We start from the raw sequence: 48,424 nt of genomic DNA on the forward strand, positions 1-48,424 counted from the left end.
CGAAGGCCGTCTGAAAAGTTTTCAGACGGCCTAAATCATGTTCTCAATAGTTGCCATTTATGCAACATTATTGGCAGATTGATGTCAGTAAGTTTGCATGATTGGAAATAAACCCTCTATAATCCGAACGTTTTTAATATTTTCATGCAAAGAAAGGAGCAAGCCATGACACGCAATACTTCAATCCGCTCAATCACATTCTTTGCAGCCCAAGCGTCGGTCTGACTTTCGGATAACGCTTTTCGCATTCCATGTCGCCCGCTTCGGGCTGCTTTCCCTACGATTATCGGCTAGAAACCAGGCCGTCTGAATATTTCGCAGACGGTGGATACCTATTGTCATCAGTTGTCGGTTTCTATCCGTTTTAAAGAAAGCATAAACACATGGGCAATTATCCCCATCATATTCAAATTATTGCCGACTCAAATACATGGATTGAAGGCAACGCTGTCGTACAGCTCGAAACCACCGCCCGATTACCGCATATGTTGCGCGTTGCCGGAATGCCGGATTTACACGCAGGGCGCGGTTATCCGGTTGGCGCGGCATTTTTCAGCGACCGTCATTTTTATCCTGCCTTGATTGGGAACGACATCGGTTGCGGCATGGCGTTTTGGCAGACCGATTTGCGCGCAGCCAAACTCAAACCGGCCAAACTCGCCAAACAGCTGGGCAATATCGATACGCCGTTGGATAAAGACGAACAGGTCGATTTATTAGGCGGCGCTGTCGATATGCGCCAATTTTCAGATGGCCTTGCCGTAGGTACGATTGGCGGTGGCAACCATTTTGCCGAGTTGCAAACCGTTGATACCGTTTATCGCGCCGATCTGCTTCCGCCCGATTTTGATGAAAACCATCTGCAACTGTTGGTGCATAGCGGTTCACGCGGATTGGGTCAGCAGATTTTGCAACGCCATATTGCGGCCTTTGGGCATCAAGGTTTGGCGGAAGAGGGCGAAGCGGCGGCAGCCTACCTTGCCGAACACCAAGCAGCCTTGGAATTTGCTAGCCTTAACCGCCGTTTGATTGCGGCCAGAATGCTCGACCGTTGGTGCACAGAAGGAACATGTCTGCTCGATGTCCATCATAATTTTTTGGAACAAACCGAGATTGACGGCACAACCGGTTGGCTGCACCGAAAAGGCGCAACGCCCACCGATAAAGGCTTGGTCATGATACCCGGTTCGCGTGGCGATTACAGCTATCTGGTCCGACCTGCCGAAGATTGCCAAATTTCGTTGAACACCTTGGCTCACGGCGCAGGTCGGAAGTGGCAGCGCGGCGAATGCAAAGGCAGGCTGTCGCACAAATATACTGCCGACAGCCTGCGTCAGACCGAGTTTGGCAGCGTAGTCGTTTGTCAGGATAAGGCCCTGATTTTTGAAGAAGCGCCACAGGCTTATAAAAGTATTGACAGCGTTATTGCCGCCATGAAAAACGCAGGTTTGATTGAATTGGTCGCGCGGTTCAAGCCTGTTTTGACTTATAAAACCGGCGGCGAGTGTGGGGCGTAAAGATGAAACAGAATACACCAGTGATTTATCTGCAAATTTCCACTGCGCAAGGGCCGGCAGAGTGCCGTATATTTGCCCGTTTCGTCTTGGGCAAGCTGCTTGCCGAAGCCCAAGCAAAAGACATTGATGCCGAACTTGTTACCGAAACCGCCGATAAGCACGGCATTTTGTTGGCAACGCTCAAATTGGAAGGGCAGCAAGCCGAAAGCTTGGCGCAAACTTGGCAGGGGACGCTCCAATGGATATGCCCCAGCCCTGTCCGCCCGAAACATCCGCGCAAAAATTGGTATATAGGCGTTTTCCGCTTGCCCGATATGCCGCAGACGTATGAAATGCCGTCTGAAAACGGAATCGAGTTTCAAACCTGCCGTTCGGGCGGCAAGGGTGGGCAACACGTCAATAAAACCGAGAGTGCCGTCCGCGCCACCCATAAAGAAAGCGGCATTTCCGTGCGGGTCGAGAGCGAGCGCAGCCAGCATGCCAATAAGAAATTGGCGGTCATGTTATTGGCGCAAAAGTTGGTGGAGCATCATGCCGGACAAGCTGGAAATTTTGCGCAGGAGCAGCACGCGCAACTCTATCAAGTTGAGCGCGGCAATCCGAAAAGGACGTTTGTCGGAGCTACGTTTAAGGAGAAATAATTTGCCTGCCGGATAAGTAGATATAGTGATCAATAAAAGGCCGTCTGAAAACTTTCAGACGGCCTTTTATCGTTTTATCGATTAGCGTTCGCTCAACGCTTGTTTCATACGCGTGATCGGTTTGATCAGGTATTGGAAGATGGTTTTTTCACCGGTTTTGATGTCTACCGTTGCAACCATGCCCGGAATAATCGGCATAGGTTTGCCGTTTTTGTCTTTCAGGGAGTTGTTTTCGGTTTGGACGAGAACGCGGTAATAAACTTGGTTCGGGTCAAGTTTTAAGTCGTTGGCACGGTTTTGCATGGAATTGCTGACGGTATCGGCACCGACGAGGGTAACCTTGCCTTCCAAACCGCCGTAGATGGAGTAGTCGTAGGCACTGACTTTAACCAATGCAGGTTGGCCTGCGCGGATAAAGGCGATGTCTTGCGGACGGATATAGGCTTCGACCAGCAGTTTGTCGTCAACCGGGACGATTTGCATGATGTCTTCGCCTGCGTTCACAACGCCGCCGATGGTCGTGACTTTTATGCCTTTGACGATGCCGCGCATAGGCGCGCGGATTTGCGAGCGTTCAACCGGGTCGGCACGCATGGCAACGTTTTCTTTGGATTGCGCCAGCTCGGATTCGGCTTGCAAAAGTTCGTTGTTGGCATCGGCTTTGTAGCGGTTGCGGCGCTCGGAAATTTGGGTGGCCAAATCGGCAGACTCACGGCGCATTCTTAAAAGTTCGACTTCGGAAACATAACCTTCGGAAACGAGAGGAGCAGTAATGGCAATCTCTCGATCAAGTGCAGCTTTACTTTGGGATAGGCCGTTGATGGCATCCACCATGACTTGGCGGCGTGCTTTGTAGGCGGCGATTTCGCGACGGCGAAGCTCGGGACCCACGCTGTCAGGGAAGGAGAGCTTGGTTCCGTAGGCTTCAGCTTTAAGGCGGGCAATAGTGGCTTCGAGGTTTGCGACTTTGGCTTCGCTTTCGCGCAAAACGGCGGAGCTGCGTGTGTCGTCGAGTTTCATCAGAATCTGATCTTTCTCGACCATATCGCCTTCTTTAACCATGATTTCGGTTACGATGCCGGGATCCAGGCTTTGGATTACTTGCTCACGGCTGCTGGGAATGATATTGCCGTTGCCACGGGTAACTTCTTCGACAGGGCTGTTGTAAGCCCAAATAACGAAGACAATCATGAGAATGAAAAACAGGATGATGACAATAAACTGGCCACTGTGTTTTTCTTTTTGAAGGGCGGCGTTGAGGTCGTTGATAAGGTCGAGATCTTTGGATTTGACGTTGTTTTCGCGGCTCATAATCGTGTGTCTTTATTGTGTTTGGTGGATTTTAACCATTAGGGCAGGCTGTCTGAAAGGGTAAGTAGGTTTCAGACTGCCTTTTGCTTTATCGTGCTGCCGATTGAGGGGTAGCGGCAGCTTGTTGATGCTGTTGTTTGACGTTGGCTGCTTTGGCCTGTTCGTTTTGCATGAGTTTTTGCAATACTAGGTCACGCGGGCCGTCCATCACGACTTTACCATTGTCCATCACAATGATGCGGTTGACGATTTGCAGCACTTGCGGACGGTGGGTCACCAAAAGCATGGTGCGGTTGCGTCCCCATTGGGCAATGGCATTGAGCGCCATGCGTTCGGTAGCCTGGTCCAGGCTGGTGGTCGGCTCGTCCAGCAGGACGACTTTCGGGTTGCGCAAGGTCATGCGCGCCAAGGCAATGATTTGTTTTTGACCGCCGGACAAGCCTAAGCCGTCTTCACCCAGAGGCATATCCAAACCGCGCGGATGGTTACGGATGATTTTGTCGAGGCCGAAGCGGTTGAGTGCAATCAGCAGGTCTTGGTCGGTAGAGTAGCTGCCGGTACGCGCCAAGTCCATGTTTTCGCGCAATGTACCGAGGAACAGGCGTGGCGATTGGCTCAACAGCAGGACTTGGTCGCGCAGGAAGTTGGGGTCAAGCTGGCGCATATCGACGCCGTCAAGGGTAACGTTGCCTTTTTCGGTATCGTACAGGCCGCTGGCCAGTTTGAGCATGGTGCTTTTACCGCTGCCGATACGGCCCAAAATGCCGACTTTTTCACCTGGTTTGATGGTCAGGCGCAAATCTTCGACGGCGCTGTTGTTGTCGGCTTGATATTTGAACGATACGTTTTCAAAGGTAATATTGCCTTGAACGTTGTCCAAAGTAATGTATTTGCGTTCCGGATTGCGCTCGATAGGGCGGGTAACGATGTCGTTTACGCCTTTGAGGGCAAGTTTGGCTTGTTGGAAGCGGGTAGCCAAACCGGCGATTTGTGCCAACGGCGCTAAAGCGCGGCCGGACAGAATCACGGAGGCAATCAATGCACCCATAGTAATGCGTTCCGCATGGTTGTCGGCGTGAATCAAATAGGTACCGACGACGACCAAGAAGACGGTATTGAGCTGCTGCATGGCAACGGCAAAGTTGACCATGAAGTTGCTGGTGTCTTTGACTTTGATAGAGGAAGCGGAAGTTTTGGCGGTGTATTCGTCCCAGCGTTGTTGCGCCCAAGATGTGGCGTTGTTGGTTTTCAGGGTTTCGATGCCTTCGATGGCTTCAACGGCAAGGCCGGAGCGTTGCGAACCTTCTTTCATCGATTCGTTGATGTGGCGCGAGAGCGGGCGTTGTACGACAAAACCGACAATCACGACAATCGGAATGATGGTCAGGGGAACGAGTGCCAATTTGCCGCCGACCATGGAAATTACGAAGATAAACAGCAGCAGGAAAGGCAAGTCGACAATGGTCAACAGGCTGGCACTGGTCATGAACTCGCGCACAGCTTCAAATTCGCGCAGGTTGCTGGCGTATGAGCCGGAAGAAGCAGGACGGTCTGCTAGACGCAATGCCATCACGCGGCGGAACAAGGCGGAGCTGATGATCAAGTCGGCTTTTTTACCGGCAATATCGGTTAAGTGGCCGCGGATCATCTTGGCGGCAAACTCAAACAAAATCGCCAAGACCACACCGATACTCAATACCCATAAGGTTTCATAGGCTTGGTTGGGAATCACGCGGTCGTACACATTCATCACATACAGGGAGCTGACGAGTGCAAGGAAGTTAATGATGATGGTGGCCAAGATGACTTGGTAGTAGTAGCTGCGGAAACGCCAAATGACTTTCCAAAACCATGCTTTGGGCAAATGGTATTCAGGCAGCTCCGAGCGCATATCGGTAGCCATTTTGGGTTTGATAAACCAGCAGTAGCCCAAATACAGGCCGGAGAGCTGCTCATGGCTGAGTTCCTGTTCCAAACCGTCAACCTGGCGGATATGGTATTTGCGCTCTTGTCCTGAGCCTTCGATTTTGGTGATGACCGCGGCCTCTTCGTTGTGCAGGATAATCATGACCGGTACGGCGAGCGAGGGGATGTCTTCCAGATTGCGTTTGGATAAGGTGTTTTCAAAGCCGTGGCTGCGCAGGACTTCGACCAGCGAGTGATAGTTGACCTTGAGCTTTTTGTCGCGCAGGACTTCGGCAGACAAAGCGGCTTCGGATACGGGCGCACCCAAAAGGCGGGTCACTAAAACGATGTGTTCAATGATGGCTTTCATATTTTTTCGCGTAATGTTTTTGGTTTAATCGGCGGATATGGCTTTATTTTTTTGCCAAACCGACCCAAGCGGAGATCTTGGCCTGGGTATTTAAATAGTCGAGTGCGGCATCGCGGAAATCGTTGCGAGCGGCAACATAATCCTGCTCGATGGAGGATAACTCGCTGTATGCGCTCAAAACGTCGGTCAGCGTACGTCTTGCAACTCTAAATTGCATTTCATAGGCTTTGATAACATCTTTTTGAGCGAGAATATGTTGAGCTGTTAACGCGGTGCGTTGTTCGCTTTCCTGCATATCGATGGCAGACGTTTGAACGCGTTCGTTCATGTCGCGAAGAATTTGTTCGGACTTGGCCTCGGCGGCAATCAATGATTTGGCATTGCGTTCCACATTGTGTCTTGCGGCAATATCCAGCACATTCCATGCAACGTTTAAATAAAGCTGTCTGGTGTTGCGCGTTGCACTGCCTTCCAAATTGAGGGCAGGCAGGCGTTCAGCTTTGGAAGCGTCCAAATCGGCACGGACGCTGTCGCGCTCGGCTAATTGCGCCTGATAGGATGGATTGTTGTTGCGATTGGGGGTGTTGAAGCGTTCGCTGATGGATTTCGCCGTGTCGTTTTTAAACGGATCTTCCAAATCGTTGGCGGTCAGTTGGCGCGAGGTATAGCGAGACAGGCGGCTCAGCGCCAAATCCATGGTGCGGCGTTGTTGGGCGATAATGTTGGCTACTTGCAGCTGGCGTGCGCGCGCTTCAATCAGTTCAAAGTGGCGGCCGGCATCCTGTTTGACGATTGTGGTCAGGGTTTTTATGAGAGCGTTATGGCGCGCCAAAGTCTGTTCGTTGAGGATCAGGGTTTCTTTTGCACGCAATGCGCTCAGGTAGAGGCGGCCGATATCGCTGCCCAGCTGCTCTTGGCTTTCGGTGTATTTGTGTTGATAGTATTCTTCGCGGCTGCGGTCGCGGCGGACGGCGGCTTCAATCGCACCCCATGAGTAAATGTTCACGCTGCCGCGCACGCCGATACCGTCATCCATATCGTTGCTGCTGTATTTATTGTGTTGTGCCAGCACTTTCGTGCCGGTCAGGGTAACAACGGGGTAATGGCGCGCACGCGTGGCTTTGGTTGTGCTTTGCGCCGCTTCTTGGGTAGCCTTGGCTTCACGCACAATCGGGTCGCTGATTAAAGCATCCCTGAGGATGTCTTGCAGGCTGTATGCAGAGGCCGTCTGAAACGGCAGCAGACAGCAGGCGACGGCAACGGCCGATGACAATAAACGGGGCTTTGTGGGGGAAGAATAAATATGCGACATGATTTTTAACCAAATGATTTATATATTATCGTTGTCCGTATCGGGTATCGCTTGAGGCATGGTCGGGCGAATTTTGAACGAGAACACATACATTTACAAAGCATAAAGCATTTTTTCCAGCTTTTCACAATATTCTGATAAAAGGTCGAGATACATGCCTTAAAGTATATTATTGCAAAGCGCGACTATCGTAATTTATGGTTTTAATGTAAGAAAGCTATCGATAAGGCCGTCTGAAAGGAATTCAGACAGCCTTTTTCAACCTTAATCCTTACGTTGCAATACTGCGGCAAAGAAGCCGTCGGTTTGGTGTTCTCCGGAGTTGAGACGCAGGTATTTTCCGGTATCCAAATCGACCTTCAGGCTTTGCAGAAGTTCGGCGCAGTTGACGAGTTCAAATTCGGGATGTTCGGACAGAAAACGTTCGACTTGCAGCTCGTTTTCTTCCGGCAACACGCTGCACGTGGCGTACACCAAGCGGCCTTGCGGTTTCACCAGTTTGGATGCGGCATCGAGGATGCTGTGTTGCTGTTCCAAAAGATTGGCCACGGTCTCGGTGGATTGGCGGTATTTGAGGTCGGGATTGCGGCGTAAAGTACCCAAACCGGAGCAGGGCGCGTCCACCAACACACGGTCGGCTTTGCCTGCCAGTCGGGCGATACGGGTATCGTGTTCGCTGCTGATGCGTTCAGGGTGGATGTTGGTCAGTCCGGCGCGGGTCATGCGCGGTTTGAGGTTGGCAAGGCGTTTTTCGGCGATGTCGAAGGCGTAGATTCTGCCTTTATTGGCCATTTGCGCGCCGACAGCCAAGGTTTTGCCGCCGGCGCCGGCACAGAAATCGACAATGATTTCGCCGCGTTTTGCGCCCACCAATAAGGCAAGCAGCTGGCTGCCTTCGTCTTGGACTTCCAGCGTGCCGTCCAAAAACAGCTCATGTTTGTTAAGCGTGATTTTGTTTTTCAGGCGGATGCCCCAAGGTGAATAAGGTGTGGCTTCTGCATCGGCACTTTCGGCTTGCAACAATGGCAGCACTTTATCGCGTTTGCCTTTCAAAGTATTGACGCGGATGTCGAGCGGGGCAGGTTGGTTGATGCTGCGTCCGAAGGTGAGGATTTCTTCTTCGCTCCAATGCTGTTGCAGTTGTTCCACCAGCCATTGCGGCAATTCTGCGGCGGTATTCAGGCCGTCTGAAAACTCGGTTTTACGGGCTTTCAAATTGCCGAGGAACTCTGTTTCTTCTTCATCAAGCAGGTCTTTGATTTGGCTGATGTTGGTGCTTCTGCCGAGAACCAGTGCGGCGAGTGCGGCTTTGCGCGGTTGCGCGTGCGGACGGCGCAGGGCGGTACTGATTTTTTGATAGTGGCGCAGCGCGGCAAAGGCGGTTTCGGCGATTTCGTGGCGGTCTTGGCGGCCGAGCTTTTTGTGTTCGCGGAAATAGGCGGAGAGGACGGCATCGGCAGGCTGTTTGAAAGTCAGCATTTCAGCCAAAACTTTGGCGGTATGGTCGAGTTGTGCGGCGTTCATAATGTAATGGGTTTCTCTTAAAGTTAGTAAAGGGTTTCAGACGGCCTTCATGATGCGTTCGATTTCGTGCCAAAAGCCGTCCGGCCGTAATTCCAAAACGGCAATCAAGCCTTGGTCGATACGGCGGATTTCGGTTGCATTCAATGTTTCGGTTTCGGCGACACGCGCAGGGGCGAGATAGGCCATGCGGTCGAGCAAGTGATAACACGCTTCTTGGCGTTCAAACGTATATTCCGCCCAGTCTTGAATATAGATGCCGCGCCAGCCGTATGGATTAAGTGGCGGCTCAAAAGCATGGAAACTGTGTGGAAAAAAGCCGATGCCGCGCACGATGGAAACAGGGAGCGGATTTTCCGGCAGGTCTTGTGCGGTTAAGGTTGCTTTGCCTTGCGGCGTATGCAGCAGCTGGGATTGCTGCACCAATTTGGCGGCTTTGTCCGTCAGCGTGTCTTTAGGATTGAGGCCGCGCAGGTTTTGCACTTGGTCTCCGCCGTAGTATTTACACGCCAGCTCGATATGGTAGGGCTGTTGGTTGAGGGAAACGACAAAATCCGCAGCACCTAAGGTTTGGCCGTCTGAAAAAACGGGCAGATTGTATGCGTGCAGTTCGGCGTGCGGCGCGTTGGCAAACCAAAATGCCAGCAGCTCTTCGGCATAAATGCCGAGACGGTGACCGAACGGGGCGCGTTGGGCAAGGTAATCCGTCAACGGCGCGGGATCGGCGTCCAATGCTAAAAGATAGCGGAAACCGTGTTCCCCCAATAATTCGCGCACGCTCAATTCGCAACCGCTTTGCCACAAAGGCGGCGCAGTCAGCAGCGAGGCGAGGTCGCGGACGGGTTGGCTGGTGAGTTTCCACCATAATGCGTCTAGGGCGTAATTCATGCTTATCCGAATATCAGTCATGCCGTCTGAAAAGCTGGAAACGTTTTCAGACGGCCTTAAATCAGTCTTTTTTATGGATACGGTGGCTGACGGTATTGAAAAAACCGCGCAGGATGTCGATGTCTTCGGTTTGCGTGTTGGCGCGTCCGAACAGGCTCTGCATACGGCGCATCAGGCGCTCGCCGTTACGGCGGTTGAAAAAGCCGATGTCGTTCATCAAGCTTTCCATGTGGGCGACCATGCCTTTGATTTGTTCGTGGGTCGCGGCGTGGTCTTCCTGTTGCAGATGGGTCATGGGCGAATCGGTTTGGCTGAAGATTTCGTAGCACACAACCTGCACGGCTTGGGCAAGGTTGAGCGAGAAATAGTCGGGATTGCCGTTGATGGTCATCAGTCGGTTGCAGGCTTGGACTTCTTCGATGCTCAAGCCGAAAGTTTCGTTGCCGAAAACCAGTGCCACTTTCTCGCCGCGGTTGGCGGCCTGCAGTAATTCGGGCACCAAATCGCGCGGGGTTTGCAGCGGCGCGGTGATTTCGCGGCGGCGGCTGGTCAAGGCGCAGGCGATGGTGGTGTCGGCAAGGGCTTCATCCAAAGAGGCGGCAATGGTGGCATTTTCCAAAACGTCTGCCGCGCCGGAAGCGAGGATGAAGCTTTCTTCCGGTAATTTAAACGATTGCGGATGCTCCGGATCGAATACGGGCGGATTCTCCGTCATCGGCGTTGCCATCAGATTGGGGGCGACGATGGTCAGTTTGTGCAGACCCATTGTTTTCATGGCGCGTGCGGCGGAGCCGATATTGGCAGGATGGCTGGTGCGCGTGAGGATGATGCGGATGTTGTCCAGATAAGCGGGCAGGGCGGGTTTTTCGGAAGTCATGTTTTGTTTTCTGTTTGTACGGGAATCAGGTATAATGCGCCATCTTTTTGTTTTCAGACGGCCTTTTTCCATGCCGTCTGAAATGTTCTTTAACAGCATCGGAAACGATTAACAGCCTCTTATGTGCCATGTTCGGCGCATTAGGGCGTATTTTACCTGAATTAGGAAGAAAACCATGAATCCGTTTTTAAATACCGCTTTCAAAGCCGCCCGTAAAGCAGGGCAAATGATGATTCGCGCCGCCGGCAATCTGGATGCCGTCAAAGTAGACAGCAAAGCATTCAACGACTTCGTTTCCGATGTTGACCGCAGCTCCGAGATGATTTTGGTGGAAGCGCTTAAAGAAGCCTATCCGCATCACAAAATCACTTGCGAAGAAGGCGGCTCCCACGGTAAAGCCACCGCCGAGTACGAATGGATTATCGACCCGCTCGACGGCACAACCAATTTCCTCCACGGCCATCCTCAATACGCTATCTCTATGGCACTCCTGCACAAAGGCGTGTTGCAAGAAGCTTTGGTGTACGCACCTGAGCGCAACGACGTATATATGGCTTCCCGCGGCAAAGGCGCGTTGCTCAACGACCGCCGCATCCGCGTTTCCAACCGCATCGAATTGAACCGCTGCCTGATCGGTACCGGCTTCCCTGTTGTCGATCAAAGCATGATGGACAAGTATTTGGCGATTTTGAAAGATTTCTTGGCCAAAACCGCCGGAGGCCGTCGTGAAGGCGCGGCTTCTTTGGATTTGTGTGCCGTTGCGGCCGGCCGTTTGGACGGTTTCTTCGAGTTCAACCTCAAACCTTGGGATATTGCTGCCGGTGCATTGATTGTCCAAGAAGCAGGCGGTATCGTTACCGATATGTCCGGCAATGAAGGCTGGCTGGAAAGCGGTGACATCGTTGCGGCCAATCCTAAAGTATTGGCGCAAATGCTGAAAATTATTTCTGACCACCAATAAACGTTTGTAGGGAACGGTCTGTATTTATCTTTGCAGGCTAGAGTTTCAATAATCGGTAAAAGGCCGTCTGAAATCTGAAATAGGGTTTCAGACGGCCTTTTGTTTTGTTGTTAACGAATTCGGATAAAAACTGAAAATACGGCTTTTAAAGGAAGCATTTTTAATTTTGTCTGTATTTTCTATTGCTTCGCAGTTATGATGTAGATACGTTTAGCTGAAATAATGCCGCGTGCAATCATAAAAATAGAAAGCAGAGGAGAATAATGAAACGAGATTTTGAAGCAGTAAAACGCATTGTCATTAAGATTGGAACCAGCTCTTTGGTGTTGCCAAACGGCAAAATCAATTTGGCAAAAATCGACCAACTGGCCTTTGTCATTTCCAGCCTGGTCGGTAAGGGCAAAGAAATTGTGCTGGTGTCTTCCGGCGCGATGGGCTTCGGGCTGAATGTCCTCAATATGGAAAAACGTCCGGCGGACATGGCGCAGCAACAAGCTGTTTCCAGCGTCGGCCAAGTGGCCATGATGAGCCTTTACTCGCAGATTTTTTCCCATTATCGGATGACGGTATCGCAAATCCTGCTGACGCGCGATGTGGTCGAATATCCGGAAAGTTTGGCAAATGTTACCAATGCTTTTGAATCCCTGCTTTCCATCGGCGTCATCCCTATTGTCAATGAGAACGACGCGGTCAGCGTGGACGAGATGGACCATGCGACCAAGTTCGGCGATAACGACCGTTTGTCGGCAGTCGTGGCGAAAATCGTTAAAGCCGATTTGTTGATTATGTTGTCCGATATCGACGGTTTGTTTGATAAAAATCCGGCCGTTCACGCCGATGCCAAGCTGCGCAGTCATGTGGCCGATATTACCGAAGAAATTATTGCTTCTGCCGGCGGCTCGGGCAGTAAGTTTGGTACGGGCGGCATGCTCAGTAAGATTAAGAGCGCGCAGATGATGTTTGAACATCACGGCCAGATGGTGTTGATGAACAGCGCCAATCCGCGCGATATTCTTCAGGTTTTAGATGGCGCGCCTATCGGAACTTGGTTTGCACAAGAGAAATAGGGAGGTTTGATGAACTATATCGAACAGTTGGGCAAGAATGCCCAAAAAGCCAGTAAAACGTTAATCAGCTTGGGAAGCTTGGAAAAAAACAATCTGCTGCGTCAGGTTGCAACGGCTTTGGTTGAACAGGCTGAGATGATTTTGGCAGAAAATGCCCGCGATTTGGCTGCTGCAAAAGAAAACGGCATTTCGGACATTATGCTCGACAGGCTGCGCTTGAATCACGAACGCATCAAAGGCATTGCGGAAGGCGTTGAGCAGGTTGCCGATTTGCAGGACCCGATTGGGCAGGTTGTCCGCGGCTATACCAATCTGGACGGTTTGAAGATTGTTCAAAAACGCGTGCCTTTGGGCGTGGTCGCCATGATTTTTGAAAGCCGCCCAAATGTTTCGGTCGATGCGTTTTCTTTGGCCTTTAAAACCGGCAATGCCATTATTTTGCGCGGCGGTCGCGATGCCATTTATTCCAATACCGCATTGATTGCCGTGATCAGGCAGACTTTGGTACAAGCGGGAATGGATGCCGATGTGGTGCAGCTGGTCGAAGATACCAGTCATGCCGCTGCCGAGGAATTGATGCAGGCGGTTGATTATATTGATGTGCTGATTCCGCGCGGCGGCGCGCGCTTGATTCAGACGGTGAAAGAGAAATCGAAAGTCCCCGTCATTGAAACCGGAGTCGGTAATTGCCATATTTATGTGGATGACAGTGCCGATTTGGAGATGGCAGTCGATATCGTCGTGAACGCGAAAACGCAGCGTCCGAGCGTGTGCAATGCCGCGGAGTCTTTGGTTGTCCATGAAAAGATAGCGGAAGCGTTTTTGCCCAAACTGGAAGAAGCCGTTGCCAAAGTGCATCCGGTCGAATTTAGAGCCGATCAAGAAGCATTGCGTATGTTTAAAAATGCTGTTTTGGCAACCGAGGAAGATTACAGTACCGAGTTTCTTGACTATATTATGTCGGTTAAAACGGTAAAATCGGTGGAAGAAGCCGTCGATTGGATTAACGGCCATACGACGCATCACTCGGAAGCGATTGTGACCCAAAGTATTGCCCATGCCGAGTTTTTCCAAGAAAGCATTGATGCGGCGGCGGTTTATGTCAATGCGTCCACTCGGTTTACCGACGGCTTTGTGTTCGGATTGGGTGCGGAAATCGGGATTTCCACCCAAAAAATGCACGCCCGCGGCCCGATGGGTTTGGAAGCGCTGACTTCGACCAAGTTCTACATCAACGGCAACGGTCAGATCCGACGTTGATAAACGCCCCTCAACTTCATCAATTTGCGTATAATGGCGGGAAATTTGATTTTCCCCGAACAACCGATTTAGTAAAAAGGAACACACCATGTCCTCTATCCACGATCAAATCAAAGAAGTCGTTACCACACACCGCGTCGTATTGTTCATGAAAGGCACGAAGCAATTCCCGCAATGTGGCTTCTCTTCCCGTGCCGTACAAATCCTGAATGCGGCAGGTTGTACCGACTATGTAACCGTCAACGTATTGGAAAACGATGCCGTACGCCAAGGCATTAAAGAATACAGCGACTGGCCGACCATTCCTCAACTGTACGTCAACGGCGAATTTGTCGGCGGCTCCGACATTTTGATGGAAATGTACGAAGCCGGCGAATTGCAAGAATTGTTGAAAGCTTAAGCATTTTAAATATTCACGCAATGTAAAATTGTTGACAAAGGCCGTCTGAAACCCTGATTCAGACGGCCTTTCGCATGAATACGCACTTTGCGCGCCATGCGAAAAAAAGTATAATTCCCCTCCATCAACGCAATTCGGAAAATCAACATGAACGTTACCGTTATCAACCACCCTTTAGTCCGCCACAAACTCACGCTGATGCGTGAAGCGGATTGCAGCACTTACAAATTCCGCACGCTTACCACCGAGTTGGCACGTCTGATGGCATATGAGGCCAGCCGTGACTTTGAAATTGAAAAATACATTATTGACGGCTGGTGCGGCTCTATCGAAGGCGACCGCATCAAAGGCAAAACGCTGACCGTCGTCCCGATTTTGCGTGCCGGTTTGGGTATGCTCGACGGCGTACTCGACCTGATTCCGACTGCCAAAATCAGCGTTGTCGGATTGCAGCGCGATGAAGAAACTTTGAAACCGGTTTCTTATTTTGAAAAATTTGTCGACAGCATGGACGAACGTCCCGCGCTGATTATCGACCCGATGTTGGCGACCGGCGGCTCTATGGTTGCCACCATCGACCTTTTGAAAGCCAAAGGTTGCCGCAACATCAAAGCATTGGTATTGGTTGCCGCACCGGAAGGCGTGAAAGCCGTCAACGAGGCGCATCCTGATGTAACCATTTACACTGCCGCGCTCGACAGCCACTTGAACGAACACGGCTACATCATCCCCGGTTTGGGCGATGCCGGCGATAAGATTTTCGGTACACGTTAATTGAAATGTTTAAGGCCGTCTGAAAAGTGTCAAACCTAAAATTTCAGACGGCCTTGTTATATGGTTTGCTTTAAAACCCACATCAGAAAGGATAATCATGAGCTTCCAAGACAATCTGGCCGCCATGCCTGCCATCGATCATTTAAGCGGCTTGGATATTCTCGACAAAGAGGGCAATGTGGTTCATCACATTCCCAATGCACCCGGCAAACAAGGCTCGCTTAAGCTTTACCATGCTTTGGCGCAAGAGTTTGACAGCAAGCTGGACGTAGCGGCGGCAGAACGCGGCCTGGCATGGTTTGCCGAACATGTTGCCGATGCCGAAGCCAATCCGGGTAAGCATCCGAATATTGATTTGCTGTTTAAAGTGAAGACTGACAATATCAGCCTGACTTTGAAACCCTTGGCTGCTTAATGAATACAAAAAAGGCCGTCTGAAAACAAGTTTCAGACGGCCTTTTTATATACTTAAAGCCTTAAGCGATAGAAGCTTCAACGAATGCAGTCAGTTGACCTTTAGCCAATGCGCCGACTTTAGTGGCAACGTTTTCGCCGTTTTTGAACACCATCAGGGTAGGGATGCCGCGAACGCCGAATTTGGCAGGAGTGGCTTCATTGTCGTCGATGTTGATTTTAACGACTTTCAGACGGCCTTGGAATTCGGAGGCAATGTCGTCCAAGATTGGGGCAATCATTTTGCAAGGGCCGCACCATGGTGCCCAGTAGTCCAGCAGTACAGGTACGTCAGATTTCAAAACGTCTTGTTCGAAGTTGGCATCGCTGGTATGGATAATCAATTCGCTGCTCATGTTTGTTTCCTTTTAAATCAGGATTAATAAATGTGTTGTTTAGAATAGTGGCAGACAGGGAAAATTTCAAGTGCCGCCACCCGGTAATAGTTTTTTTGAAATGTGCCTATCGTAATCCTTAAAGATTCAGACGGCCTCTTGAACCATGTGGCCGGAGTGGGCAATCAAATGGCGCGTATAGTCGCTGCTTGGATTGGCAAACACGTTTTCGCATTCGCCTTCTTCAACGATTTTGCCGTCTTTCAACACCATCACGCGGTGGGAAATGGCGCGGATCACGGCGAGGTCGTGGCTGATGATGATGAAGGCGAGGCCGTATTCTTTTTGCAGGCTGCTGAGCAATTCAAGGATTTGTTGTTGCCATTGGACATCAAGCGCGCTGGTTGGTTCGTCCAATACGAGGATTTTCGGACGGACAATGATGGCGCGGGCGATGGCGAGGCGTTGGCGCTGGCCGCCGGAGAATGCGTGCGGATAGCGTTCGAGTGCATCTTCGGGCAGGCCGACTTGTTTAAGGACTTCTTCGACGCGACGGCGCATTTCTTCGCGCGGCATTTCAGGTTCGTGAACGCGCAAGGCTTCGGAAACGGTATCGAAGACGTTCATGCGCGGATTGAATGCGCCAAACGGGTCTTGGAACACCATTTGAATTTCACGGCGCAATTCGTGTCGCCATGGCTCGCCGTTGATGTGCAAGCTGCCTTCGGAGTCGATAAGGTGCATAACGGCTTTTGCCAGCGTGGTTTTGCCGCAACCACTTTCGCCGATGATACCCAATGTTTCCCCCGATTTGAGATCGAAAGAAACGGGGTTGAGAATGGTTTTGTCTCGTTTTTTAAACCAGCCGTCTGATTCTTTGACGGAGAAGGCGATTTGTTCGGCCTTAAGGACGGTAGCAGGGTTTTCAGGCAAAGGAGCCACTCGGCGTGTTGTGCCGGCGTTGAGCAACATTTTGGTGTATTCGTGCTGCGGATTGGCGAAGACTTCGGTTGCTTTGCCGGTTTCGAGAATACGGCCGTTGCGCATAACGGCGACATCGTCGGCAAAACGGCGCACAAGGTTCAAGTCGTGCGTAATGTAGAGCATGGTCATGCCGTGTTCTTCCTGCAGGCGTGAGAGCAGGTCGAGGATTTGGGCTTGAACGGCAACGTCCAAAGCGGTGGTTGGCTCGTCGGCAATCAGGAGCTTGGGCTGGGCTGATACGGCCATGGCAATCATGGCGCGTTGGCGTTGGCCGCCGGAAAGTTGGAAAGGATAGGCCTGGGCTTTTTGCTCGGGCTGGTGGATGCCGGTTTCGTCTAGGAGTTCGATAGCACGCGCCCATGCCTGTTTTTTATCTAAACCCAAATGCAGGGACAGGACTTCGGCGATTTGTTCGCCGACACGCATGACGGGGTTGAGGGCGGTCATGGGTTCTTGAAACACCATGCCGATTTCGCGGCCGCGCAGTTTTTGTAGGGCACGTTCGGACTGGGTCAGCAGATCGGTTCCGCAATATTTCAGACTGCCTTCAAAGGTAACCATCGGATTGAGGCGCATAATGCCTTGCGACAATACGGTTTTACCGCTGCCGCTCTCGCCGACCAATGCCAGTTTGCGGCCGGGTTGCAGGGTAAGGTTGATATCGTGCAAAACTTGTTTGCTCGGAAAGGAGCCGTTTAGGTTTTCGATTTCGAGTATAGGTGTAGTCATGGTCGTGGCCATCTGAAAAGTTTGTTGATGACAGGTTTTTTCAGACGGCCTGTATGAATCAAGGGGCCGTCTGAAACAGCGGTTTAATCTTGAAACTGTTCTTTAAGTTTGCGTTTTAATACTTTGCCGGTGGCATTGCGCGGCAGCTCGTCTTGGAAGATGACTTGTTTGGGGATTTTAAAGTTTGCCAACAGGCCGCGCAGGTGGCTGCGGACTTCGGCTTCTTCCAGTTTCATGCCTTCTTTGAGTTGGATAAAGGCAATGATTTCTTCATCGGCGTATTGGTCTTTCACACCGATGACGGCAGTGGCTTCCACAGCTTCGAGTTTGTAAATGGCTTCTTCGATTTCGCGCGGATAGACGTTTTGGCCTTTGGAGATAATCAGGTCTTTTTTGCGGTCAACGATGAAGATGAAGCCGTCTTCGTCTATGGTGACGAAGTCTCCGGTTTTCAGCCAACCGTTGACGATGGTTTCATCTGTGGCGTCAGGCATATTGAGGTAGCCTTGCATCACCGAGTCGCCTTTGATGATGAGTTCGCCCACTTCGCCGCGCGGCACTTCGATCAATTCGTCATCCACGGCTTTCACGGTCAAGCCGGGCAGGGCAACGCCGACGCTGGCGGTTTTTTGGCGGTCGGGCGTATTGACGGCCACGACGGGCGAGCATTCACTCAAGCCGTAGCCTTCCAGCAATTTGGCACGCGGAAATTTGGCTTTAAAGTCGTCAATGGTTTGTCCGGCCAGAGGCGCGCCGCCGCTGATAAACAGACGGACGCGGTTGAACCATCTGAAATACCAAGGGATTTTAGTCTTACTCATGGCGGTGTAAATGGCCGGTACGCCGAGGAAAATGGTAGCGCGTTTGAGTAAAACCTGTTTCAGCACGTTGGAGAACGGGAAGACGGATTTGACCAAAATAATCGAGCAGGCTTGATATATCGGCAGTAAAACCATGGCGGTCAGCGTAAAGCTGTGGAACATGGGCAAGAAGACGACGAAGCGGTCTTTTTGCGAAATTTGGAAAATTTGTTCGATGCCCGAAAGATTGGAAAACAGGTTGCTGTAACTGATTAATGCGCCTTTGGGGTGGCCGGTTGTGCCGGAGGTGTAGATAATGTGCGCCAAATCGTTGACGGACGGCTGACGGCTCAGATTCGGCTTGCCGGGGAATGTACGCGCGGCATCGAAATAGCTGTCATCGCCACTGGCGGCGTTGGTTTCGCCAATCCAGATGATTTTATTGACTTTGGTTTTGGCTTTGATGTTTTTGAGTTCTTTGGCCAACGGCGCGGAGGCAAACATAAAGCGTGCGTCGCAGTCATTGAGGATGTAGGAAAATTCTTCGCTTTTCAAAAAGACGTTGAGTGGGACGGCTACCGCACCGATGGAAGTAATGGCGAAATAGGCGGCAATAAATTCGGGAGAGTTGGAAACGACAAGGGCGACCCTGTCGCCATATTGTACGCCTTCGTGTTGCAGATAGGCGGCGACGGTTTCTACTTCGCGTTTGAGGGAGGAATAGCTGATTTTTTCTTTGTCGTTGAAAATGACCGTGCCTTTACTGTTTTTTTGGCAGGCTGCAGTCAGCATAGCGTAAAAATTAGAGTGGGTGTGCATTTCGGAGTTTGTGTCCATATTGTGTCGATTGATGTACGGTTTCGATGAACCGTTTATTTCGAAGGATAGGTTTTACATCCTATCGGTAAAATAAGCAAGAGGCCGTCTGAAAATACTTTCAGACGGCCTTGAGCTTTGCTGGGCTTAGGAAAGCAATATTTTGAATTTAAATTCATTTATTGTGTTGATGGAAATATTTCCATTCTTCAAAAGTCTGCCCTTCGGAAGATAGCACAAGCCGATTGCGTTTCTGTCTCGGGTCATTTCGAGTTTACTGCTAAGTTTGAGGCAGAAACCGGATGACGGGTAGGCAATGCCGATGGTAGAAACTCTGGGCTTAACCGTTGTTCAGACGGCTGTCGGGTACTTTCTTAAACAGGCGATAGAAATTGTCGCTGGTGTTTTGTGCCAATGTTTCCAAGCTCTCGCCGCGCAGATTGGCTACGAATTCGGCTGTATAGCGGACGTAGGACGGCTCGTTTTGTTTGCCGCGTTTGGGAACCGGCGCGAGGAAGGGGGCATCGGTTTCTACCAAGATTCTATCGGCAGGGACGTATTTGGCGGCTTCCTGAATCAGCGGCGCGTTTTTAAACGTCACAATGCCGGAGAAGGAAATGTATAAGCCCAAATCTAAAGCGGCTTTGGCAAAGGCGACGTCTTCGGAGAAGCAGTGGATCACGCCGGAGTTGGTGTGGCACTCTTTCAAAATCCGCAAGGTGTCTTCGGCCGCATCGCGCGTGTGGACGATAACGGGCAGGCCGCTTTCGTTGGCGGCTTGGATGTGGTCGGCAAAGCGTTGATGCTGCCATGACAAATCGCCTTTGCACCAGTAATAGTCCAAACCGGTTTCGCCGATACCGACGATTTTCGGATGTTTGGCCGCTTCTACCATTTCGGCAACGGTAAATTCTTCCGCTTCTTGGCTGTCGGGATGTACGCCGATGGTGCAGTAGATGTGGTCGTGCGCCTGGGCAATGTCGAAGACTTCGGCAAAACTTTGTTTGCTGACGCTGATGGCAAGCGCCTGTTTGACGCTTTGCGCTTCCATATTGGCAAAGACTTCGGGCAGGCGGTCTTTTAGGCCGTCAAAGTTGAGATGGCAATGTGAATCGATTAAATGCATGGTATTACAGGGTAAAAGTAGTGCGGTCGCTGCGCAGGCGCGGACCGAGCTCGGCTTCGATCAGGTTTTTTGCCTGCTGGCAGCTTTCGTGTTCGGAAAAGGCAAGGCCTACGCCTTTGGGGCGGTGGGCCGAGGTGCGCGCCGGATTGATCCAAACGACTTTGGTTGGCAGGAAGCGTTTGGGATAGTCGGCGATTTCTACGGCCAAGAGGATGTCTTCGCCTAGGGAGAATACGTCATCGGTCGGCACGAACAGGCCGCCGTGTTCTAAAAACGGCATATAGCAGTTGTACAACAAATTGGGGTCTTTGAGTTGCAAAGCCAACATCTTCGCCGGAATGTCTTTTTTATTCATCATTTATTACCTGTTAGGGTTTGTTTTGCCAAAAATCTAAATATTCGATAAGCAGATACTCAAGCTGCATTTTAACACTCAAGGTATGGTATCCGTAAGGGTTGAGCGCGTTCAGACGGCCTAATAGGGAAAACAGCCTGCGTGAATCGGTTTTGGAGGCCGTCTGAAGCAGGGCTTGGGCATGGTGCGGATAATAAAGCGGCGCCATGCTTTGTTGTGCCAAGCCGACATCCGTCAGCCACTTTTGCAGCCAGTCGATGAAAACGGCCAGCGGTTGCTTTTGTTTGTCAAACGCAGCAGCGTAGTCGAGTATGGCCAACAGGCGCGGGGCGGCCAGCAGCGTCAGCAACTCTTCGCGCAATGCGTCCAATTCGGGAGCCGGTGTGAATAAAGGCGCGCCGCTGTGGAATGCCAACAAGGCTTCGGCATTCTCCACGCCCTGTTGACGCAGATATGCCGCAGCCTGCTCATGGGTCGGCGAGGGCAGCACCATCTGGCGGCAACGGCTTTTGATGGTGGGCAGGAGTTTGTCGCGTGCGTGGGTAACGAGCAGGAAAACAACGTGTTGCGGCGGCTCTTCCAAAGCTTTTAACAAACCGTTTGCCGCCTGTGTATTCATGCTTTCCGCCGGATGTACCAATACCACGCGCAGGCAGCCTCGGACAGCGGTCAGGTAAATGTTTTCCACAATATCGCGCACGGCATCGATTTTGATTTGCAGGAGTTTGCGTCCTATTGCCTCGCCTTCGGGAATTTCCGGCGTGAGTTCGTAAAAGTCGGGATGCGTGTTTTGGCTGAACAAATGGCACGAAGCGCACTCGCCGCAGGGTTCATGACCGGACTTGGGCGATTCGCACAGCAATGCCTGCGCGACAAAGCGGGCAAACTCGGTTTTGCCGGTATTTTCTTTGCCGGTAAACAGCCAAGCGTTGGGACGGTTTTGCCAATGGGCGGCGAGCTGTTGCCATTGGGTTTCATGCCATGGATAAATCATATCGTTTGGGAACTATAAGGTAGGTGGTTATTATACGCTCAGGCCGTCTGAAAAAGTTTTCAGACGGCCTTTAATAAGCTGCCTAAAAATTAATCAAATATCGTTTTGTTTTGAAATATCAAACATTAAGCCGACTTATTCACAGCCTTTGCACACGCTTGTCTGGGGAAAATGTGCATTTTGTCCGGCGGTAAAGTTGTGCTTAAAATTTAGGCAGTCCTATTTTTTAATTTTAAATCAGACAGTAATCTGATTTATGCACAAGCTGTCCACGCGATTGAACAGTGAAAATGTGCATGGTGGGGATACATTTCAGACGGCCTTATTTGCTGATTTTCAACAAAGCAGTCAAATCCCCGATAAATTTTGGTTCCCGTTTGATGAGGTAAATAATCAAAGGAAGATTACCCACGGCAACAATCAAATACAGCAGCGTAATGCTGTCGAACAACATCAGCAAAACCGTGCTCAAAATAGCAGCCGACACCATAAATACGCCGTTGATGATGTTGTTGGCGGCGACAGCGTGGGCGCGGAAGGTTTCGCTGCTGGCGGTTTGCAGCCAAGTGTAGAGTGGTACGGAGAAAAAGCCGCCGAAAAAGCCGATGGCCGACATCACGAGCATAATCGGATACGCTTGGGCCTGCGATAAAAACCAAATAATGCCGTTTAATTCGGTAAAGCGTTGGCCTTGGGTCAGCCACACCAACAATAATCCACAGACCGTCAGCCCCAGAGTACCGATGGTAACCAAGCCCAAAATCAGGCGCTCGTGGCTGAGTTTGGCGCATAATACCGAGCCGATGGCGATGCCGATGGAGAACAGCGCCAACATCAGGTTGAACACATTATCGTTGCCGCCCAAATGGATTTGCGTGAACGTCGGCAGTTGGGTGGTATAAACCGAGCCGACAAACCAAAACCATGAAATACCGATGATGGAAGTGAATACGGGGCGGTCGGCCACCGCTTCTCGAATTAGCGAATTCGTGCCTTTGATGATGTTCCATTCGATTTTTGTGTCCGGCATTTTAGCGGCTACAGACGGCATAAACAGGCTGGTCATCGTGCCGCCGATAGCGACCAATAACACCAAACCGCCAACAATATACGGCGGAACGCCTGCGACTGCGGTGCCCAAAATCTGGCCGAGCAAAATGGCGATAAACGTACCCGATTCAATCAGGCTGTTGCCCATAATCAGCTCTTTGTCGTTGAGGTAATCGGGCAAAATGGCGTATTTCAGCGGGCCGAACAGGGTCGATTGCGTACCCATGCAAAACAGGCAGATTAAAAGCAAAGGCGCGGATTGGATGTAGAAGCCATATGCCGCCACTGCCATAATGATGATTTCCAACAGCTTGATCCAGCGCGCCAAAACGGCTTTGTCGAATTTGTTGCTCAGCTGCCCTGAGAGCGCGGAAAACAGGAAATAGGGCAGGATAAACAGCATTGCGCCCAAGTTCAGCATTTGGCTGGACGGCAGAAAGTCGTTTTTGCCCAAACCGTAAAAACTGATCATCACGAATAATGCGGTTTTGAACACATTATCGTTAAACGCGCCCAAAAACTGCGTCCCAAAGAGCGGCGCAAAACGGCGGGTCGTGTGGAAATTCAGATTGTCTTTTTTAAGGCTCATTGTTCAGATTCTTTGTTTTCGTCTTTTTCGATCAGTTTTTCAGTGGAGTCGTCGTCCATCAAAATGCGGTGTGCAGGTCCTTCAAGGTCGTCAAACTGTCCGTTTTTACCCGACCACCAGAAAAACCAGCCGATAATAAAGGCCAAAATAATGCTGATGGGGACAAGGATAAACATACTTTCCATTACATCGCTCCGGTCAAATCGGTCAGGATAAAGGTTTTGCCGCTGACTGTCAGGTATTCGTTGCGCAGCGCGCCGATGTTTTTATCGTCAAAAAACAATTCGATACGGTCTTTAACCACGCGCCAGTATTGCGGAATATCGGTTTGCTCGAAAGGCGACAATACCGCCGCTGCGGCTGCGTCTTCACTTTGCAGCTTGATTGCGAAGCGTCCGCTTTGCGGCGGATTTTGCGACTCATCGTCTGCCAACATAATAAAAAATCCGGCATGCTCGCCGTCTTGAGTATGGATACTGAAATAATGCATATTGAAAATTCTTCAAAACCGCCGTCATTTTTCAGACGGCCTAAAATAAAATTCCGTCCATTTTACATCAAATATTAAGTCAAGCAGCCGATTACATTTTTTGATAGAATACCGCGTTTACTTTGTTAACCTGTTCAGACCGCTACCCACTACGTCCCTCAGCGGATGCAACCCAGCCGGAGCAGCAGTAAGATCCCGACAAAAAGGCCGTCTGAAACCTCAAGGAGCATAAAAATGACACAAAAGTTAATCTTGGTTTTGAACTGCGGCAGCTCTTCCCTCAAGGGTGCCGTATTGGACAACGACAGCGGCGAAGTATTGCTGAGCTGCCTGGCAGAAAAACTCAATCTGCCTGATGCCTTCATTACCTTCAAATTCAACGGTGAAAAACGCAAAGTCGATCTTTCTGCCAAACCTGACCATACCGGTGCCGTTGAAGCCCTGATGGAAGAACTGAAAGCGCATGACCTCGACAGCCGTATCGGCGCCATCGGCCACCGTGTCGTCAGCGGCGGCGAATTGTACAAAGAATCTATTTTGGTTGACGACGAAGTCATTGCCGGTATTGAGAAATGCATTCCGCTCGCTCCTTTGCACAACCCTGCCCACCTTTTGGGCCTGCGTGCCGCACAGACCATTTTCAAAGGCCTGCCGAACGTTGTCGTATTCGACACTGCATTCCATCAAACCATGCCTGAACACGCTTACAAATACGCTGTTCCACATGAATTGTACGAAAAATACGGCTTGCGCCGCTACGGTGCGCACGGTACCAGCTACCGCTTCGTCGCCGACGAAACCGCACGCTTCCTCGGTAAAGACAAAAAAGATTTGCGCATGGTTATTGCCCACCTGGGTAACGGCGCATCCATTACCGCCGTTGCCAACGGCCAATCTCAAGATACCAGCATGGGCCTGACTCCGCTGGAAGGTTTGGTAATGGGTACCCGCAGCGGCGATATCGACCCTGCCGTTTTCAGTTTCTTGGCTGAAAACGCCAACATGACCATTTCCCAAATTACCGAAATGCTGAACAAAAAATCCGGCTTGCTCGGTATTTCCGGTTTGTCCAACGACTGCCGTACCATCGAAGAAGAAGCTGCCAAAGGTCATCCGGGCGCCAAACTGGCTCTGGAAATGTTCATCTACCGCTTGGCTAAATACATCGGCAGCATGACAGTAGCGGCAGGCGGTTTGGACGCATTGGTCTTCACCGGCGGTATCGGTGAAAACTCCGACATCATCCGCGAACGCGTATTGGGCTACTTGGGCTTCCTCGGTCTGCACATCGACCAAGAAGCTAACCTGAAAGCCCGTTTCGGCAATGCCGGTGTGATTACCACTGCCGACAGCAAAGCTGTTGCCGTTGTGATTCCTACCAACGAAGAATTGATGATTGCACACGATACAGCCCGTCTGAGCGGTCTGTAATCCTCGTCATTATTGAAAACAACCTGCCCGTAAGGGCAGGTTTTTTGTTGTGTATAGATGAGGAAAATTTTGAGAATATATTGAGAAAAGCCGGTAAACATTACGTTTGCCGGCTTTTCCGTTTGATCCACTCGCAGTTTCTGCGAATTCTCTTTTAAGTATTTTTCATAGGGTTGCATGAATGCTATTTCTTACCGTTCTTAATACCCTCACTCAACACCTGTTGAAAACGCTCGTAATCACAAAAGCCCTTTTCATCTTTTTCACAGCCTTTGAGCGTTAAAGCTGTTTGGTTTGGTGGTGTCGCTAAACTTAATGGCGTGGTGTTAATCAGCTGTTCGGTAGATTGATACACATAATCCAACTTAAATTTGAGCTTACCACTTGGTTTGTGCTTCCACACTTCAAATAGCAGCTCGCCACCGATTGGGATATTTTCCAATGAACCATCTAATTCATAAGGCTCAACACCTAATGCAGCCAGCAGAGCGACGATATTAGAATCGTGTCCAACCAATAAGTTAATTTTATTTTCGCTATTTAGCTGCTGCTGAATAAATGCCAATAACGGATATGATGCATTTTGTGCTAACGCTTCATTGTTTTTAAATAAAGTGCGGTAATATTCGTTTTTAATTTCGTTAATTGCGCGCCATTTTTCTTGGCTATCCACACGACCGTTTGCAATTTCAGAATCAGGCTTACCCACATAATGTGCGAGCAATAATGCACTGACAATTTTCTTCCCGGTGCTGATAGAACCCGTAATCTTGACCGACTTGCCGTCTTTGATACTGTATTCACCGACTTTTCCACCTAAATCACATTCGCCTTTTTGCAAGCAGTTTGGTGAATTTTTATAATCGATGATTTCACTCAATAGCGCATAATTTGGCGCTAATTTTTGCTGTAAAGCGGTTAAATCAACGTTATTTTTTGCAGATTCAATCAAAGCTTGGCTTGAATTGTGCGCCTGCGTGTTAAAAATTGGATCTTTTTCTGAACCAATTTCACCGTGATGTTGCAGTTGAACATTACAGCCTGCAAAAGCTCCCGCCACAATGGCCTGACCTGTTGCAATGGTGCGTTGCACTCCATTCGCATAAGCGAAAATACCTTCACCCGATGCACAACGATCTGTTGTTAATAATCCTTTATCCGCAAGCCATTGTCCTAAATATTGGCCGAAATAGGTTTCTAGCACTGTCCCTTTTGCCGTGAGATAACCAGATGGCACATCCCATTTTGCCCACGCATACGGGGAATATTTCGCCATTTCTTGCGGATCTTTTTCCACTGGTGAACGCAATCCGTGTCGGCTGAAAATCAATACTTTCTCTAATTCATAATCAGAACTTGTGAGGAAGTTTGACCATTTTCTGTTGCAAACGCACTACTTGCTAAAGCTGAGCCAAGCAAAAGTGCGGTGAATTTTAGGGTTATTTTTTTCATATTCGATACCTAATCATTTAATGTTGAAATTGAGCTATAAAAATTCAAGGCATATTTGGTGCCGTAAACTAACACCATAAATACTGCAACAATATTGACTATCGCTTAATCAGTGCAATATTAAGATACTGATAGATAGGTTTAGAACTTATAACTGATGGTAAACAGCAAAGTCCTGCCTCGTGCGTAGTTGTTCAAAACGGAGCGTGTCGTACCGCCATATTTGCCATTGCATAAACCGTTGGCATCGCATTCGACTTCCTCATCATCTAAACCGCCTTTTCTTTCAAATACGCTGAAATAGCGCTGGGTTGCGGCATCATTTGCGGCATCCAAAGGATCGACATAGCGTTTATTGAACGCATTTTGAATGTCAAAACGAAGGATAAGGTTTTTCTTCGGTTCATAATTGGCATAGAAATCAAAAATCATCGGCTGTCTGTTGATGCTTTCTGTTTTTTTGATCACCCTTCTGCCCATTTGGTGTGAAGAGTAGGTATTGGCACCGGTTGTCCCGTCAACAAATTCCTCCTCAGTCGTCGCCCGTGTACTTTTGCCGTAATAGCGCATAATGCCGCCGATGGTCAATTTGTTGCCCAACCATCGGGATCCTAATTCAAACCGACCATAATCTCGGGGTAAGCGTGAAATTTTGCTTAAGCCGTAGCCTTGTTTGATTTGGTCTTCTTTAGAAGAGTTGCGGGGCGATTCGCTGGCATCACTATAGTTGGTCGGCTGGTTGGTTTTTTGATAGGCGTAAGACAGGGTGGTAAAAAAGCGACCGAAATCATAGTTCATTTCCACTTCCAAACCATTTTTATGGACAGGTTTGGCATAGTTTCTATGCTGGATAGAGTATTGCAGGCCGGTGCTGGTTACCCAGCTGGGTGCTTTATCCAAATCCCACCATTTGCCATAAACATTGTGAATATAGTTGTTGATCCTGCTGCGATAGGCGACCAGTTTGAAACCCAATACATCATCCGGCTTGAAAATCCCTTTTTTGAATGTATTGAAGCCTATTTGGTAAGTATTGGCCTGTTCCGGCTTGAGGGCGGTATTGACGCCAGAGTCGCCGATTTGTGAAAAATACATTTCTTGAATATTCGGCATTCTATGCGTACGCGAATAGCTGATAAACGGCATAAAGTAGTCGTTAACATTGATGTTTAATGCCACCGAATGGTTTACCGCATGCTTTTTACCGGATTTGGTATAAACCGGTTCATAAAGGTCGCAGCTTGGTGTGCAATGCTGTTTATAAATTTCAGAATCTTCTCCAAATGCTTTTTTAAAGTCTTCTTGGGTATTGAAGTAGTCGGTATATTCGCCCTTGTAGCGGTAGTTGACCATATTAGCGCTGTAATTCAATTGATAAATGCCTTTTTTCAAGGAGGTATCAAAATAGAACGTATTGAATTTTTGCTGGCCTGAAGGTTGCAATATGGTTGATTTCTGAGGAAATATTCCTTTGTCGCCTTTGAAACGGCCTAAAAAGCTGTACAGGCCGGCATCTTGATCCGGGCCGTCGTAAAACAGGCTCAGCTCTTCCGGAAAGCGGTTTTTACTGTATTGGTTTTTAAAGAAATTGAAACCGACAGTAGCTTTTAAATCTGTTTTTTGGGGAAGTTTGAAAGAAAAACTGTTGTTGATATCCAAAAGATTGGCTGTATTTTTGGTTTCCAAATAATCAAGCAGTCCCCATCCTGAAAAACGTGAGTTTTTCGGATATTTTTGTTTTCCCAAATTATGGGCGGCCAATACGTTTAAATCGACATAATCGCCAATGTTTAAGTTGTAATTGGCTTGGTAGTTGCGGTTTTCTACTTTGCGGCTGCCGATACGGTTGTTCATGGTACGAAGCTGAAGGTCCAGCTTGTTGTTGTCGTTTTCGTATTCCACTTTGACCAAATGGCTGTTTGAGCGTTGTTGCAGGCTGGTCGGGTCGATTGGAGTCAGATCCCATTGCGGTGCCAAATTCTCTTTCCAGCCTCTTTCCAAGTCATCGACATAATCTCTTTGTAAAACCTCAGGATCGTTATATTTTTTGGAGAAAGGGTAGTCCCAATAGCTTTTACCGACCGCATTGCGCTTGGAAAAGTCGCGAACCCAACGATTTTGCCCTTGGTCGAATTTTAATAAGTTGCTCTCAAAATATTCTTGTTTTTTACGGTCCAGATATTCCTCGCCAAAATTGCCGATACGCTGACCGCCGCCGCCTACTTTATAGTTTTGCTCGACATTACGGTGGCTGTAGCCATATAACGCGCCAAGGCGCGCACCGCTGTCAAACCATTTTTGTACCGCTCCGGTTGCCATAAAATTGCTTTTGGTGCTGTTTGTGCCGGTCAATCCTTTGGTTAAGAGGCCGAAGGTATTGTTTCCGTGTACCACATCGTCTACCCGTAAAGTACGGAAATTGGCTGTACCGGATAAGGTATTGATGCCGTTGGCACCTGTGAAACTGCCTTTGGTTACATCGACGCCGGCAATAAAATTGGGATCCAGTGCCGTACCGAATTGCGAGGAGCTGCCGCTGCGTCCGGCATCGGCGGAAGTGGAATAGAAGGTTTGGGTAACACCGTCAACCATCGTATTGACACGTCCCAAACCGCTATCGCCACGGATATTGACCGCCAATACCCCCGATCCCTTGTCTTGTTGGGTGAAGACGCCGGGCATGCTCCGAACGATGGTATCGATGTTTTCGCTGGATTGATAAACGCGTTCACGCGAACTTTTGGCTTGGCCTTCGGTAAAAACTTTTTTCTCTTTGGCAATGTGTTTACCTTTGACTTGAATTTCATCAAGCTCTTGAGTTGAAACCTCTTCTTCTGCGTGTGCGATACTTGTTATAGCCAGTAAAGATAATGTTAGTAGATTTAATTTGAAATTCGGATTCATGATAGTTACCTCAGAAACGAAGTCGCTACTTTATAACATATTATTAAACTTTACAAATATTTTGATAATGGTTTTTATTTGTTAAGAAATAAAGTAGATTCTTGTTTCAGGAGATAATCCACCCGCATATAATTAATTTGGCTGAAAAGATAAAGCAGGTCTGAATTTGAATTTGGTTGGTTGAGAAGAAGGGAGATTTAATTGAATTTAAACGGCCGGAAGAAGAAAATTTGATTGCGATATGTGAACTGGGCCGTTGGTTTCAAATGAAACCGGTAAAAAACATGAAATGCAAAATATAAAGTCGATATAGAAAGATTTGAATTCAGTTGAAGCAAAGGCCGTCTGAAAATGATATTTCAGACGGCCTTTATTGTTTTAAGCCTTATTCCGGACCGCGGAATGTGTCGTGGCAGGATTTGCAGCTTGCACCGGTTTCACCGTAAGCGGCTTTGATTTCTTCGAGCTTGCCGGTTTGGGCAGCGGCATTGAGTTTTTCAACCGCAGCAACGAATTTTTCTTCTTCGGCTTTGAAGGTTGCCGTGTCCGTCCAGATGGCAGGCAGGGCGCGGCCGTTGCCTTGAGGGTCGGATTCAAACAGGGTGAACGGTTTTTTGCTGTTTTCGGCGAAGGTTGCGGCGGCTTGTTTGAATTTTTCTACGTCGTAAGGCTCTTCGTCTTTGACCATTTTGCCCATGCGGGTAAACTCGGGCATCATGGATTTGAACGCGGCCGTACGGTCTTCGGAAATCGGGCCTTTAGGCTGGGAAGGCGCGCCGCTGCCGCCGCAGGCGGTCAGGGTAAGCGCTACTGCCGCTAAAGCGACAGGGAGAAAACGGGTTTTCATATGGAGTGTGTCCTATTGTGATGATATGATTATCGTTAAATTTAGAATCGGCCGGCCGAATTTCAGGCCGTCTGATAAGGCGTTATCATACCTTAAACCCAAGTCTGAAACGAGTACAGAAAGGAAACGATATGGCAATTTTGATTACCGGGGCATCGGCAGGATTCGGCGCAGCAATGTGCCGTACTTTTGTTGCGGCAGGCTATCATGTCATCGGCGCGGCACGGCGCGAAGACAAATTGCAGCAGTTGGCAGAGGAATTGGGCGAGCAGTTTTACCCTTTGGAAATGGATGTTTCGCGCACGGAGTCGATTCAAAACGCTTTGAACAGCCTGCCCGAGCATTTGTCCGAAATCGATTGCCTGATCAACAATGCAGGTTTGGCTTTGGGTTTGGATACTGCCGATAAAGCCGATTTTGGCGATTGGGAAACCATGATTCAAACCAATATCATCGGCCTGACTTTTCTGACCCGCCAGATTTTGCCGCAAATGGTCGCGCGCAAACAGGGCTATATCATCAATCTGGGTTCGATTGCCGGCAGTTATGCTTATCCCGGCAGTAATGTCTATGGCGCGACCAAGGCTTTTGTGCGCCAATTCAGCATGAACCTGCGCGCCGAATTGGCAGACAAAAACATCCGCATTACCAATATCGAACCGGGCTTGTGCGGCGATACCGAGTTTTCCAACGTCCGTTTCAAAGGCGACGACCAGCGTGCGGCCGAGGTTTATGAGAATGTCGAATTTATCCAGCCGCAAGATATTGCCGATACCGCTTTGTGGCTTTATCAGCGTCCGGCGCGGATGAACGTCAATTCCATCGAAATCATGCCGGTTGCCCAGACCTTTGCAGGCATGAAAGTTTACCGTGACGCGCCTGCCCCGGCGAAGGAAGAAACGTTTGAAAAACAAAGTATGTCTTTGTTTGGAAAAATTAAATCTTGGTTTAAGTAATCGGCATCAGGCCGTCTGAACGTTTCAGACGGCCTCTTTGTTATCTGAAATTGAGTAAACACGCTATAATGTAATTTTTTATTAACAAGGCCGTCTGAAAGGCTGTTTCAGTTATGAACGTAATCAAACAAAAAATCTTAGAACAAGCGCAGCGCGATGGCGTGCAGGTAACCGCATTGCGCGAGCAAGTGCTTGATATTGTTTTGAAACAAAGCGGCGTGATTAAAGCCTACAACGTTCTGTCGCAGATGCAGCAGCAAAGCGAGGGCGTGGTTGCGCCGCCGACGGCCTACCGCGCCCTTGATTTTTGGGCGGAACAGGGCGTTTTGCACAAAGTGGCGGCAGTCAACGGCTATATTTTGTGCAGCCATGCGCAGCACGAGTGCAACGACCATTGCCACGACCACGAAGAAACAGAGGCGCACCACAGCGCGTTTATTTTGGTTTGCACCGAATGCGGTACGGCGGATGAGCAGACCTTGAGCCAAGAATGGGCGGCCTTACGTGCAGGCGTGGCTGAAACCGGTTTCTCATTAAAAGAAGAACATGTTGTTTTAACAGGAATTTGTAAAAAATGTCAGAAGTAAAAAAGACTAAAGTCCACCTGATTTCAGGCTTCCTCGGAACAGGCAAAACCACCGCACTCAAAAGTCTGATGGCGCAAAAAGACCCGAATGAAAAATGGGTCATCATCGTCAACGAATTTGGCGAAATCGGTATTGACGGCGCCGTCTTGAGCAACAACGGCATTCCCGTTGCAGAAATCGCCGGCGGCTGTTTGTGCTGTACTGCCGGCGCGCAAATGGGGACGACCGTACAAAAAATGCTGCGCGATGCCCAACCCGACCGCTTGATGATTGAAGCCAGCGGCCTGGCGCACGCCGCCAGTGTTATCGACGAATTGAAAGCCAAGCCGCTCGACAGTATGCTGGAAATCGGCGCTGTTTTTACCGTTGTCGATCCACGCCAATTCATTAATCCCGATTACGCTCAACAAGCCTTGTATAAAGACCAAATCGGCATTTGCGACGTATTGGTCGCCAGCAAAACAGACTTGTGCACGCCCGAGCAGCTGGCCGAGTTTCACGATAAAGCGGCCAAGCTGTTCCCGCCTAAAGCTAAAGTGGTTGAAGTACAAAATGCGCAACTCGACATCCAATGGCTTGATATTCCCGTTGTCGAAAAATCGCGCTACCGCCTCAAAGCCCTGCCGGACAATACCATGGGCTTCCAGTCTCAAGGCTTCACGTTTCCTGCCGGACGTGATTTCGACGGTGAAAAACTGACCGATTTCTTCAACGACCTGCCTAAATTTACAGACGGCCTCGTGCGCGCCAAAGGCGTGTTCCAAGTGCTCGGTACATGGGTATGGCTCAACTGGGTGGACGGTCAATGGGGCGCAAACCAAGTTTCGTGGCGCCGTGACTCGCGCTTTGAGCTGATTGCCAAATCGTTTGACGCGGATTTAATTGAGAAGAAATTGCAGGAGGCCTTAGAGAAGTAAATAATCGGCCAAACGCTTATTAATCCGTTACTATATGCTGTCTGAGGTCAGTGGTTTCAGACGGCCTTCAAATCAAAAAATAGAGGAACACTTTATCATGTGGCGTTATATCTTTCATCGTTTGCTCCTTTTGATTCCCACGTTGTTGGGGATTTTGGCGATTACCTTCGCCGTCATTCAGTTTGTTCCCGGCGGTCCGGTGGAACAGATGGTTCAGCAGCTGACGCAGGGCGCGGTTGGCGGCGAGACGGCGGGACACAGTATGCCCGGAACTTTGGCCAAAAACGGCAACCGCATCAGTGCGGAAGATTTGGCCGCGCTGAATGCTTTATACGGTTTCGACAAGCCGCCTTTGACGCGTTTTGCCGATATGGTATGGAAATTCGCCCGTTTCGATTTGGGCGAGAGCTTTTTCCATCACCAAACTGTGTTTGAATTGGTGAAAGAGAAAATGCCGGTATCGATGAGTTTGGGTTTGTGGACGTTTTTCCTGACTTATTTGATATGTATTCCGTTGGGTATAGCCAAGGCGGTCAGGGATGGCAGCCGGTTTGATACGGTTACGGGTATGATCATTTTGGTCGGCTATACCGTACCGCCGTTTGTCTTGGGTTTGGTGTTGCTGGTATTGTTTGGCGGCGGCAGCTTTTTTGCCTGGTTCCCGCAGGGCGGCTTGGTCGGCGATGATTTTGATACGCTCTCTTGGGCAGGTAAAGTCAAAGATTATTTGTGGCATATGGCCTTGCCGATTACCGCTTCGGTAGCAGGCAACTTGGCGGTGATGACAGTATTGACGAAAAACGTATTCCTTGAAGAAATCCGCCGTCAATATGTTTATACCGCGCGAGCCAAGGGTTTGCCCGAGAAGCAGATTTTGTGGAAGCATATTTTCCGCAACGCCATGATTCCTTTGATTACCGGTTTCCCGGCCGCATTTATCGGCGCGTTCTTTACCGGCAGCCTGTTGATTGAAACGTTGTTCTCGCTGGACGGATTGGGTTTGCTGTCTTACGAGGCAGTGATGAAACGTGATTATCCTGTCGTAATGGGTACGCTGTATGTGTTCACACTGATGGGGTTGTTGGCTAAATTGGTGTCAGATATTTCGTATTCGTGGGTCGATCCGCGCATTCACTTTGGCGGACAGAAATAAGGCCGTCTGAAAATATCTTCAATCCATTATTAAAGAATGTTTCGAACCATGAAAAAGAAAAAATCTACTTCAAACCCTACTTGGCAAGCTTTTAAACAGCATAAGCGCGGTTGGTTGGCTTTGCGGATTCTGGCCGTTTTGTTTGTCGTCACTTTGCTTGCGCCTTTGTGGAGCAACGACAAACCTTTGTGGATACGTTATCAGGGCGAGTATTTCTTCCCCTTAGTAAACGAATACAACGAAGCCACATTTGGCGGCGATTTCGATACGCCGGCGGATTATCTGGATCCGCTTATCCGCCACAACATTACTTCAGACGGAAATTTTGCCTTTTACCTGCCCAATCCTTACGATGCCGATACCTTGAACGATTTTGATACGGTACCCGATCCGGCCAAACCGTCCGAACGGCATATCTTGGGAACGGACGACCGAGGCCGCGACCTGTTGGCGCGCTTGGTTTACGGTTTCCGTGATTCGCTGTTGTTTGCCTTGGTGTTGACCGTGGTGACTACCGTGATTGGCGTGATTGCAGGAGCGGTGCAGGGTTATTTCGGCGGTAAAACCGACCTTCTGATGCAGCGTTTTATCGAGGTTTGGGGCGGTATGCCGGAGCTGTACCTCCTGATTATCCTGTCTTCGTTCTTTAATCCGGGGCTGTTGATTTTGCTGGTGTTGCTGTCGCTTTTCGGCTGGATGGGCTTGTCCGACTATGTCCGCGCCGAGTTTTTGAAAAACCGTCAGGCCGATTATGTTTTGGCTGCGCGTGCGATGGGCGTGGGCAACCGTGAAATCATGTGGCGCCATATCCTGCCCAACAGCTTGACGCCGGTACTGGCCTTCCTGCCTTTCCGTATTTCTGGCGCCGTACTTGCCCTGACCAGTTTGGACTTCTTGGGCTTGGGCGTACCTGCCTCACAGGCAAGTTTGGGTGAGTTGTTGGCGCAAGGCAAAGACAACTTGGACGCGTGGTGGATCGGCTTGTCTGCCGTTGCTACGCTGACGGTGATGCTGCTTTTGCTGGTCATGATCGGCGAAGGTTTGCGTCAGGCATTTGACGTACGCGCACGCAGTTAATTGCTTTTCTAAAGCGTGAAGAGGGTGGGCGGAAAAGCCTGTCCTGCATTCTTAGGGCCGTCTGAAAAGTTTCAGACGGCCTCATCCATTCGTTTGAATCATTAAAAACCATGAATCAAGAAATCACATTTCTTACTCTTTTTCTGCTCGGCTTTTTTGGCGGAACGCATTGCGTCGGCATGTGCGGCGGATTAAGCAGCGCATTCGCTTTGCAACTGCCGCCACATTTAAACCGAATCGGGCTGATTGCATTGTTGAACTTGGGGCGCATCAGCAGCTATGTCGTCATTGGTCTGTTGGTCGGCTTGGTCGGGCAGGTTGGCATTTCCTTAGACGATACGCGCGCAGTTCAAAACGGTTTGTATATTGCCGCTAATGTTTTGCTGCTTTTGCTCGGTCTGTATCTTGCCGGTATTTCGACTGCTGCAACCAAAATCGAAGGCATCGGCAAACCGATATGGAAACGCCTAAATCCTTTACTGAACAAATTGCTGCCGATTAAATCGGTGCCTGCCTGTTTCGGCGTGGGCGTGCTTTGGGGCTGGCTGCCTTGCGGTTTGGTGTACAGCGCGTCTTTGTATGCTTTGGGCAGCGGCAATGCTTTGCACGGCGGGCTGTATATGCTGGCGTTTGCATTGGGGACCTTGCCGAACCTGCTTGCGATGGGCATATTTGCAGCGCAGTTGAAAACCTTTCTGCAGAAACGCATGGTTCGTTTGTGCGCCGGATTATTGGTAGCAGGATGGGCGATATGGCGCTTGGCTGTATTTGCGATGGGGCAAATCGGGTAAGGTAAAAAGGTTTTATTTAGTTTGTTGTTTTGCAATCAAAAAGGCCGTCTGAAAGATTTTCAGACGGCCTTTTTCACAAGAAAGATTAATGTATCAAATTCCAAGCCATCTTGGCGGCAATCAGCAGCAACATAATGCCGAAGGCGATTTTGAGTTTTCGGGCGGGAAGCTTGTGCGCCGTTTTTACGCCGAGAGGAGCAAAGAGGATGGTGGCAACGCTCAATATGGCTACGGCCGGAAGATAGATAAAGCCTGCTGCGCCCTCAGGCAGGTTGGCAATATGCAAACCGTTGGCAAAATAGCCGATGGTGCCGGCAATCGCAATCGGCCATGCCAGACCTGAAGATGTGCCGATGGCACGGTGCGCCGGAAAGTTGCAATACAGTAGAAATGGAACGGATAAAGAACCGCCGCCGATACCGACCCAGCTTGAAGCGGCCCCAAAAAGCGTGCTGACGGCTGTCAGGCCGGGGAGGGCAGGCAGGGTGCGTGAAGGTTTGGGTTTGGAATCGCGTAGGGTTTTGAGTGCGATAAAGGCAAGAAATGCAATAAAGAAAATTTGCAAAGCCAGCGTCGGCATATATTTTGCCGTTGCCGCGCCGAGGAGTACGCCGAGTATCATGCCCGGCGTCATCCGGCAGACGGTCGCCCAATCGATGGCGTGCTTTTTATGTTGGGCGTACATACTGGAGAAGGTGGTAAACACCATTACGGCAAAGGAAGTGCCGATGGCGAGATGCTGGGCATAGGGGTGGCCGCCTATGCCTTGCAGTTGCAACGCCCATAAGACGACGGGGACAATCAACGTGCCGCCGCCTACGCCGAACAGTCCGGCAATAAAGCCCGCCGCGCTACCGACGGCGAGCAGGGAAAGGATGATGTCCCAAGACCACATTTCAGACGGCCTTGTCGTGTTTGTGAGTTTTATGGCGTTTTTTAAACCAACGGATGATTGCCATCACATAACCGGACAGGCTGTAACCGAGGAAAAACAGGAAGAGGACGAGCGAAGGCTTCCAGTTAATGAGCAGCAATACCAACACGGCCAACACCATGCCCATAAACGGCACTTGGCGGCGGATATTGATTTCTTTGAAGCTCCAAAATGGAATCTGCACAATCATAGAAATACCGGCAAACAGGGTGATACCCAATGCCCACCAATGCACGCCGGGGAAACGTTCGATGCTGTGGTTGACCCAAATCAGGCCGACAATCAACGCAGCGGCGGTCGGGCTTGGAACGCCGATAAACCAGCGTTTATCGACTTTGCCGATAAGCGTGTTGAACAGCGCCAAACGCAGGGCGGCGCAGGCGCAGTAGATAAAGGCGACGGAATAACCGATTTTGCCAAACTGCCAAAGTTGCCATTTGTAGACAATCAGGGCAGGCGCTACGCCGAAGCTGACCATATCGGCAAGGCTGTCGAGCTGTTCGCCAAACGCGCTCTGGCTGTTGGTCAAGCGGGCAACGCGTCCGTCCATACCGTCGAGCAGCATGGAAAGAAAAACTGCAATCGCCGCCGTTTCATAACGTCCGTGCATGGATTGGGTAATGGCGAAGAACGCGCAAAACAGTGCGGCGATGGTAAAGGAATTGGGCAGCAGGTAAATGCTGTTTTTGCGGATGGAGTTGCGTGGTGGAATCGGATTTTCTGTATTTTGTGCGTTGTCCATAATGTTTCCGTATATGCTGCGTGTGCAGATAAGGCATTATACCGCATTGGCAGGTTAAGGATTTTTAAAAGGCAGACATAGTTTCACTTTATCGACATAAGGTTTCAGACGGCCTTTATTTTGTCAGTCAAACAACTCGCCCTGCGCCTGCTCTTTGGTCACGCGTACGTCGGTTTCGCCGTCGGCAAAAGTGATGTGCAGTTTTTGACCTTGTTTCAATGTATCGGCATTGCGGATGACTTGTCCGCGTGTGTTTTTGACGACGGAGAAACCTCGCTCCAGAATATGCTGTGGAGATACGGCTTCGAGCAATGCGGCTTGGGCGGTCAGGCTTTGACGGCGGTGGGCAAGCAGCTGGTGGAAGGAATGCGACAAGGCCGTCTGAAAGTGGGTTATGTTGTTTTTGTAAACGGAAACATCAGGACGGCAATGTTTCAGGGTTTGGGTTTGGCGTTCGAAACGGGCAGTATGGGCACGGAGGTTTTGCGTCATCGAGTAAGACAGCGTTTGCGCCAGTTTGCTGATTGAAGCGCGCTGCTCGTCAAGTTTTTGGCGCGGATGACGGATTTGCCGCGCCAGCCAGTCGAGTTTTTGGCTGGCATCGAAATAGCGTTGTTCCAAAACGGTTTTCAGATGGCCTTGCGCTTGGGCGAGGCGGTGTAACGATTCTTGGCGGTTGGGGCTGACCAATTCTGCCGCGCCGGTCGGCGTGGGCGCGCGCACGTCGGCAACAAAATCGGCAAGCGTGAAATCGGTTTCGTGGCCTACGCCGCTGACGACCGGAATCGCGCAGGCTTCAATGGCGCGTACGACCGGCTCTTCATTAAACGCCCACAAGTCTTCAATGCTGCCGCCGCCACGACAGACAATCAGTACGTCACATTCGGCACGTTGCGAAGCGGTTTTAATCGCTTGGGCAATTTGCAACTCGCTGCCTGTGCCTTGTACGGGTGTCGGATAAACGATAACGGGAATTTCGGGCGCGCGGCGGTTTAAGGTGGTCACGACATCGCGTAAAGCCGCCGCCGCCAGGCTGGTGATGATGCCGACACATTGCGGACGGGCAGGCAACGGTTTTTTGCGTTCCGCTGAAAACGCGCCTTCCGCCTGCAACTGCGCCTTCAATCGTTCATAGGCTTCGTAAAGCTGCCCCAAGCCTTTGAGCCGTACTTCGTTTACGGTAATTTGAAATTCGCCCCGCGCTTCATAAATACTGATTTTTCCTGATACCTCGATATGGTCGCCTTCTTTCAAAGGCTTCGCCAAGCGCATGGCCGCACCCTTAAACATCGCGCAACGCACCTGAGCGCGGCTGTCTTTGAGCGAGAAGTAATAATGTCCGCTGGCGGCACGGGTCAGGTTGGATACTTCGCCGGCAATCCACAAACCTGCGAGATGGTCTTCTAGCAAGGCTTTGGCAAGAGCGTTGAGTTCGGATACGGAAATGGAGGAGGGCGCGAAGAGTTCGGACATTGCGAAACGGAAAAAATTTTGTAAAGCTGAATTATAAGGGTTTTAGAACGATTCGTTGTATTCGTTTTATGAAACTTGCGCCCTTTGTTTTAATATTATCAAAGCCGCATGTTCAGACGGCCTTGTCTGGGCGGGCTTGTGTTATATTATCGTTTGATTTTCGCCTCAAAAGCCGTGCGTATGCCCAAACTCCACCAAATTATCGAACGCCATTGGCAATCCCCCAATCCGTTTTTGTCTTTTCTGTTAAAACCATTGTCCAAGCTGTTTGCCAAAATTGCTGCGAAACGGCGCGATGATTTTGTTTCAGGCCGTCTGAAAAGCGAAAAATTGCCAGTGCCTGTGGTGATGGTCGGCAATATCCATGCAGGCGGGACAGGGAAAACGCCGATAGTCGCCGCGCTGGTGTCGGGTTTGCAGGAAAAGGGCGTTAAGGTCGGCATCATCAGCCGAGGTTATGAGCGCAAGAGCAAGGCGGTTCATGTATTGAATACAGCCAGCAGTGCGGCAGATGCAGGCGACGAGCCTTTATTGCTGTTTCGCCAAACCAGTGCGCCGACGGCGGTAGGCAGCAGCCGTGCAGAAGCAGGCAGGGCATTGCTTGCGGCGTATCCGGAGCTTAAATTGATTGTGGCCGACGACGGCTTGCAACATTATGCCTTGCAACGCGATATGGAAATTGCCGTATTTCCTGCGACAGATACAGGGCGCACTAATTTGGATTTACTGCCCAACGGCAGCTTGCGCGAACCTTTGTCTCGATTGTCTTCCGTTGATGCGGTTGTCGTCAGCGGCGGAAAAGCAGATGCGGCGTTTAGGCCGTCTGAAAATATGTTTGCCAGCCATATTGAAACAGGGCAGATTTACCGTTTGAACAGGCCGTCTGAAAAATTGGATTTGGAAGGCTTGGAAAATCAAACCGTCGCCGCCGTCGCCGGTATCGCCAAGCCGGAGCGCTTTTTCGATTCGCTGCGGAACATGGGCATTACCTTGAACCAAACCGTTGCCTTGCCTGATCACGCCGATATTACGACAGCGGATTTGCCGAATGCAGATGTGGTCATTATTACGGAGAAAGATGCAGTCAAGTTTTCAGACGGCCTTAATCTGAATCATGTATGGGTCTTGCCTGTTTGTGCGATAATTGAGCCGGACTTGGCGGCGTTTGTATCCGCGAATGTTTCAATCTAAATGCTTATAGATGTTTCACAGATGTTTTAAAGATGATCTTCAAACTACGCGATAGGAGTAAATCATGAAGTTAAAATATTTGTTGGTCGCTTGCGCAGCTTTATTTGTATCCACCCAAAGCCTGGCTGCTAAACCCAGTGATGAATCTGCAATGAAATGGTTGGAGATTCAAGGGATAAGCAATAATTATAGCGAGAAAGTGCAACGTTCTTTGGAGATGGTGAATAAAGAGGACAATGAGCGCTTGTTAGCGATGACGCCCAAAGCGCAAAAAGCGCAGATGAAGGCGGTCATCAGCCGTTATATGAAAAATATGCAAGACGATTTGAGCCGCCCTGAGTTGAAAAAGCAATGGTTGGATGAAGAAAAGCGTGCCGTACAGAAAGTATTTACACAAGAAGAAGTCGATGTAACCAACCGTTTTTTCTCTTCGGCTCAGGGAAAAAATCTTTTGAAAAAGATAAGAAATTTACAACAGCATGGTGGAAATCTTGAGGATGTATTGAGCCAATCGGATATAGAAAAGATGGCTGAAGCATTTGGGCATGGTGCCGGTAAGTCTGCGCTCGAAAAAGTCAAGCATTTCGATAAGCTGAGTGATGAGATTATCCACAAAACCATGAGTCAAAACTACCTCAATGCAAGCGATAAATATACGCCTGCTTTTGAGGAGCAAACACATGGTATTTTATGCAAAGGCAACCAACATTTGCCGAAGTGTGCCAAATAATTTTCCGACTATCTGAAAATATTTATTTTTTGTTGAAAGGTAGAAAAAGATGAAGCTGAAAACCTTATTATTGCCCTTCGCCGCGCTGGCATTGTGTGCCAATGCGTTTGCCGCCACACCTAGCGATGAGTCACTGGAGCGTTGGTTGGATACGCAGCATTTTGACCGGGAATTAGAAAAAAATATGATTGACAGTTTCAATGTTGGATTTAAACCGTATGCAGATAAAGCCCTTGCCAAAATACCGGAAGCGAAAAAAGAGCAAATGGCAAAAGCTATTGACCGTTATCGCGAAAATGTTTTGAGAGATTTGATCACGCCCGAAGTGAAACAGGCTGTCCGCAATACTTTATTAAAGCATGCCAAATCGACATACACGCAAGAAGAAGTTAACAGCATGATTGCCTTTTATAGTTCGCCTGTTGGGCAGGCTGTTGTTGCCAAGAGGCCTCTTATGCTCAATCAAGCGATGAGTGAAATATCGACGTTTGGATTTGCATTAACAGAAAAAACTGTACAGCGTCATATGCCTGAGTTTGCGAAAGAGATACAAGGTATCATGTGCGGCGGCAAAAACCCTGATACAAGCTGTAAACAAGCCAAACAGGTTGGGAAAAAGCATAAGAAATAAATTATAGTCGTCTGAAAATATTTCAGACGACCTCCAATTTATCAAACGAAAGAAACCCATGGAAAAAAAATTCTTAGACATCCTCGTCTGCCCCGTTACCAAAGGCAAACTCGAATACCATCAAGACAAACAGGAATTATGGAGCCGGCAGGCGAAGCTGGCTTATCCGATTCGTGACGGCATCCCTTATATGTTGGAAAACGAAGCGCGCCCGTTAAGCGAAGAGGAACTGAAAGCATGACCGAATTTGTCGTATTGATTCCGGCGCGGTTGGATTCTTCACGTCTGCCGGGTAAGGCGTTGGCCGATATTCACGGTAAACCGATGGTTGTACGTGTTGCCGAACAAGCAGCAAAAAGCGAGGCTGCGCGTGTTGTCGTTGCCACCGACCATCCGGATATTCAGACGGCCTGTCAGGCGCACGGTGTCGAAGTGGTCATGACTTCCAATCAACACGAAAGCGGTACAACGCGCCTTGCCGAAGCGGCCAATACGCTGAAACTGCCGCAGCATCTGATTGTCGTGAACGTACAAGGCGACGAGCCTTTAATCGATCCCGAACTCATCAACCGTACTGCCGAAGTTTTGGTTGAAAACAATGTGCAAATGGCGACTGCTGCCCACGAATTGCACGATTTTGACGAGTTTATGAATCCCAACGTCGTCAAAGCCGTCCTCGACAAAAACCGCAACGCCATCTATTTCAGCCGCGCTCCGATTCCTTATCCGCGCGACACCATGCGCGCCGAAAAACGCGAATTGCCTTCCGAAACAGCCGTTTTACGCCATATCGGCATTTATGCCTACCGCGCAGGCTTCCTGCAACGCTATTTCGAAATGGAAGTTTCTCCTTTGGAAACCATCGAATCGCTGGAACAATTGCGCGTCTTGTGGCACGGCTATCCGATTGCCGTTGAAATTGCCCAAGAAGCGCCAGCCGCCGGTGTGGATACGCAGGAAGATTTGGACAGGGTAAGGGCTGTGTTCGAGGCCGTCTGAAAGGAAAAAATATGAATGATTTACGCCATTTGAGCCGTGAAGAACAAAAATTGCTTGCCGACGTGGCGAAGCTGGTAAGAGAAGACGAGCAAGAATTCAACTATGACATGCTGAAAATAGAAGCGCCGGAGCAGGCCAGCGGCGAGTTTTGGTTCCGCATGGCAGAAATGCTCAGCACTTTGCCGCCCAACCAGTCGTTGGACTTGCGTATGAACGGCGGACGCTTGACCGTTGCTGTATCGATTTTGTCGGTATTGCTGCAAGACAATCCGGATGTTCCGCAGCTTTGGGCACAAAAAATCATTGCGCTCAACTATTTGGCTCATGGACATCAAACCCGTGCAATCGGTTTAGCGCAACAGCCTGACAAAGCGGCCGAAGCCAATGAGGAAGAATATTTGGCGAAAGCCTTATCGCAAAACTTGCTTTCCACTTTGAAAGATGCGATAGAGCGATTCCCCGAAGACGCATGGTTTATCGAAATGCGCGACGATGCATGGAAGCATTTCGGCCCGAAAGAGGCCGTCTGAAGTTTTGAACGATAAACACAAGCCGTGTAAAATTATCTGAACATTAAATCCGTCAACCAAAAGGACTTATCATGAAAGTATTATTGTTGGGCGCACCAGGCGCCGGCAAAGGCACACAGGCTCAATTCATCACTGCTGCATTCGGCATTCCTCAAATCTCTACCGGCGACATGCTACGCGCTGCCATTAAAGCAGGCACTCCGCTGGGTTTGGAAGCAAAAAAAATTATTGATGAAGGCGGTTTGGTGCGCGACGACATTATCATCGGCATGGTGAAAGAACGCATCGCCCAAGACGACTGCAAAAACGGTTTCCTGTTTGACGGTTTCCCACGCACATTGGCACAAGCCGAAGCGATGGTTGAAGCAGGCGTGGATTTGGACGCGGTTGTTGAAATCGACGTACCCGACAGCGTGATTGTCGACCGCATGAGCGGCCGCCGCGTGCATTTGGCTTCCGGCCGTACTTACCACGTTACCTACAATCCGCCCAAAGTCGAAGGCAAAGATGACGTAACCGGCGAAGATTTGATTCAACGCGACGACGACAAAGAAGAAACCGTGAAAAAACGCCTTGCCGTTTACCATGAACAAACCGAAGTTTTGGTTGATTTCTACAGCAAACTGGAAGGCGAACACGCGCCTAAATACATCAAAGTCGACGGCACCCAAGCAGTAGAAGCCGTGAAAGCCGAAGTATTGAAAGGTTTGGGCAAATAAGTTTTGCCAAAGTTAAATCATGAGGCCGTCTGAAAAATACTTTCAGACGGCCTTTTTCATTATTGTATAAATTAACCAAATTTTCGTTCTAGTTCTTTTGCTAGAGACCATCCTGTTGATTCAAGTAATGCAACAGAAATAGTTGGTGCAACAACGCTGCCTAAGCCTGGAATTAATTTAGAAAATTCTTTTGCCATTGTTTTTATGGGTTGTTTTAACATGGTATTTTTAATTGCAGCAATAGCCATTGCTTCGGCAGCAGTTTTGGTCATATTCCCGCCAAAAACAGCACAAAGACTTGTGCACATAGTAGTCATTGCAACCATATCTGTAGCGATACCCAGTCCTGGTACTGGTATGGCGTTGCCTGCGGCAGCAGCAATTGCATGAGAATGAATAATTTTGTGGCATTTTGATTATTGAGCTGGTGTCATAGTTTTCTCGTAACAAATAAGATAAAAACGGTGCAATACTACGTTATTCGTAGTAAATAATCAAGAGAAATATACGAAATTCGTAACTTTGATTTTTAGGATAGAAGTTATGAATTTACAAGAAGTTTTTACAAGGCGATTTAAAGAAGCGAGAAAAGCGAAAAATTTGACGCAGGAGAAGCTGGGACTGGCGATAGGATTAGATGAGTTTGTGGCAAGTACGCGTATTAATCGCTATGAGAAGGGAAATCATCAGCCTGATTTGAATACTTTGCAGAAAATTGCTGAAGTATTGGAAGTTCCACCAGCCTTTTTTTTCAGTGATGATGAATTTTCTGTAAAAATTTTAGATTTATATAAAAATAATTAAGGTGTGTTGTGATGAGGCCGTCTGAAAAAATATTTTCAGACGGCCTTTTGTGTACAAAAGCTGTTAAAATCGAAGCTATAACCATTTATCCGCAGGCATCTTATGAATCCCTTGATCTCCGACTTCCAAACTCAGCAACAACGTACTCCCGTTATCGTCGCCCTCGATTTTGCCAACGAAAAAGACACACTCGGATTTGTCCGCAATCTTGACCCAACACTGTGTCAAATTAAAATCGGCAAAGAGCTGTTTACCGCAACCGGCCGCAATTTGGCAGAATGCTTAATCAATCAAGGTTTCAAACTTTTCCTCGATTTGAAATACCACGATATTCCCCACACAGTTGCTCAGGCCTGTAAAGTTGCCGCCGATATGGGCGTTTGGATGGTCGATATGCACGCATCGGGCGGCCGCCGCATGATGGAAGCCGCCGTAGAAGCCGTTGCCGGATATCACACCAAGCCGCTTTTGATTGGTGTAACCGTATTGACCAGCATGGAACAAAGCGACTTGGCAGAAATCGGTTTAAACATCGCCCCTGAAGAACAAGTCATCCGCTTGGCGAAACTGGCGCAAAGTTCAGGCTTGGACGGCGTGGTATGTTCCGCCCAAGAAGCCGCACCATTGCGTCGTGAATTGGGACAAGATTTCGTCTTGGTCACGCCGGGTATCCGCTTGGACGTTGCCGGTAATAATGACGATCAACGCCGCATCATGACGCCTGCCGAAGCATTGGCGGCAGGCTCGACTTATCTGGTAATGGGCCGTCCGGTAACCAAAGCTGCCGATCCGGTAGCCGTATTGCGCGAAGTGAACCGCGTGGCGAATGCTTAAGTATAATAATTTTGATGTTGTTCAAAGAAGCTACCTCACTTTGATACGGTAGATAAATAGCCAGAAAATTTCAGCTTGGAAAGGAATTTGTCCGATGTCTCAATGTAGTCCAGATGTGAGTAATATTTTTGATCTTGATGCATTCCCGGAAGATGATTTGCTTGTAACGGATGCACCTGTTGGATGGTATGCAATCGTATCGCATAAAATTGTCAAAGAAGGGCTTCCTGTGAGATTCATTTATCGGGAGCATCAAGGAAATTTACCATTTGACAGCGGATGGCGAGTATTTTCCGGAACAGAAGATAATGAATACACGAATAATCCTGAAAATTTCTCTTTTCATAGTTTAACGCGGCTTACTCATTATCAAGCAGATGTTGGAGAGCTGTTTTGGGCGGATATTGGTAGTGTTTTTGAAAAAAAAGAAGGAGAGGATTGTTTTTCTCCTGTTGCCGATTGGTCTCCTTTCGACTTTGAAGAATAATAAAAAGTCAGATTTTATTTTTAATCAGTAAATCTGCCAGATAAGTGCTGAGAATATATTGAAGTTTTCACACATATAAAACAACTTATTTTGGAGTGCATAAAATGCCCACCAAGTTCCAACAAGAAACCCTCAAATCCCGTTTTGCACAAGCCAAAGTCCTGGTTGTCGGCGATGTGATGCTCGACCGTTATTGGTTTGGCGATGTGTCCCGTATTTCGCCCGAAGCGCCCGTGCCGGTGGCGAAAATTTCCCGTATCGACCAACGCGCGGGTGGGGCGGCAAACGTTGCGCGTAATATCGCCTCATTGGGCGGCAAAGCAGGGCTGTTGTCCGTAACCGGCGATGATGAAGCTGCAGATGCGCTGGATGCGTTGATGGCGCAAGACGGCGTTTCTTCCTATCTGATGCGCGACAAGCAAATTGCGACTACTGTCAAATTGCGCGTTGTTGCCCGGAATCAGCAGCTTATCCGACTTGATTTTGAAGAGCCGCCGCATCGTGAGGTATTGGAACAAATCAAGCATAAATACCGCGAAGTGTTGCCTGAATACGATGCCATTATTTTTTCAGATTACGGAAAGGGCGGTTTGTCGCATATTTCCGATATGATTGATTGGGCGAAACAGGCCGGTAAACCTGTTTTAATCGACCCCAAAGGCGACGATTACGAAAAATATGCCGGCGCTACGCTGATTACGCCGAATCGTGCAGAATTGAAAGAAGTGGTGGGAAGCTGGAAAAACGAAAACGATTTGACCGAAAAAGCCCAAAATCTGCGTCGTCATCTTGATTTGAATGCGATTTTACTGACCCGAAGCGAAGAGGGCATGACCCTGTTCAATGAGGGAGAGCCGATTTATCAGCCTACACGGGCTCAAGAAGTCTATGATGTATCGGGTGCGGGCGATACCGTTATTGCCGGAGTGGGCTTGGGTTTGGCGGCAGGCTATACCATGCCTGAAGCGATGCACCTTGCCAATACGGCGGCAGGCGTTGTCGTGGCAAAACTTGGTACGGCGGTTTGCTCGTTTGCCGAATTGACCAAGGCATTGGAAGAGCAATAATGATTGTTTCAGACGGCCTTAAAATTCTAAATGCCGTCTGAAAATAAGAATTGGAAAATAATCCAGACAGAAAAGTTTTTATTTTCAGACGGCATGATTACTTCAAGGCCGTCTGAAAAATCAAAATAAAGGAAACTCATTATGACCATTATCGTAACAGGCGCGGCCGGCTTTATCGGCAGCAATATCGTCAAAGCACTTAACCAGCGCGGTATTACCGACATTGTTGCCGTTGACAATTTGAGCAAAGGCGAAAAATTTAAAAACCTTGCCGAGTGTGAAATTGCCCATTATCTCGATAAACACGAATTCATCCGTCAAGTGCGCGGCCATCTTCTGCCTTACGATAATATCGAAGCGGTTTTCCATCAAGGCGCATGTTCCGACACCATGAACCACGACGGCCTTTACATGATGGACAATAACTACCAGTACACGCTCGACCTCTTGGACTGGTGTCAGGACGAACGTATTCCGTTCCTCTACGCTTCCAGTGCCGCCGTGTACGGCAAAGGTGAAATCTTCCGCGAAGAGCGCGAACTGGAAAAACCACTCAATGTATATGGCTACTCTAAATTCTTGTTTGACCAAGTATTGCGCCGTCGCATGAAAGAAGGCCTGACCGCCCAAGTCGTCGGCTTCCGCTACTTCAACGTATATGGACAGCAGGAGCAACACAAAGGCCGTATGGCATCCGTCGCCTTCCACCATTTCCATCAATACCGCGAGCATGGCTATGTCAACCTGTTCGGTGCCAATGACGGCTACGGTAACGGCGAACAAACCCGCGACTTTGTCAGCGTAGAAGACGTCGCCAAAGTTAACCTTTACTTCTTCGATCATCCTGAGCTTTCAGGCATCTTCAATCTCGGTACAGGCCGTAGCCAACAGTTTAACGAACTTGCCGCCGCCACCGTCAACGCCTGCCGTGCAGCCGAAGGCAAGCCTGAAATGAGTTTGAAAGAGTTGGTTGAAGAAGAGCTTATCCGTTATATTCCATTTCCAGATGCACTTAAAGGCAAATATCAGAGCTTTACTCAAGCGGACATCACCAAGCTGCGCGAAGCCGGGTATAAAGAAGAATTCTTGGATGTAAAACAAGGCGTCAGCCGTTACGTTAAATGGATGCTGGAGAATTTGGTTTAAGTTCTTTGCTTAAATGAAGAAAGGCCGTCTGAAAAAGGATTTTCAGACGGCCTCATCATTTTGGGAGGCTTTAAAATTATAAATTTGCCTTTATTCGATAAGAATGGAAATAGCGTTTTTTACAACAAAGGTTTCAAAAAGGCTTAGTAGGGTAGCAGTGGATCTGCTGGAGTATTTGTAAAAGCTGTTGAGATATTATAGGTGTGAATAGATGAAATGAGACGATGCTATAACCAGTAAAATAAAAATGACTGGAAGTTTTTTAGTCTATTTATATTTAGGGACTGTACTAGATTATCCATCTTTACTTTTTTCTTTAATTTTTAGTATGTTATCTTGGTATTTCGAGGGTAGTATATCTGCTAATCTAGTACAGCACTTTAAGAAATCTTCAAAAACATTTGGATAGATAATATGTTTGAACGGATAAAAATTTCTTCTATTATTGTGAATAATTTCGACGAATATTCATTATGCCAAGAGAAAAATCTATTTTT

Annotated in this window: 48 protein-coding genes and 1 pseudogene; 27 read left to right on the forward strand and 22 right to left on the reverse strand. The window is 49.1% G+C overall.

Annotation, left to right across the window (positions count from 1 at the left end; genetic code table 11):
* Window positions 1-383: 383 nt before the first annotated feature.
* Window positions 384-1,517: an RNA ligase RtcB family protein gene (locus tag HMPREF2675_RS06440; RefSeq protein WP_070814448.1), complete on the forward strand. Its 1,134-nt coding sequence runs from the start codon at window positions 384-386 to the stop codon at window positions 1,515-1,517.
* A gap of 2 nt (window positions 1,518-1,519) precedes the next feature.
* Complete coding sequence (gene prfH / locus HMPREF2675_RS06445; protein ID WP_083323891.1) at window positions 1,520-2,158, forward strand: peptide chain release factor H; 639 nt, start codon at window positions 1,520-1,522, stop codon at window positions 2,156-2,158.
* An 81-nt stretch (window positions 2,159-2,239) separates the two neighbouring features.
* Here prfH and HMPREF2675_RS06450 read toward each other — a convergent pair whose 3' ends face one another.
* The 6 genes from HMPREF2675_RS06450 to HMPREF2675_RS06475 all read right to left on the reverse strand — a co-directional run bounded on the left by HMPREF2675_RS06450 (window position 2,240) and on the right by HMPREF2675_RS06475 (window position 10,342).
* Window positions 2,240-3,469 carry an HlyD family type I secretion periplasmic adaptor subunit gene (locus tag HMPREF2675_RS06450; RefSeq protein WP_070814449.1) on the reverse strand — a complete coding sequence of 410 codons (1,230 nt, stop codon included), beginning with the start codon at window positions 3,467-3,469 and terminating at the stop codon, window positions 2,240-2,242.
* A gap of 88 nt (window positions 3,470-3,557) precedes the next feature.
* Complete coding sequence (locus tag HMPREF2675_RS06455; protein ID WP_070814450.1) at window positions 3,558-5,744, reverse strand: type I secretion system permease/ATPase; 2,187 nt, start codon at window positions 5,742-5,744, stop codon at window positions 3,558-3,560.
* Between the two features lie 43 nt (window positions 5,745-5,787).
* The gene (locus tag HMPREF2675_RS06460) at window positions 5,788-7,017 is read right to left on the reverse strand and encodes a TolC family protein (RefSeq protein ID WP_070814494.1); all 1,230 of its coding nucleotides are present in this window, start codon (window positions 7,015-7,017) and stop codon (window positions 5,788-5,790) included.
* Window positions 7,018-7,320: 303 nt separating this feature from the next.
* Complete coding sequence (locus tag HMPREF2675_RS06465; protein ID WP_070814451.1) at window positions 7,321-8,580, reverse strand: RsmB/NOP family class I SAM-dependent RNA methyltransferase; 1,260 nt, start codon at window positions 8,578-8,580, stop codon at window positions 7,321-7,323.
* Between the two features lie 36 nt (window positions 8,581-8,616).
* Window positions 8,617-9,486 carry a DUF1853 family protein gene (locus HMPREF2675_RS06470; RefSeq protein WP_004519519.1) on the reverse strand — a complete coding sequence of 290 codons (870 nt, stop codon included), beginning with the start codon at window positions 9,484-9,486 and terminating at the stop codon, window positions 8,617-8,619.
* Window positions 9,487-9,526: 40 nt separating this feature from the next.
* Window positions 9,527-10,342, reverse strand: coding sequence for an RNA methyltransferase (locus HMPREF2675_RS06475; protein ID WP_039862042.1), 816 nt, complete (start codon window positions 10,340-10,342; stop codon window positions 9,527-9,529).
* A 175-nt stretch (window positions 10,343-10,517) separates the two neighbouring features.
* Here HMPREF2675_RS06475 and HMPREF2675_RS06480 point away from each other — a divergent pair, with 175 nt between their 5' ends.
* From HMPREF2675_RS06480 to HMPREF2675_RS06505, 6 genes are all read left to right on the forward strand, one after another.
* Window positions 10,518-11,303 carry an inositol monophosphatase family protein gene (locus HMPREF2675_RS06480; protein ID WP_049344131.1) on the forward strand — a complete coding sequence of 262 codons (786 nt, stop codon included), beginning with the start codon at window positions 10,518-10,520 and terminating at the stop codon, window positions 11,301-11,303.
* A gap of 263 nt (window positions 11,304-11,566) precedes the next feature.
* Window positions 11,567-12,370: a glutamate 5-kinase gene (gene proB / locus HMPREF2675_RS06485; protein WP_003746044.1), complete on the forward strand. Its 804-nt coding sequence runs from the start codon at window positions 11,567-11,569 to the stop codon at window positions 12,368-12,370.
* Between the two features lie 6 nt (window positions 12,371-12,376).
* Window positions 12,377-13,630, forward strand: coding sequence for a glutamate-5-semialdehyde dehydrogenase (locus HMPREF2675_RS06490; protein ID WP_283127806.1), 1,254 nt, complete (start codon window positions 12,377-12,379; stop codon window positions 13,628-13,630).
* 88 nt (window positions 13,631-13,718) lie between these two features.
* Window positions 13,719-14,030, forward strand: a complete 312-nt coding sequence (gene grxD, locus HMPREF2675_RS06495; protein ID WP_003681608.1) for a Grx4 family monothiol glutaredoxin — start codon at window positions 13,719-13,721, stop codon at window positions 14,028-14,030.
* Between the two features lie 147 nt (window positions 14,031-14,177).
* Window positions 14,178-14,804, forward strand: coding sequence for a uracil phosphoribosyltransferase (gene upp / locus HMPREF2675_RS06500; RefSeq protein WP_003746048.1), 627 nt, complete (start codon window positions 14,178-14,180; stop codon window positions 14,802-14,804).
* A gap of 97 nt (window positions 14,805-14,901) precedes the next feature.
* Window positions 14,902-15,219 carry a DUF2322 family protein gene (locus HMPREF2675_RS06505; protein WP_070814453.1) on the forward strand — a complete coding sequence of 106 codons (318 nt, stop codon included), beginning with the start codon at window positions 14,902-14,904 and terminating at the stop codon, window positions 15,217-15,219.
* Window positions 15,220-15,280: 61 nt separating this feature from the next.
* On the opposite strand, the gene trxA is transcribed toward HMPREF2675_RS06505, so the two are convergent.
* From trxA to HMPREF2675_RS06550, 9 genes are all read right to left on the reverse strand, one after another.
* Window positions 15,281-15,613, reverse strand: coding sequence for a thioredoxin TrxA (gene trxA / locus HMPREF2675_RS06510; protein ID WP_070814454.1), 333 nt, complete (start codon window positions 15,611-15,613; stop codon window positions 15,281-15,283).
* Between the two features lie 126 nt (window positions 15,614-15,739).
* A complete protein-coding gene (locus HMPREF2675_RS06515) occupies window positions 15,740-17,305 on the reverse strand; it encodes an ABC transporter ATP-binding protein (RefSeq protein ID WP_070814455.1) in 1,566 nt (521 codons plus the stop codon).
* Between the two features lie 83 nt (window positions 17,306-17,388).
* A complete protein-coding gene (locus HMPREF2675_RS06520) occupies window positions 17,389-18,942 on the reverse strand; it encodes a fatty acid--CoA ligase (RefSeq protein WP_070814456.1) in 1,554 nt (517 codons plus the stop codon).
* Window positions 18,943-19,261: 319 nt separating this feature from the next.
* Window positions 19,262-20,047 carry a TatD family hydrolase gene (locus HMPREF2675_RS06525; RefSeq protein WP_070814457.1) on the reverse strand — a complete coding sequence of 262 codons (786 nt, stop codon included), beginning with the start codon at window positions 20,045-20,047 and terminating at the stop codon, window positions 19,262-19,264.
* Between the two features lie 4 nt (window positions 20,048-20,051).
* Window positions 20,052-20,405, reverse strand: a complete 354-nt coding sequence (locus tag HMPREF2675_RS06530) for a PilZ domain-containing protein (RefSeq protein ID WP_003746058.1) — start codon at window positions 20,403-20,405, stop codon at window positions 20,052-20,054.
* A 10-nt stretch (window positions 20,406-20,415) separates the two neighbouring features.
* Window positions 20,416-21,396, reverse strand: a complete 981-nt coding sequence (locus HMPREF2675_RS06535) for a DNA polymerase III subunit delta' (protein WP_070814458.1) — start codon at window positions 21,394-21,396, stop codon at window positions 20,416-20,418.
* A 322-nt stretch (window positions 21,397-21,718) separates the two neighbouring features.
* Complete coding sequence (locus HMPREF2675_RS06540) at window positions 21,719-23,035, reverse strand: MFS transporter (protein ID WP_070814459.1); 1,317 nt, start codon at window positions 23,033-23,035, stop codon at window positions 21,719-21,721.
* A complete protein-coding gene (gene ccoS / locus HMPREF2675_RS06545; protein ID WP_004520838.1) occupies window positions 23,032-23,220 on the reverse strand; it encodes a cbb3-type cytochrome oxidase assembly protein CcoS in 189 nt (62 codons plus the stop codon). Before ccoS ends, HMPREF2675_RS06540 begins: the two co-directional genes overlap by 4 nt.
* The gene (locus tag HMPREF2675_RS06550; RefSeq protein ID WP_070625817.1) at window positions 23,220-23,525 is read right to left on the reverse strand and encodes an HLGFF motif protein; all 306 of its coding nucleotides are present in this window, start codon (window positions 23,523-23,525) and stop codon (window positions 23,220-23,222) included. The genes ccoS and HMPREF2675_RS06550 overlap by 1 nt, the downstream gene beginning before the upstream one ends.
* A gap of 234 nt (window positions 23,526-23,759) precedes the next feature.
* Between HMPREF2675_RS06550 and HMPREF2675_RS06555 the strand changes: the two genes are divergently transcribed.
* Window positions 23,760-24,956, forward strand: a complete 1,197-nt coding sequence (locus HMPREF2675_RS06555; RefSeq protein WP_070814460.1) for an acetate kinase — start codon at window positions 23,760-23,762, stop codon at window positions 24,954-24,956.
* 184 nt (window positions 24,957-25,140) lie between these two features.
* On the opposite strand, the pseudogene HMPREF2675_RS06560 reads toward HMPREF2675_RS06555, so the two are convergent.
* The 3 genes and pseudogenes from HMPREF2675_RS06560 to HMPREF2675_RS06570 form a co-directional block, all read right to left on the reverse strand.
* Window positions 25,141-26,408, reverse strand: a pseudogene (locus HMPREF2675_RS06560) (histidine-type phosphatase).
* A gap of 141 nt (window positions 26,409-26,549) precedes the next feature.
* Window positions 26,550-29,312, reverse strand: a complete 2,763-nt coding sequence (locus HMPREF2675_RS06565; RefSeq protein ID WP_070814461.1) for a TonB-dependent receptor domain-containing protein — start codon at window positions 29,310-29,312, stop codon at window positions 26,550-26,552.
* Window positions 29,313-29,697: 385 nt separating this feature from the next.
* Window positions 29,698-30,159 carry a c-type cytochrome gene (locus tag HMPREF2675_RS06570; RefSeq protein WP_049348413.1) on the reverse strand — a complete coding sequence of 154 codons (462 nt, stop codon included), beginning with the start codon at window positions 30,157-30,159 and terminating at the stop codon, window positions 29,698-29,700.
* A gap of 131 nt (window positions 30,160-30,290) precedes the next feature.
* Here HMPREF2675_RS06570 and HMPREF2675_RS06575 point away from each other — a divergent pair, with 131 nt between their 5' ends.
* The 6 genes from HMPREF2675_RS06575 to HMPREF2675_RS06600 all read left to right on the forward strand — a co-directional run bounded on the left by HMPREF2675_RS06575 (window position 30,291) and on the right by HMPREF2675_RS06600 (window position 35,640).
* Window positions 30,291-31,115: an SDR family oxidoreductase gene (locus tag HMPREF2675_RS06575; protein ID WP_070814462.1), complete on the forward strand. Its 825-nt coding sequence runs from the start codon at window positions 30,291-30,293 to the stop codon at window positions 31,113-31,115.
* 113 nt (window positions 31,116-31,228) lie between these two features.
* Window positions 31,229-31,702: a Fur family transcriptional regulator gene (locus tag HMPREF2675_RS06580; RefSeq protein WP_070814463.1), complete on the forward strand. Its 474-nt coding sequence runs from the start codon at window positions 31,229-31,231 to the stop codon at window positions 31,700-31,702.
* Window positions 31,690-32,619: a CobW family GTP-binding protein gene (locus tag HMPREF2675_RS06585; protein WP_070814464.1), complete on the forward strand. Its 930-nt coding sequence runs from the start codon at window positions 31,690-31,692 to the stop codon at window positions 32,617-32,619. The genes HMPREF2675_RS06580 and HMPREF2675_RS06585 overlap by 13 nt, the downstream gene beginning before the upstream one ends.
* A 97-nt stretch (window positions 32,620-32,716) precedes the next feature.
* Window positions 32,717-33,772, forward strand: coding sequence for an ABC transporter permease subunit (locus HMPREF2675_RS06590; RefSeq protein ID WP_070814465.1), 1,056 nt, complete (start codon window positions 32,717-32,719; stop codon window positions 33,770-33,772).
* A 36-nt stretch (window positions 33,773-33,808) separates the two neighbouring features.
* Window positions 33,809-34,849 (forward strand): ABC transporter permease, encoded by a 1,041-nt coding sequence (locus tag HMPREF2675_RS06595; RefSeq protein ID WP_070814466.1) that lies wholly within the window; start codon window positions 33,809-33,811, stop codon window positions 34,847-34,849.
* A gap of 110 nt (window positions 34,850-34,959) precedes the next feature.
* Window positions 34,960-35,640, forward strand: a complete 681-nt coding sequence (locus HMPREF2675_RS06600; protein WP_070814467.1) for a sulfite exporter TauE/SafE family protein — start codon at window positions 34,960-34,962, stop codon at window positions 35,638-35,640.
* Window positions 35,641-35,725: 85 nt separating this feature from the next.
* Here HMPREF2675_RS06600 and HMPREF2675_RS06605 read toward each other — a convergent pair whose 3' ends face one another.
* From HMPREF2675_RS06605 to xseA, 3 genes are all read right to left on the reverse strand, one after another.
* Window positions 35,726-36,535, reverse strand: coding sequence for a sulfite exporter TauE/SafE family protein (locus HMPREF2675_RS06605; protein ID WP_070814468.1), 810 nt, complete (start codon window positions 36,533-36,535; stop codon window positions 35,726-35,728).
* 1 nt (window position 36,536) lies between these two features.
* On the reverse strand, window positions 36,537-37,316 hold the full coding sequence (pssA, locus tag HMPREF2675_RS06610) for a CDP-diacylglycerol--serine O-phosphatidyltransferase (RefSeq protein ID WP_070585745.1): 780 nt from the start codon (window positions 37,314-37,316) through the stop codon (window positions 36,537-36,539).
* Between the two features lie 123 nt (window positions 37,317-37,439).
* The gene (gene xseA / locus HMPREF2675_RS06615) at window positions 37,440-38,789 is read right to left on the reverse strand and encodes an exodeoxyribonuclease VII large subunit (protein ID WP_070814469.1); all 1,350 of its coding nucleotides are present in this window, start codon (window positions 38,787-38,789) and stop codon (window positions 37,440-37,442) included.
* 180 nt (window positions 38,790-38,969) lie between these two features.
* On the opposite strand from xseA, the gene lpxK reads away from it, so the two are divergent.
* The 7 genes from lpxK (at window position 38,970) to adk (ending at window position 43,589) form a co-directional block, all read left to right on the forward strand.
* Window positions 38,970-39,980, forward strand: a complete 1,011-nt coding sequence (lpxK, locus tag HMPREF2675_RS06620; protein WP_070814470.1) for a tetraacyldisaccharide 4'-kinase — start codon at window positions 38,970-38,972, stop codon at window positions 39,978-39,980.
* 64 nt (window positions 39,981-40,044) lie between these two features.
* Window positions 40,045-40,710: a DUF2059 domain-containing protein gene (locus HMPREF2675_RS06625; RefSeq protein WP_070814471.1), complete on the forward strand. Its 666-nt coding sequence runs from the start codon at window positions 40,045-40,047 to the stop codon at window positions 40,708-40,710.
* 49 nt (window positions 40,711-40,759) lie between these two features.
* A complete protein-coding gene (locus HMPREF2675_RS06630; RefSeq protein ID WP_070814472.1) occupies window positions 40,760-41,341 on the forward strand; it encodes a DUF2059 domain-containing protein in 582 nt (193 codons plus the stop codon).
* Between the two features lie 58 nt (window positions 41,342-41,399).
* Complete coding sequence (locus tag HMPREF2675_RS06635; protein WP_049329252.1) at window positions 41,400-41,582, forward strand: Trm112 family protein; 183 nt, start codon at window positions 41,400-41,402, stop codon at window positions 41,580-41,582.
* A complete protein-coding gene (gene kdsB, locus HMPREF2675_RS06640) occupies window positions 41,579-42,340 on the forward strand; it encodes a 3-deoxy-manno-octulosonate cytidylyltransferase (protein WP_070814473.1) in 762 nt (253 codons plus the stop codon). The genes HMPREF2675_RS06635 and kdsB overlap by 4 nt, the downstream gene beginning before the upstream one ends.
* 11 nt (window positions 42,341-42,351) lie before the next feature.
* Complete coding sequence (locus HMPREF2675_RS06645; RefSeq protein WP_070814474.1) at window positions 42,352-42,870, forward strand: 3-deoxy-manno-octulosonate cytidylyltransferase; 519 nt, start codon at window positions 42,352-42,354, stop codon at window positions 42,868-42,870.
* A gap of 71 nt (window positions 42,871-42,941) precedes the next feature.
* Window positions 42,942-43,589, forward strand: coding sequence for an adenylate kinase (gene adk, locus HMPREF2675_RS06650; RefSeq protein ID WP_003746105.1), 648 nt, complete (start codon window positions 42,942-42,944; stop codon window positions 43,587-43,589).
* Between the two features lie 71 nt (window positions 43,590-43,660).
* Here adk and HMPREF2675_RS11470 read toward each other — a convergent pair whose 3' ends face one another.
* Complete coding sequence (locus HMPREF2675_RS11470; RefSeq protein WP_210399850.1) at window positions 43,661-43,861, reverse strand: hypothetical protein; 201 nt, start codon at window positions 43,859-43,861, stop codon at window positions 43,661-43,663.
* Window positions 43,862-44,132: 271 nt separating this feature from the next.
* Here HMPREF2675_RS11470 and HMPREF2675_RS06660 point away from each other — a divergent pair, with 271 nt between their 5' ends.
* The 5 genes from HMPREF2675_RS06660 (at window position 44,133) to rfaD (ending at window position 47,927) form a co-directional block, all read left to right on the forward strand.
* Window positions 44,133-44,393, forward strand: a complete 261-nt coding sequence (locus tag HMPREF2675_RS06660; RefSeq protein WP_070765029.1) for a helix-turn-helix domain-containing protein — start codon at window positions 44,133-44,135, stop codon at window positions 44,391-44,393.
* 102 nt (window positions 44,394-44,495) lie between these two features.
* Window positions 44,496-45,227, forward strand: a complete 732-nt coding sequence (gene pyrF, locus HMPREF2675_RS06665; protein WP_070814475.1) for an orotidine-5'-phosphate decarboxylase — start codon at window positions 44,496-44,498, stop codon at window positions 45,225-45,227.
* 94 nt (window positions 45,228-45,321) lie between these two features.
* Window positions 45,322-45,714: an immunity protein Imm33 domain-containing protein gene (locus tag HMPREF2675_RS06670; protein WP_070814476.1), complete on the forward strand. Its 393-nt coding sequence runs from the start codon at window positions 45,322-45,324 to the stop codon at window positions 45,712-45,714.
* 104 nt (window positions 45,715-45,818) lie between these two features.
* Window positions 45,819-46,781 (forward strand): D-glycero-beta-D-manno-heptose-7-phosphate kinase, encoded by a 963-nt coding sequence (rfaE1, locus tag HMPREF2675_RS06675; protein WP_070814477.1) that lies wholly within the window; start codon window positions 45,819-45,821, stop codon window positions 46,779-46,781.
* Window positions 46,782-46,922: 141 nt separating this feature from the next.
* A complete protein-coding gene (rfaD, locus tag HMPREF2675_RS06680) occupies window positions 46,923-47,927 on the forward strand; it encodes an ADP-glyceromanno-heptose 6-epimerase (RefSeq protein ID WP_049323572.1) in 1,005 nt (334 codons plus the stop codon).
* Window positions 47,928-48,424 lie beyond the last annotated feature (497 nt).

This window comes from Neisseria sp. HMSC061H08, from assembly GCF_001836795.1.
GTDB lineage: Bacteria > Pseudomonadota > Gammaproteobacteria > Burkholderiales > Neisseriaceae > Neisseria > Neisseria subflava_A.

Bases quoted from the DNA above. Each gene is read 5' to 3' on its own strand.
- HMPREF2675_RS06440 (WP_070814448.1), top strand. From the start codon at position 384: ATGGGCAATTATCCCCATCATATTCAAATTATTGCCGACTCAAATACA.
- prfH (WP_083323891.1), top strand. From the start codon at position 1,520: ATGAAACAGAATACACCAGTGATTTATCTGCAAATTTCCACTGCGCAA.
- HMPREF2675_RS06450 (WP_070814449.1), bottom strand. From the start codon at position 3,469: ATGAGCCGCGAAAACAACGTCAAATCCAAAGATCTCGACCTTATCAAC.
- HMPREF2675_RS06455 (WP_070814450.1), bottom strand. From the start codon at position 5,744: ATGAAAGCCATCATTGAACACATCGTTTTAGTGACCCGCCTTTTGGGT.
- HMPREF2675_RS06465 (WP_070814451.1), bottom strand. From the start codon at position 8,580: ATGAACGCCGCACAACTCGACCATACCGCCAAAGTTTTGGCTGAAATG.
- HMPREF2675_RS06470 (WP_004519519.1), bottom strand. From the start codon at position 9,486: ATGACTGATATTCGGATAAGCATGAATTACGCCCTAGACGCATTATGG.
- HMPREF2675_RS06475 (WP_039862042.1), bottom strand. From the start codon at position 10,342: ATGACTTCCGAAAAACCCGCCCTGCCCGCTTATCTGGACAACATCCGC.
- HMPREF2675_RS06480 (WP_049344131.1), top strand. From the start codon at position 10,518: ATGAATCCGTTTTTAAATACCGCTTTCAAAGCCGCCCGTAAAGCAGGG.
- proB (WP_003746044.1), top strand. From the start codon at position 11,567: ATGAAACGAGATTTTGAAGCAGTAAAACGCATTGTCATTAAGATTGGA.
- grxD (WP_003681608.1), top strand. From the start codon at position 13,719: ATGTCCTCTATCCACGATCAAATCAAAGAAGTCGTTACCACACACCGC.
- upp (WP_003746048.1), top strand. From the start codon at position 14,178: ATGAACGTTACCGTTATCAACCACCCTTTAGTCCGCCACAAACTCACG.
- HMPREF2675_RS06505 (WP_070814453.1), top strand. From the start codon at position 14,902: ATGAGCTTCCAAGACAATCTGGCCGCCATGCCTGCCATCGATCATTTA.
- trxA (WP_070814454.1), bottom strand. From the start codon at position 15,613: ATGAGCAGCGAATTGATTATCCATACCAGCGATGCCAACTTCGAACAA.
- HMPREF2675_RS06515 (WP_070814455.1), bottom strand. From the start codon at position 17,305: ATGACTACACCTATACTCGAAATCGAAAACCTAAACGGCTCCTTTCCG.
- HMPREF2675_RS06520 (WP_070814456.1), bottom strand. From the start codon at position 18,942: ATGGACACAAACTCCGAAATGCACACCCACTCTAATTTTTACGCTATG.
- HMPREF2675_RS06525 (WP_070814457.1), bottom strand. From the start codon at position 20,047: ATGCATTTAATCGATTCACATTGCCATCTCAACTTTGACGGCCTAAAA.
- HMPREF2675_RS06530 (WP_003746058.1), bottom strand. From the start codon at position 20,405: ATGATGAATAAAAAAGACATTCCGGCGAAGATGTTGGCTTTGCAACTC.
- HMPREF2675_RS06535 (WP_070814458.1), bottom strand. From the start codon at position 21,396: ATGATTTATCCATGGCATGAAACCCAATGGCAACAGCTCGCCGCCCAT.
- HMPREF2675_RS06540 (WP_070814459.1), bottom strand. From the start codon at position 23,035: ATGAGCCTTAAAAAAGACAATCTGAATTTCCACACGACCCGCCGTTTT.
- ccoS (WP_004520838.1), bottom strand. From the start codon at position 23,220: ATGGAAAGTATGTTTATCCTTGTCCCCATCAGCATTATTTTGGCCTTT.
- HMPREF2675_RS06550 (WP_070625817.1), bottom strand. From the start codon at position 23,525: ATGCATTATTTCAGTATCCATACTCAAGACGGCGAGCATGCCGGATTT.
- HMPREF2675_RS06555 (WP_070814460.1), top strand. From the start codon at position 23,760: ATGACACAAAAGTTAATCTTGGTTTTGAACTGCGGCAGCTCTTCCCTC.
- HMPREF2675_RS06565 (WP_070814461.1), bottom strand. From the start codon at position 29,312: ATGAATCCGAATTTCAAATTAAATCTACTAACATTATCTTTACTGGCT.
- HMPREF2675_RS06570 (WP_049348413.1), bottom strand. From the start codon at position 30,159: ATGAAAACCCGTTTTCTCCCTGTCGCTTTAGCGGCAGTAGCGCTTACC.
- HMPREF2675_RS06575 (WP_070814462.1), top strand. From the start codon at position 30,291: ATGGCAATTTTGATTACCGGGGCATCGGCAGGATTCGGCGCAGCAATG.
- HMPREF2675_RS06580 (WP_070814463.1), top strand. From the start codon at position 31,229: ATGAACGTAATCAAACAAAAAATCTTAGAACAAGCGCAGCGCGATGGC.
- HMPREF2675_RS06585 (WP_070814464.1), top strand. From the start codon at position 31,690: ATGTCAGAAGTAAAAAAGACTAAAGTCCACCTGATTTCAGGCTTCCTC.
- HMPREF2675_RS06590 (WP_070814465.1), top strand. From the start codon at position 32,717: ATGTGGCGTTATATCTTTCATCGTTTGCTCCTTTTGATTCCCACGTTG.
- HMPREF2675_RS06595 (WP_070814466.1), top strand. From the start codon at position 33,809: ATGTTTCGAACCATGAAAAAGAAAAAATCTACTTCAAACCCTACTTGG.
- HMPREF2675_RS06600 (WP_070814467.1), top strand. From the start codon at position 34,960: ATGAATCAAGAAATCACATTTCTTACTCTTTTTCTGCTCGGCTTTTTT.
- HMPREF2675_RS06605 (WP_070814468.1), bottom strand. From the start codon at position 36,535: ATGTGGTCTTGGGACATCATCCTTTCCCTGCTCGCCGTCGGTAGCGCG.
- pssA (WP_070585745.1), bottom strand. From the start codon at position 37,316: ATGGACAACGCACAAAATACAGAAAATCCGATTCCACCACGCAACTCC.
- xseA (WP_070814469.1), bottom strand. From the start codon at position 38,789: ATGTCCGAACTCTTCGCGCCCTCCTCCATTTCCGTATCCGAACTCAAC.
- lpxK (WP_070814470.1), top strand. From the start codon at position 38,970: ATGCCCAAACTCCACCAAATTATCGAACGCCATTGGCAATCCCCCAAT.
- HMPREF2675_RS06625 (WP_070814471.1), top strand. From the start codon at position 40,045: ATGAAGTTAAAATATTTGTTGGTCGCTTGCGCAGCTTTATTTGTATCC.
- HMPREF2675_RS06630 (WP_070814472.1), top strand. From the start codon at position 40,760: ATGAAGCTGAAAACCTTATTATTGCCCTTCGCCGCGCTGGCATTGTGT.
- HMPREF2675_RS06635 (WP_049329252.1), top strand. From the start codon at position 41,400: ATGGAAAAAAAATTCTTAGACATCCTCGTCTGCCCCGTTACCAAAGGC.
- kdsB (WP_070814473.1), top strand. From the start codon at position 41,579: ATGACCGAATTTGTCGTATTGATTCCGGCGCGGTTGGATTCTTCACGT.
- HMPREF2675_RS06645 (WP_070814474.1), top strand. From the start codon at position 42,352: ATGAATGATTTACGCCATTTGAGCCGTGAAGAACAAAAATTGCTTGCC.
- adk (WP_003746105.1), top strand. From the start codon at position 42,942: ATGAAAGTATTATTGTTGGGCGCACCAGGCGCCGGCAAAGGCACACAG.
- HMPREF2675_RS11470 (WP_210399850.1), bottom strand. From the start codon at position 43,861: ATGACCAAAACTGCTGCCGAAGCAATGGCTATTGCTGCAATTAAAAAT.
- HMPREF2675_RS06660 (WP_070765029.1), top strand. From the start codon at position 44,133: ATGAATTTACAAGAAGTTTTTACAAGGCGATTTAAAGAAGCGAGAAAA.
- pyrF (WP_070814475.1), top strand. From the start codon at position 44,496: ATGAATCCCTTGATCTCCGACTTCCAAACTCAGCAACAACGTACTCCC.
- HMPREF2675_RS06670 (WP_070814476.1), top strand. From the start codon at position 45,322: ATGTCTCAATGTAGTCCAGATGTGAGTAATATTTTTGATCTTGATGCA.
- rfaE1 (WP_070814477.1), top strand. From the start codon at position 45,819: ATGCCCACCAAGTTCCAACAAGAAACCCTCAAATCCCGTTTTGCACAA.
- rfaD (WP_049323572.1), top strand. From the start codon at position 46,923: ATGACCATTATCGTAACAGGCGCGGCCGGCTTTATCGGCAGCAATATC.